Source organism: Saccharibacillus sp. WB 17 (assembly GCF_008634075.2).
In the GTDB taxonomy this organism is placed as follows: domain Bacteria; phylum Bacillota; class Bacilli; order Paenibacillales; family Paenibacillaceae; genus Saccharibacillus; species Saccharibacillus brassicae.
On sequence record NZ_VPFK02000015.1, the window covers coordinates 115,344 to 173,014 of the forward strand.

A 57,671-nucleotide genomic window follows, 5' to 3' on the forward strand; every position below is an offset into this window, starting at 1 on the left:
CGCCGACTCGATCCGGTAGATGCCCCGGGCCTCGCAGACGATCCGGTGCGTACGCGTAATCTTCGTGCGCGGCGGCAGCGTGAACAGGCTCGTATGGTTTTGGTAAATATGTCCTTCGCTGACGTTCGTGTCATCGCTGCGGGCAAACTGCAGCGCCGACGGCAGCATCGCTTCGAGTCTCAGCCACGGCACCGGCAGCGGCTTGCGGTTGGAGAGCGTCTCGACCATCTCGATTTTCTCCCCCGCCCGGCACGTGTATTTGCTGAAATCGCGCTTGTAATCGAGACGGGCCAGCGCAGGTCTGCCGAGCAGCCATCCCTGAACGATCACGATCAGTCCGACCAGGAGCAAAAGCCCAAACAGCGCCATTTATCTCACTTCGCTTTCCAGTCCCTTTTCGCTCGGAACAGGGATGCTTTCCGTCAATTCGGCCAAAATGCGCTCGGCGGGATTGTCCTGCACGTCGTAGCGGTTGTTCAGCACCAGCCGGTGCGCGCAGACAGGCACAAGCAGCGTTTTGATATCGTCGGGCAGCACGTAATCGCGCCCTTTGAGCGCCGCGTACGCCTGGCAGGCGCGCAGCAGCGACTGGGTGCCCCGCGGGCTGATGCCGAGCGCAAGCTCGGGATGGCTTCTTGACGCATCCGCCAGCGCGACGATGTAGTCGAGCAGGTCGTCGGCGATCGTCACGCTGCGGCACGACCGCTGCGCTTCCAGCACTTCTTCCGCCGTGGCGGTCGTTATCGCCGATTCCGCGTTCAGTCCTCCCGCCTGCACGGTGCGGCGCAAAATTTCGCGGCCTTCCGACGCCGACGGATAGCCGAGCTTCATGCGGATCATGAACCGGTCCATCTGCGCTTCCGGCAGCGGGAACGTGCCCTGGTTATCGACCGGATTCTGCGTAGCCAGCACCATGAACGGCTGCTCCAGCTTCATCGTCTGCCCGTCCACGCTGATCTGCCGCTCTTCCATGCACTCCAGCAGACTCGATTGGGTACGCGGCGTCGCCCGGTTGATCTCGTCCGCCAACACGACGCGCGCGAACAGCGGCCCCGGGCGGAAATGGAACTCGCCGTCTTTTTGATTGTAAAAGTGGATGCCGGTCAAGTCGGAAGGCAGCAGGTCGGGCGTGAATTGGATCCGTTGAAAAGTCAGGCTGAGCGACGACGCGAGACTTTTGGCCAGCATCGTCTTGCCCGTGCCCGGCACGTCTTCCAGCAGCACATGTCCCGAAGCCAGCAGCGCGGTCAGCAGCAGATCGACTTCCGCGTCTTTGCCCACAATGATATTCCCGATATTTTGCTTGAGCCTTGAAGCGAGTTCCTGTACGTTTTGCATGAACATTCCTCCGTCTTTTGGCAGCGGCTTCCGTATAAATCGAAAAATGGCGCATTCCGGCTTATGTCCTCGAAGCGTTAGCGTAATGTTTTCCTGTTTCTTCCTCATTTCCATTTTAGCAAATAAGATAGCGTTTTCCAAATGCGGCCAAACAAAAAACCGGAAGGATCGCAAGGATCTCTTCCGGCAGGCGTATAGGAGGCAGCACTTTTATGTTCTGCCTTTGCTGTTGTGATGCTGAAGCTTCTCCAGCTTCTGGCTCATGACGGCCAGGCGGCGCTTGAGGTCGAGCTGCCAGCGCTTGTCTTCGGTCTGTTTGGCAAAACCGAGCAGATCCAGCGACAAATCGATCTGGTTGCGCACCGTTTCCATCTTGTCTTCGCTCTCGAGACTGACGCAGTTCGCGAAAATCTCCGCATCGTCTTCGAGAATGTAATCCTGGAAATCGATCTCCGATTCGCCGTCGCCGTGCGCGTATTCGGCCAGAATCTCGTATTCGCTTTCGACTTTATAATGAACTTCGATCCGTTGGCATACCGGGCAATGCAGCAGAGGAACGTTGTGAACCTGGGTCCGGTAGTGGGTCAGCGTCCCCTTCGTTCCGATCATACTGGCTCCGCAGCAAAAACTCATGGCCGTTCACTCTCCTTCATTAACTGATCCCTATCTGTATAATCAACCTGCCGACGGAATTTTGAATACTTTTGCAAAAAAACGTGTGCTTTTTCGATGTTTCCTGGCCCCATTTTAGCACGGAATTTCGAGGTGCGCCAGCGATTCGGGGGACAAAAAAGCCCTCTTTCCGGCAGAGGCCGGAAAGAAGGCTTTAACGCTAAACCGTCGACCCGGCCGCTGCCGAATCCGCGAGGAACCCTTACAGGGTTTGGTCGCCCGGTTTCCAGTTCATTGGGCACAGTCCGCCCGATTGCAGAGCCTGAAGCACGCGCAGAGTCTCTTCAACGCTGCGGCCCACGTCGTTGTGGTTCACGACCTGGTACTTCAGTTCGCCTTCCGGATCGATAATGAACAGGCCGCGCAGAGCTACGCCTTCTTCTTCGATCAGGACGCCGTAATCGCTTGCCACTTTTTTCGTGATGTCCGAAGCGAGCGGGAAGTTGATTTTGCCGAGACCGCCGATTTCGGTCGGAGCCGCGATCCATGCTTTGTGGCTGTGCACGGAGTCGATGCTGACGCCGAGAACTTCGGTATCAAGCGTCTGGAAATCGCCGTAAGCGTCGCTGATTGCCGTAATTTCGGTCGGGCATACGAAAGTGAAGTCGAGCGGGTAGAAGAAGAACACGAGCCATTTGCCGCGGTAATCTTCAAGCGATACTTTGCCGAAATCCTGTCCGTCTCCGGATACAGTTTCCATTGTAAAGGCCGGAGCCGGTTTGCCTACCAAACGTTCTGCCATTGTGTAAATCCTCCTTCAAAATGACACCCGGTGACGAGTGTTTTCTGCATATTCTGAAACTATAACACCATGTTATCACCGGGATTTTTCGAAGTCAAGATTGGAACGCTTATTTATTTATAATCATTATCATTTGCGAATCGCGTTGAGAATTTGCTCGCCCATTTGCGTCGTGGACAGTGCGTTGCCGCGTCCCGCGGCGATGTCGCTCGTGCGGTGTCCGGCGTCCAGCACTTCCGCCACAGCCCGTTCGATCGCGTCGGCTGCTTCGCTGTAACCGAACGTCAGACGCAGCATCAACGCGGTCGACAAGATCGTCGCGATCGGGTTCGCCAGCCCTTGTCCGGCGATATCCGGCGCGGAACCGTGTACGGGCTCGTACAGCCCGTAGCTGCCTTCGCCGAGCGAAGCGGACGCCAGCATGCCGATCGAACCGGTCAGCATCGCCGCTTCGTCGCTCAGGATATCGCCGAACATGTTCTCCGTCACGATGACGTCGAAACTCGACGGACGGCGCAGCAGCTGCATCGCGCAGTTGTCGACGAGCACGTGCTCCAGTTCCACTTCCGGATATTCCGCGGATACGCGAATAACCGTTTCCCGCCACAGGCGCGACGTTTCGAGCACGTTCGCCTTGTCGACCGAAGCGAGCTTCTTGCGGCGCTTCATCGCGATCTCGAATCCCTGGCGGGCGATGCGCTCGATCTCCGTGACGTTGTACGCGCACGTATCGACCGCTTCTTCGCCGAATTCCGTCTCGCGGCGGAACTTCTCGCCGAAGTAGATGCCGCCGGTCAGCTCGCGCACGACCATCAGGTCGGTGCCTTCAAGCACTTCCGGCTTCAACGTGGACGCGTCCTTGAGACAGTCGAACACGACGGCCGGACGCAGATTCGAGAACAGGCCGAGCTCTTTGCGGATGCCGAGCAGGCCCGTCTCCGGACGCAGCTCTTTGGGGTTGTTGTCCCACTGCGGACCGCCGACCGCGCCCAGCAGCACGGCGTCGGCGCGTTTGCACACGTCGAGCGTTTCCTGGGGCAGCGGCGTACCTTTTTGATCGATGGCGATCCCGCCGAACAGCGCGTGCTCCGTTTCGAACGTATAGCCGAACACTTCGCCGACTTTTTGCAGCACTTTTTCCGCTTCCGCCACCACTTCCGGCCCGATGCCGTCTCCTGCGATTACCGCGATCTTTTTCGTCTCAGCCATGTGTCGCACTTCCTCTTCTCGTCAAATTCCCGCCGGCGAAACGCTCGCGCCTTCCGTCGCCGCTTCCGGGTGCAAACCTTTATTCAAAAACAGTAACATACTCCGTCAGGGATTGACCAAGATATAGAAACTATGAACTTCATAGGTTTTACCTATTAAGTAACGACTTAAGCAACGACGGAACGAGCCGAGCGGCCCCGAAAAAAAAAGCGTTTACCGAAAACGTTTTGGACTATTTGCGCTTACGTTAAGAAATTTGATTCGGATTCGTGGGATTGTTACAATAAATAGGGTAATGGTAGTAGAATCTGTTTCGTCAAACGATCTAATCGAGGAGATGAACGAAGAACATGGAATATACGTATTTGGGAAAATCGGGTCTTAAAGTCAGCCGCATCTGTCTGGGCACGATGAATTTCGGAGGCCAGACCGACGAAAAAGAATCGTTCCGCATCATGGACGCGGCGCTCGACGCCGGAGTCAACTTCTTCGATACTGCAAACGTTTACGGAGGCAAAGACAACGCCGGCCTGACCGAAGAAATTTTGGGCCGCTGGTTCAAGCAGGGCGGAGGCCGCCGGGAAAAAGTCGTGCTTGCGACCAAAGTTTACGGCGGCATGGGTGACGAAACGGACGGTCCGAACGGAGACCGCGGCTTGTCCGCCTACAAAATCCGCCGTCACCTGGAAGGTTCGCTGAAGCGCCTGCAGACCGACCACGTCGAACTGTACCAAATGCACCACGTCGATCGCAACGCAAGCTGGGACGAACTGTGGGGCGCGTTCGAAGTGGCCGTTAACCAGGGCAAAATCGGCTACGTCGGCTCCAGCAACTTTGCGGGCTGGGATATCGCCGTGGCGCAGAAAGAAGCGGAAAAGCGCGGCTTCCTCGGCTTGATCTCCGAGCAGCACAAATACAGCCTGCTGACCCGCGAACCGGAACTCGAAGTGCTTCCGGCTTCGGAAGCGCTCGGCCTCGGCGTCATTCCGTGGAGCCCGCTTGCCGGCGGACTGCTCGGCCGCAACGCGCTCAAGAAGATCGAAGGTTCGCGCAGCGGCGGCAACGCCGAACTGGTGGACAAGCACAAAGAGCAGCTTGAGCAGTTCAAAACGCTCAGCGAAGAACTGGGCGAAGCGCAGGATACGGTTGCGCTTGCGTGGGTACTGGTGAATCCGGCCGTTACGGCTCCAATCATCGGTCCCCGCACGTTCGAGCAGTTCGAAGACGCGCTGCGCATCGTGGACGTGAAGCTGGGCGAAGCCGAGCTGAAGCGCCTGGACGAAATCTTCCCGGGACCGGGCGGATCCGCCCCGAACGCGTACGCCTGGTAAGCAGCGCAGGCAGATGCTAGATCCCGGATCCTGAATTCCGGATTTCGCATCAAAAAAGCGGTACCGCTATCCGATTGCCGGATCAGCGGTACCGCTTTTTGTCTTGCCCCGATTCGGGGCGCCTTGCTGTCTACCAGACTTTCTCGGCGCCTTTGCGGCCGCCCGGCACTCGGCGGTTCTCTGCCAGGCGGTTCAGCGCGTCGACATAAGCGCGGGCGCTCGCTTCGAGCACGTCGGTGCTGACGCCGCGGCCGCGGACTTCGTTCTCGCCCTGGCGCATCGTGACGTGCACTTCGCCGAGCGCGTCCTTGCCGAGCGTCACGGCCTGGATCGAATAGTCGACCAGCGTCACTTCTTCGCCGACAGCCTGATCGATCGCGTTATAGATCGAATCGACGGTACCGTTGCCGCCCGATTTGGCCGTGCGGCTGCCTTCGCCTTCGACCGACACCGTAACGGTAGCTGTCGGGGCCGCTTCCGTCGCGAACGAGAAGCTCAGCGACTCCAGCGCGTATTTCTCCGGGGCGTCCGCCAGGCGCTCTTCGAGCAGCGCCAGCAGGTCGTCGTCGGTAATTTCCTTTTTCTTGTCCGCCAGGTCTTTGAAGCGGGCGAACGCCGCGTTCAGCTGCTCGTCTTCCAGCGTATAGCCCATTTCCAGCAGCTGTTCGCGGAATGCATGGCGGCCGGAGTGCTTGCCGAGCACCAGCTTGCTCTCCTTGAAGCCGACCGTCTGCGGCGACATGATCTCGTACGTCGTTTTCTCTTTGAGCATGCCGTCCTGATGGATGCCCGATTCGTGCGCAAAAGCGTTCGCGCCGACGATCGCTTTGTTGCCCGGCACGTTCATGCCGGTCAGCTTGCTGACGAGGCGGCTCGTGCGGGCGATCTCGCCCAATACCAGGCCGGTCTTTGCGCCGAAGTAGTCGGCCCGGGTCTCAAGCGCCATGGCGATTTCTTCGATCGCCGTATTGCCCGCGCGTTCTCCGATCCCGTTGATCGTGCCTTCGATCTGGTCCGCTCCGTTCAGGATGGCAGCCAGCGTGTTCGCCGTCGCCATACCGAGGTCGTCGTGGCAGTGCGCGCTGAGCTGCACTTTCTCGATGCCCGGCACCGTTTCCTTGAGATGGCGGAAAATCGCGCCGTACTCGGCCGGGTTCAAATAACCGACCGTATCCGGAATATTGACGACATAAGCGCCTTCGCGGATCGCCATGGCGACCATTTCGGCGCGGAAGTCCGGTTCGGTACGACCGGCGTCTTCCAGCGAAAACTCGATTTTCGAGAAATATTTTTTGGCGTAACGGAGCGCGGACTGCGCCGCTTCCAGTACCTGATGCTTTTCCATCTTCAGCTTGTACTGCCGGTGAATCGGCGAAGTGGCCAGGAAGATGTGCAGGCACGGATCGGCCGCTCCCTGCAGCGCTTCCCGAACCGCATCGATATCGCCTTCGCGCGAACGCGCCAAGCCGACGACGCTCACGTTTTTGACGGCGCGGGCCACCGCGTTGACCGCGGCCAGATCGCCCGGCGACGCGGCCGGGAATCCGGCTTCCATCCGATCCACGCCCAATTTTTCCAATTGATGCGCGATTTCGACTTTCTCACGGGTATTCAGGTTCACGCCGGGCGATTGTTCCCCGTCACGCAGCGTCGTATCGAAGATATGAATTTTCCGCACGGATTACGCCTCCTTTTTCGGTTGAAGTGTCGAGATGGAAAAGGGCTGCCCCGGTCGCGCTTGCACGCGGCCCGGGATAGCCCCGTTTCATGCTTCGAAATCTTACTTCTTGATCCAGTGCATCATGTCGCGCAGCTGTGCGCCCACGACTTCCAGCTGATGCTCCGATTCGTTGCGGCGGGTAGCCGTCAGGAAAGCGCGGCCAGATTGGTTCTCCAGCATGAAGTCACGCGCGAATTTGCCCTGTTGGATATCCGTCAGCACTTCTTTCATCGCTTTCTTCGTGTCTTCCGTTACGATGCGGGGTCCGGTCACGTAGTCGCCGTATTCCGCCGTGTTGCTGATGGAATCGCGCATCGTGGAGAGGCCGCCTTCGTACATCAGGTCGACGATCAGCTTCAGCTCGTGCAGGCATTCGAAGTAAGCCATTTCCGGCGCGTAGCCGGCTTCCGTCAGCGTTTCGAAGCCCGCTTTGACCAGCGCGCTCACGCCGCCGCACAGTACGGCTTGTTCGCCGAACAGGTCGGTCTCGGTCTCTTCGCGGAACGAAGTCTCGATAACGCCGGCACGGGTACAGCCGATGCCTTTGGCATACGCGAGGCCGATGTCTTTCGCTTTGCCCGTAGCGTTCTGGTGGATCGCGATCAGGCCCGGTACGCCGAAGCCTTCTTCATACGTTCTGCGAACCATATGGCCCGGCGATTTCGGAGCGACGAGCAGGACGTCGTTGCCTTCTTTGGCGACGATCTGACCGAAGTGAACGTTGAAGCCGTGCGCGAACAGCAGGGTCGCATCGGATTTGAGGTTCGGTTCGATTTCGCTTTTATACACGGAGGCTTGCGTTTCGTCCGGCATGAGGATCTGAACGATGTCGGCGCGTTTGGTCGCTTCGGCAACCGACAGCACTTCGAACCCGTCTTCTTTGGCCTTGTTGGCCGATTTGCCTTCACGAAGGCCGACGACAACCTGCAGGCCGCTGTCGCGCAGGTTTTGCGCGTGCGCGTGTCCCTGGCTTCCGTAGCCGATAATCGCGATCGTCTTTCCTTGAAGCACGCTCAGGTCCGCATCATTTTCGTAATAAGTCGTAATTGCCATTCTTATTTCCTCCTTTGTGTATAAAGCCTCAACCCTGCCCAAACAAGCGGGTAGCTCAGCGGAACCGGAAGTCCCGACGCGGCTTCGGGGGGCGGTTCCGTTCAGCTCCCCGCCCGTCCGGGCGGATGAAGCCGTCGTTCTTATGTGGTGTTCGATTGGGGCGTGTTCGGTTAGACCGTGTTCGATCAGTCGATGTTCAATTGTGCAGTGTTCAAAATAATCCGGCCGACCGCTGCCGCTCCGGCGGCGTGCGGGACCCCGTTAGGCGTTGCCGCGAATCATGGCCGTGACGCCGGTGCGGGACAGTTCGCGAATGCCGTACGGCGACAGCAGTTCGATCATCGCGTCGATCTTCTCCGTGTCTCCGACGACCTGGACCATCAGGCTGTTCGTGCCGATGTCCACGACCGCCGCGCGGAACGTCTCGACGAGGCCCATGATCTCCGGCCGCGTCCCCGGATCGGATTTCACTTTGATAAGAGCGAGTTCCCGTCCGACCATCGGATTGGCGCTGAGATCAACGACTTTGATGACGTCGATGATTTTGTACAGCTGCTTCTCGATCTGCTCGATCGTCTTGTCGTCGCCGGTGCTTACGATGACCATCCGGGAAATGCCTTTTTCTTCCGATTGGCCGACCGTGATGCTCTCGATATTGAAGCCGCGTCGGCCGAACAGTCCCGATACCCGCTGCAGGACGCCCGGTTGGTCATTGACCAGGATGGCGATGGTATGTTTGGTATGCGTCGTATTCGTCATCTTTACTCGTCCCCCATCAGCATTTGATCCAGCGTCTTGCCCTGCTGTACCATCGGATACACGTTCTCGCCTTTCTCGACCACGAAGTCGATTACGACCGGTCCCGGCGTATCCAGCGCTTCCTGCCACACTCTGCGTGCTTCTTCCTTGGTCGACGCCCGCAATCCCTTGACGCCGTACGCTTCCGCCAGCTTGACGAAGTCGGGGCTGCCGGACAGGTCGATATGGCTGTACCGGTTGTCGTAGATCAGTTCCTGCCACTGGCGAACCATGCCGAGCACCTGATTGTTCAAGATGACGACTTTGACCGGAATGTTGTTGATCGCGCAGATCGCGAGTTCCTGCGAACACATCTGCACGCCGCCGTCGCCGTTGACCGAGATGACCAGCCGATCGGGCTGCGCCATCTGCGCGCCGATCGCCGACGGAAGGCCGAAGCCCATCGTGCCCAGGCCGCCGGAAGTGATCCAGGAACGTGGTTGGTTGAACTTGTAGTACTGCGCGGCCCACATCTGGTGCTGGCCGACGTCCGTCGTCACGATCGCTTCGCCGTTCGTCGTCTCGTTCAGCAGTTCCACGACCCACTGCGGTTTCAATCCGATCTCGTCTTCTTTGTAATCGTCTTTGTAACTGAATGGCTTCTCCGCTTTCCATTGTTGAAGCTGCGAGCGCCATTCGTCCGCGCTTTCGGCCCGTTTGACCGTTTTGTTGAGCAATTCCAGCACCGTTTTGACGTCGCCGACGATCGGAATGTCCGTTTTGACGTTTTTGCCGATTTCAGCCGGGTCGATATCGATATGCGCGATTTTGGCTTTCGGCGCGAACCCGTTCAGCTTGCCGGTTACCCGGTCGTCGAACCGCGCTCCGATACTGATCAGCAGATCCGCTTCCTGAATCGACATGTTCGAAGCGAACGTGCCGTGCATGCCCGGCATGCCGAGCCACAGTTCATGCCCGCTCGGGAAACCGCCCAGGCCGAGCAGCGTGGTCGTGATCGGGATCCCCGTTTTCTCGACCAGTTCCAGCAGCGCTTCGTGGCCGCCGGAGTAGACGACGCCTCCGCCTGCCAGGATCAGCGGGCGTTCCGCGTTGGAGATCGCTTCGGCCAGTCGTTCGACCTGCAGCTTGTTCGGTGCCATCCGCGGATTGTAGCCCCGCAGCGCAACCGGCTCCGTATGCGGCTGGAACAACGTCATCGCGGCCGACACGTCTTTTGGAATGTCGATCAGGACCGGACCTTTGCGGCCCGTGTTCGCGATATGGAAAGCTTCGTGAATGATGCGCGGAAGCTCGTCGACGCTGCGTACCAGGTAGCTGTGCTTCGTGATCGGCATCGTGATGCCCGTGATATCGGCTTCCTGGAAAGCGTCGGTTCCGATCAGCGTCGAAGCGACGTTGCCGGTAATGATGACGAGCGGCGTGGAGTCCATGTAGGCCGTCGCGATGCCTGTTACCAGGTTGGTCGCTCCCGGTCCGGAAGTGGCGATGCAGACCCCGACTTCGCCGGCTGCGCGGGCATAACCGTCGGCCGCGTGGATCGCGCCCTGTTCGTGCCGGGTCAGTACGTGATGGAAGTCTTTGAATCCGTACATGGCGTCGTAAATGTACAGCACCGCTCCACCCGGATAACCGAACACGCATTTTACGCCTTCGAGAACGAGGCTGCGGAGAAGAATGTCCGAACCTGTGAGGACTTCTTGTTTATCCACCCATTTTTCTTTCAACTCTTCCGTCGATTGTGCATCTGGCATATGTGCGCTCATCGTTCTTCCTCCTCCCAAATATCACATCAATCTCACATCATCGATTTGCAAAGGGCCGCCGTAACGGAGTTTTTCCGTTATTCGTTGTACGGATGCGCGTCGGGCAGTCGTTATAAAAACCAAAAAACCTTCCGCCCCACAAAGCAGATATCTGCTTCGAGGGACGAAAGGTTATTATCCTCACGTGGTACCACCCAAATTTGCCGACACCTCTCGGTGCACAGCCTCAAGCGGGTCCGAAATCGAAACCTCCGATTCCAAACTCGCGGTTCATAACGCGAACCTCACGATTCTCCCTAGTAACCGGACGTTATCTTCCGCGAAGATCATGGAAGAACGTTCGTCGTTCAGGAAAATGGCTCCGAGGTGAGCTCGTATATAAGGGATTAAGGCGGTGGATTACAGCGTGTTGCTTCCCCGCTCTCTGGCAAAAGAGCCCTTAAAACTTCGTCCTCTTCATAGCCGATCAGTTATTCAATACTGTTTGTTGCTGAATGTTAGGGTTATTATATGACTTTAGTTTTAACGAAGTCAACACCTATTTTAAACAAAAAACAAAAACCGGAACGGCGGCATACATTCGGGGCAGTCGATATGTCCGCCAGAGAAAGACAAAAACCGCTTTTCCCCCGTCAAAAAACGGAAGAAAAGCGGTTGTATGCCTAGCGATAACCAGATATCGGGAATTCGAGTCGGTATCCCCCAAGAAGACATTCGGAACGCGCCGAAACCGCGAACCGAATGCCGGCTCAGCGCTTGCCGGGGTCGTACGCTTCCCCGAGCGCGCCGGGAGCTCTCGACTTGCCGATCGCCACGACGAGCACGATGACGGTCAGCACGTACGGCAGCATCAGGATGAAATCCTGCGGAATGCTGGCCGACCATTCGAACAGCTGCACGTAGTTGCGAATCGCCTGCGAGAAGCCGAAGAACATGGCCGCGCCCAAAATGCCGAGCGGGTTCCACTTGCCGAAGATCAGCGCGGCGATGGCGATAAAGCCCTGACCGGAGATCGTCGTGTGCGAGAACAGTCCGGTCGTCGTCAGCGTGATCGTCGCACCGCCGAGACCGGCCAGCGCGCCGCTCAGCATAACGCCGATATAGCGCATGCGATTGACGTTGATGCCCATCGTGTCCGCCGCGCTCGGATGTTCGCCGACCGCGCGCAGGCGCAGGCCGAACTTCGTCTTGTACAGGACGTAATACGTCACGAAGACGAGAATGATCGCGATAAACGTCGTCGGATACGAGTTGAGTACGCCTACGCCGAGAATCGGACCGAGGACCGGAATCGAAGCCAGATCCGGGAAGCTCAACTTCGCCAGACGGTGCAGCAGGAGCGGAGTCTCGCCCGCGCCGTCGAACAGCAGCTTCACGAGGTACAGCGTAATGCCGGTCGCCAGGAAGTTGATGACCACGCCGCTGATGGTCTGGTCCGCTTTGAACGTAATGGTCGCCACAGCGTGAATCAGCGAGCCGAGCACGCCGACTACGATCGCGGTCAGCAGGCCGACCCAGGGAGCCCCGCTCCCCATGCCGGCTTCTTCCGCGTAATGCGTGCCGACTGCCGCCGCAAAAGCGCCGAAGACCATCAAACCTTCAATGCCGATGTTCACGATGCCCGAACGCTCCGAGAACAATCCGCCGAGCGCGGCGAAGATCAGGGCGGTCGAGAAGACGAGCGTCGTATTGAGCAGGTTGCCGAATATCAGAAGATCCATTACAACACCTTCTCTTTCTTGCGCTTATAAACGGGCTTGAGGATAAAGCGAACGATCCCTTGCGCCGCGATAAAGAATATGATCGATCCGATGACGATCTGGATAATTTCCGGCGGAACGCCGGCATCGAAGCTCATGCCCGCGGAGCCGTACGTCAGCGTACCGAACAGACCCGCGCCGGCAAGCACGCCGAACGGATGGGTCATCCCGAGCAGCGCCACGGCGATCCCGTTAAAGCCGTAGCCCGGCAGGGACGAGTAGACGCTCTGGTAATGGAAGACGCCAAGCGTCTCGAACGCGCCCGCAAGACCCGCGAACACGCCGCTGATAAACATCGCCTTGACGATGTTCTTGTTGACGTTGATCCCGGCATAACGCGCCGCTTCCGGGTTGCTGCCGACCGCGCGCAGCTCGAAGCCCTGCTTCGTTTTCCACAGGAAGTAATAGAAGAACGTCGAAGCGAGCATGGCCAGCAGAATGCCCCAGTGCACGCGTGCATTGCCCATCATCTCCGACAGCCAGCCGATCGAGATCGAAGCGCTCGGTTGAATATCGACCGAACGCTGATTGCCCGGCATGAGCAGGAATGTGCGCACGAGGTAGTTGCACAGGAACAGCGCCGTCCAGTTCAGCATAATCGTCGTGATGACTTCGTTGACGCCGCGCTTGGCTTTGATGTAGCCGGCAAGCGCCGCCCACAGTCCGCCGAACAGGGCGCCCACAATGATGGCAAGCGGCGCGTGGATCAGCGCCGGCAGGCCGGTCAGCTTGATGCCGATCAGCGAGGCGCCGGTCATGCCCATAAGCACCTGGCCTTCCGCGCCGATATTGAACATGCCCGCGCGGAACGCGAACGCGACCGCAAGGCCGGTCAGGACGAGCGGCGTCATCTCCCGCAGCGCTTCGCCGAAGCCGTACGGATCGCCGAAGACCCGGCTGATCAGCGCGCCGTAAGCCGTGATCGGGTTGTAGCCGCCGATCATCATGACGACGGCGCCCAGCAGCAGGCCCATGACGATGGCCGCAAGCGAGACGATGACCGAATCGCTCGCGAACCATTTCAGAAATTTATTCATTTTCGCGTTCCTCCCTGCCGGCTGCCGGCCATCATCAGGCCAAGCTCCTGGTCGTTCGTCTCTTCCGGACGCACTTCGCCGATGACCTTGCCTTCATAGACGACGATAATGCGGTCCGACACGTTCAAAATTTCGTCCAGTTCGAACGACACGAGCAGGACCGCTTTGCCCTGATCGCGCTGCTGGATCAGCTGCGACTGCACGAATTCGATCGCCCCGACGTCGAGTCCGCGCGTCGGCTGGGCCGCGATCAGGAAGTCCGGATTTTTGTTGATCTCGCGCGCGATGATCGCTTTTTGCTGGTTGCCGCCGGACAGCGAACGCGCTTTGGTCTGAATGCTCGGCGTGCGCACGTCGAAGTTCTCGACGAGACGCTTGGCCAGATCGTTGATCGCGCGGAAATTCAGGAAGCCGCGCTTCGTGTAAGGCTCTTTGTAGTAGCTCTCAAGCACCATGTTCTCGCTGACGGTAAAGTCCAGCACGAGACCGTGCTTGTGCCGGTCTTCCGGGATATGGCCGACGCCCGCTTCGGAAATCTGTCTCGGCGTATGGCTGCCGATTTCTTTGCCGTTGAGGCGGATCGAACCGCTGTCGATCTTGCGCAGGCCGGACAGCGCTTCGATGATTTCGGTCTGCCCGTTGCCGTCGACGCCGGCGACGCCGACGATTTCGCCGCGGCGCACGTTAAACGTCATGCCGTCGAGCAGCGCGATGCCGTCTTTGTTTTTGATCGATACGTTCTCGACTTCGACAGCCATTTCGCCCGGTTCGGCCGGCTTTTTGTCCACTTTGAACGAAACGTTCCGTCCGACCATTTTCTCTGCCAATTCGAACGGGCTGGTCTCGCTCGTCTTGACGGAGTCGACGACTTTGCCGCGGCGAATGATCGTCACCGTATCGGAAACGGACATGATTTCTTTCAGTTTATGGGTAATCAGGATGATCGACTTGCCTTCGGCCACGAGCCGGCGCATGATCTCGATCAATTCCGATATTTCCTGCGGAGTGAGCACGGCAGTCGGTTCGTCGAAGATCAGGATGTTCGCGCCGCGATAAAGCGTTTTGAGAATTTCGACACGCTGCTGCATGCCGACGGAAATATCTTCGATTTTGGCATTCGGATCGATATGGAATCCGTACTGGTCGGACAACTTTTTCACTTTTTCCGAAGCGGTCTTGTAATCGATCTGGATGCCCGCTTTGGCAGGTTCCATGCCGAGAATGATATTTTCGGTTACGGTAAACGGTTGAACCAGCTTGAAATGCTGGTGGACCATGCCGATTCCGAGATCGATCGCTTTGTTCGGACTGTCGATTGCGACTTTGTTCCCATTAATCTCGATGTGACCTTCGTCCGGCTGATACAGCCCGAACAGGATATTCATCAGTGTCGATTTACCTGCACCGTTCTCGCCGAGCAGGGCATGAATTTCGCCCTTTTGCAGCTGGATGCTGATCGAATCGTTGGCGACGATTCCGGGAAAACGCTTCGTTATTTGCTTTAACTCGACAACGGGAGCTGCAGCAGCCATGGAATCACCCTTCATTCTTCATAGTAGTGCGCCGACCCTACCCCTTTTCAGCAGAAAATACGGGATCGGGCCGACGCAAAGTGTTCGATTTAGTGGTAAACGTAACGACAAGGCCGGTTCAAGGAACCGGCCTTGTCGAAAGTATTATATCATGTAAATCTTAATGGATAACGATTATTCGGCAGGAACCTTAATTTCGCCGTTCACGATTTTTTCTTTGTACGATTGCACTTCGTCCAGCACTTCTTGCGGTACGTTGACGCTCGAAGTGTCGGCAATGCCTACGCCGTCGTCCTTAAGACCCAGAGTCGTGATCGTGCCGCCTTTGAACGTTCCGTCGATGACCTGCTGCGAAACGGTCTTCATCGCTACGTCTACGCGCTTGATCATGGAAGTCAGCGTGACTTCGGTACCGAATTCGATCGATTGGTCTTTGTCTACGCCGATAACCCATACTTCCTGGCCTTGGTTCTTGCGGTCCAGTGCTTCGTTGAATACGCCTGTTCCTGTGCCGCCGGCCGCTTGGAACACGATGTCCGCGCCGTCGTTGTACAGAGTTGCCGCAGCCGATTTGCCTTCGTCCGGCTTGTCGAATCCGCTTGCGTATACGGAAGTGAATTGCGCTTCAGGATTCGAAGCTTCGATTCCGGCTTTGAAGCCGACTTCGAACTTTTTGATCGTCGGGGAATCCATACCGCCGACGAAGCCGATTTTGTTCGTTTTCGTCATTTTGCCTGCAACTACGCCGACGAGGAACGCGCCTTCGTTTTCGGAGAACAGAACGGATTCGACGTTCGGCGCGTCAACAGCCGCGTCGATGATCGCGAAATTGGAATCCGGGTTTTGGCCGGCGATATCTTTCAGTGCGCTTTCAAGGGCGAAACCGATGCCCCAAGTGAGGTTATATCCGTCTTTGACGAATTGGTTGAGGTTAGGCTGATAGTCCGCTTCGCTTTTACTTTGCAGGTACTTGACCGTAATGCCTTGTTCTTTCTCAAGCGCTTGCAGAGCTTCCCACGAAGTTTGGTTGAACGACTTGTCGTTTACGCCGCCGGTGTCGGTAACCATCGCGATTTTGATATCGCTTTTGGCTGCCGTGCCCGCTTCGCCTTCGCTGCCTGTCGCAGCCGTTCCGCCGCCGCTGTTATTGTTGCCGCATGCGGCCAAGACGAGCGAGAAGGCCAACAGCATGAAGATCGAGAATTTTACAGCTTTTTTCATTTTGGATAGTTCCCCCTTAGGATCTTTGCCTGCGTAAGGCGAGCGCTTGTCGTATGTTCCGGAGTTCCCGGACCGCAACCGTCTCTCTCATCAGGTATGCTTTCGCTTTACAGATTATACATTCAGGACCGGACAAAATCTACTGTTAAAAAGGCGTTTCAAAAATAAAATTCGTATTTCCAGATATGATACCGCTTACCTTTGTCAAACTTTACATGCGTTGTGACTTAATAACGAACAATCCCTTTCTTCATTTAAGGAACCATCGTCTAAACGCGTTAAAGGACTAAATAAAGCGGCCTAAATCCATCTTTTTTTACGCATAGAAAAAGGCCCCTGCCGCGAAATATGAATTTCGGGAAAGGAGCCTTGTCGACGCTCGTGTTACGCGTTGATTTTTTCTTTTGCTGCGGATGCCAGGGTGTTGAACGCCGTAAGGTCGTTTACAGCCAGGTCAGCCAGCATTTTGCGGTTCACGTCGATGCCTGCCAGTTTGAGGCCGTGCATCATTTTGCTGTACGAAAGTCCGCTTTGGCGTGCTGCCGCGTTGATACGAACGATCCACAGTTTGCGGAAGTTGCGTTTCGTCTGACGACGGTCGCGGTAAGCGTACACCAACGATTTGTTGACTTGCTCTTTCGCGGTTTTGAAAATGCGGTGTTTCGAACCGAAATAACCCTTTGCCAGCTTCAATACTTTTTTATGACGACGACGTGTTACAAATCCGCCCTTCACTCTTGCCATATCTAAAGACCTCCCAGTCGGTTATGTGTGAGACTATTTCAGTTGCTTGAGTCCTTGTGCCAGACGCTTAACGTCACCTGGAGCCATCAAATGATCGGCTTTGAGGTTACGCTTTGCGCGCTTGGATTTGTGCGAAAGCAGGTGGTTTTTGTGCGAGCTGTAACGAGTGACTTTGCCGGTACCCGTAATTTTGAACCGGCCTTTCAGACTGCTGTGTGTTTTCATTTTAGGCATTGTACTTTCCCCCTATTGGTTTTTCGGACCCAAAATCATAATCATGCTGCGGCCTTCGAGCTTAGGCTGACGGTCGACGACGGACAGTTCCGCCACTTCGTTCCGAACGCGTTCGAGCACTCTTTGGCCGAGCGAAGCGTGCGTGATCTCGCGGCCGCGGAAACGCACGGAGCATTTCACTTTGTCGCCGGCTTCGAGGAATTTCACCACGTTGCGAAGTTTCGTCTGATAATCGTGCTCTTCGATATTCGCGCTGAAGCGAACTTCTTTGAGCTCGACGATCTTCTGATTCTTGCGGGCTTCCTTGTCTTTCTTCTGCTGCTCATAACGGAACTTGCCGTAATCCATGATCCGGCAAACCGGCGGTTTCGCTTGTGGCGCCATGTTCACCAAATCCAAATTCAGGTCTGCTGCCATCTGAAGCGCTTCACGAATCGGCTTGATTCCGATTTGTTCGCCTTCTGCGCCTACCAGGCGTACTTCGCGCGCCCGGATTTCCTCATTGATCATATGGTCCTTACTAATAACCGTCCACCTCCGAATCGAGTTTGTTGCAAGGGCTTATTTGCCCATAATAAAAGGGATACGGACAAACTGTCCGCATCCCGGTGATCTTCAATCTTCATGAGAGTAATCTTCATAAACGATCGGATCGGGAACCAGCCGACGGTGCCGGGCAGGTGAGAAGCGGAGCTTCTGCTTTTGAATCCTTATTGAAAAGTAATGGTTAAACAACACTTTGACTACTATACCGGATATTCGGCAGAATGTAAAGTCTTTTTCAAAACTTTTATCTGCCGAATTATTCGGAAGCGTGCCGGGCTGCTTAGCTCTGTTCGCTCTGCATCTCGTCGATGCGCACGACCCGGGTATGCTTGGTGTGGCTCCACTGCTTGTTGTTCTGCGTGAAGAACGCGTAGAACGTAATCGGGAACCACGACAGCAGGTAGATCGGGAAGAGCAGCATGTAGGCGTACACTTTCCACGATTTGACCTTTTCCAGGATCATGGCGACGAAGAACACGGCAACCTGTGCGACAATGGCGCCTGCGGCTACCCACAGCGGCAAATAGTCGTACATGGTCAGCAGGTGCGGACCGCCGAACAGCGCGATGTCGCCGTACAGCACGACCGTCAGCATCAGCGTCAGCAGCACGATGTACACGTTAACCGCGTACAGCGCCATGTCGAACTTGACGATGCTGAAATCGCGGATGCTCTTCCACAGCAGCGGGAAAAAGTATTTCCGCGCCACGGTGAAGTGTCCCTGCATCCAGCGCAGGCGTTGAACGGAAGACGCTTTGAACGTCAAAGGCTTCTCGTCGTAAATCTTCGCGTAGTAGTTGAACTTCGGATACACGCCGCGTTCGACGCAGCGCATCGTGAACTCCAGATCTTCCACGAGGCTCGTTGCGCCCCAGCCCATTTCCTTGAGCAGCTTGTTGTCGAAGCACATGCCCGTGCCGCCGAGGAAGTTGGCCATGTTCAGATTGTGACGCGACAGCTGCCACAACCGGTTGATGTACCAGTACGAGATGCCGTAAGCGGCCGTGATCCACGAGTCGTTCGGGTTCTTCGTGTCGATATAACCCTGAATGACTTTGGCGCCCTTGCACAGATCGTCGTTCATGCCGATCAGGAAATCGCGGTGCGCCAGGTTGTCGGCGTCCAGCATGACGATGCCGTCATACTCGCGGTCAAGCTTCCAGAGCTCTTCCAGCATCCACTCGATCGCGTAGCCTTTGCCGCGCAGATTCGGGTTGACGCGAACGCAGGCGTTCCAACCGTGCTCGCGCACGATATCGGCCGTCTTGTCCGTGCAGTTGTCGCAGATTACGAATACGTCGTACAGCTCACGCGGGTATTTCAGGTGCTTCAGGTTTTCCATCAGCGCCCCGATGACCTCTTCTTCGTTGTGCGCCGCAACCAAAATGGCGAACGACTTTTGCGGATCGAACGACTTCTCCCGTTTCTTTTTGTACAGTCCGAACAGTGCGAAGCCGAATTGGTAGACCCCGATTACGGCCAGCAGCACCTGGAGCGTCATGAATAATGCTTGCAGCATGGTTGGTTGAACCCCCTTTTTGTTACCCCTATGTACACAGAAAGATTTTGTGTGTGTGTATTCTCTGTGCCTTGCGTTCCATAGCGACTTTGAATGACCCATTTTTGTTTTTAAACTTTTAGGAAATCGTTCTTTTCGATTCTGGCGATTTTGCGACCATTTGTCAAAACCGTGAATTCGCGCTGCGGGGCAAAAAAGCGAGCATTTGCGCCCGAATTCGCCGCGGCGGGTGGTCGGTTCGCTTCCGCATCGCCGTTTAGGTGCGGATATCGCCGACTTTCGAGCTTTTGGTCCCGTGGCGTACCGCCTTTTCGGAACCGGCCCACCTCCCGTTCTCCCTGCCTTCGAATAATAAACGCGAGTTGCCTGATAAAAGTTGGGCAAATTCGGTTAATTTTTTTTAACCCTATTATAATTGCCTTGAATCATTGTATAATTCGGGGTTGATAGAGTCAAAATTGTTGCCGCACGTACGAACTGCCGTTTTGCTCGCATTCGGCTTCGGCGCCGTCACGGAACGAAACGCGCCCAAGCCGGCGAGCCCCGGCAGCAAAAAAAGATAGTCCCGTCGCCTTCTGTAATCGCCGGGCTCTTTCTCCGGAGGTATGTCATGCGTAGCCTGCTGATCAAGCTGAGCCAATTGGACCAGCGCATTTTCAAATGGGTAAACGGACGTCTGCACCATCGCGTTCTCAGTATCGTGCTTTATTACCTGACGCATCTGGGCGGCGCCACTTTCACCATTTCGGCGACCGTCCTCGCCTCCTGGCTGGCTCCGGCTCCGTGGAATTCCGCGGCTCTGCATTCGCTCGTCGCGCTTGCCGTGAGCCATATCCCGGTCGCGATCGCCAAAAAGCTGTATCCGCGCGTGCGTCCGCATCTGGCGCTGCCGGAGACGAACACGTTTCGCAATCCGCTCGTGGACCATTCTTTTCCGTCCGGACACACGACCGCCGTCTTTTCCGTAACGGTTCCGCTCATGATCCTGATCCCGTGGACCACGGTCATCCTGCTTCCCGTCGCCTTAATTGTAGGAACGTCCCGCATGTACCTCGGCCTGCACTACCCGTCGGACGTGCTCGCGGGAGGCGTAATCGGCTCCCTGACCGCTTGGCTTACGGTTGCATTATGGCCTTAAAGCGGCTATCGTAGAAGGAGAAGAAGCCTGTCTGCACAGGCGAATCGAAAAATCGGCCCGTCTTCCCGCGTCCTTCGGCGCAGGCGGCGGGCTTTTCCGAAAAAGGTGACGAAAAACGTGTCCAAATACAGAGTGCTGATCCTGTCGGAAGGTTTCGGCACCGGACATACGCGGGCCGCCTACGCCCTGTCCGGCAGCCTCCGCAAGCTTTCTCCCGACGTTCAGACCCGGGTGCTGGAACTCGGAAGCTTTCTGAACCCGAAAGTCGCGCCGCTGTTCATCAACGCCTACAAGAAAACGGTCGTGACGCAGCCCCGTTTCGTAAGCATGATGTATAAACAGCAGTACAAGAAGTCGCTCAACCGCCTGACGACGCTCGCGCTGCACCGGCTGTTCTACGCGCACGCGCGCGAAGTCATCGAGCAGCTCAAGCCGGATCTCGTCGTCTGCACGCATCCGATTCCGAGCGCGGTCATTTCCCGGCTCAAGCGTCTCGGGCTTCGCGTGCCGCTGTGCACCGTCATTACCGATTACGACGCGCACGGCACGTGGATCAGCTCGGGCGTCGACCACTATCTCGTCTCTACGCAGGAAGTCAAGAACAAGGTGCTGCACCGCGGCGTATCGCCGTTTCGTATCGACGTGACCGGCATACCCGTCCATCCTAGCTTCTGGGAACATCCGGTCAAAGCCGGCATTTTGCAGGACATGGGCCTCAAGGACATGCCGACCGTGCTCGTCATGAGCGGAGGTTGGGGCTTGATGAACGGAGACGTGCTCAATCCTTATCTCACGCGCTGGCGCCAGGACATCCAGCTCGTCTTCTGCGTCGGCAGCAACGAAAAAGGAATGCGCAAACTCAAAAAAGATCCGCGCTTCCAGCACGAGAACGTACACGTGATCGGATATACCAAAGAAATCGACAAGCTGATGGAAGCGTCCGACCTGCTCATTACGAAGCCGGGCGGCATGACGTGCACCGAAGGGCTTGCCAAAGCGATCCCGATGCTGTTCCACAATCCGCTGCCCGGCCAGGAAGAAGAAAACTGCGAGTACTTCACCAGCAAAGGCTGGGGAGAACGGCTGTCTTCGCTTGAGGTCGTCGGCAAATGGATGTCCAGGCTGATCGACGAGGACGAATATGCGGAACTGGCGAGACGCCGCGCGGAAAGCCGGCTGAACATCGAGAAGCTGCGCCCGATGCAGAGCGCCAAGCGAATCATCGAGATTTTGGAAACGACAAATAAGGTGTCTCTCTGAGCGATTCGGGCTCAGGGAAGACGCCTTTTTTTGCGGCAAGAAGAACGGTCCTATGCGTTTTGAAAAAGCCGGAGCGGCGCCGGGGAAGATCCGTTTCGGTCGCTGTTTCAATCGGGAAGCCGGATCAGACTCAGGCGGAGACTTCCCGATTGCAAAGGCGAACACTATCGTTCCTTCACTGAAACTTCCCCTATGCCTGTGGGCCGTCCAACAACGGATCGAGATGCCTAGGCTGCGCGAATGCCGAAAATGCCGGCTGCTTCGGCCGTTTTTATGGGTGTAAGGGAAAAGGCAGCAGGAAAAAGGGCAGGCCGTTCGGGAATCATTCTTCCCGTGAACGGTCTGCCCTTGATTGTACGGCGCAGAGCAAAGATCAGTCTTCGCTCTCGGACTTCTCGCTTGCGGAAGCTTGTAACCGCTCCTCGGCTTCTTCGGCGGCGAGGGCGGCTCGCTCGTCGGGCGAGATGCGGTAAGGCTCCATGCGGATCTCGTCGTAGCGCTCCAGCGCACGCTCGCCGATCACGACTTCGCAGCGATGGATGTTCATGCCTTTGCCCATAAATTTATGCTCGTATTCCGTCATGACGTGTTCTTCGTTGATGCCGTCGCGGTGCAGGTTCAAGCTGATGTTGGTCATCTGCAGGCCGGAGTCCGCAAAAGAGTTCAGCGAGAATTCGAACAGCGTCTCCGAATCGGTCTTGAAATGGATCTGTCCGTCGGTGTTGAGCACGCGCTTGTACATCTCCAGAAAACGGGGATGCGTCAGGCGGCGGCGGGCATGTTTCTTTTTCGGCCACGGATCGCTAAAGTTCAAATAAATGCGTTCCAGTTCGCCCGGCGCAAAAATATCTTCGAGCTTCTCGACGTTGGCGCGCGCGAGCATCAGGCTCGGCGGCGTCTCGTGACCGAGCTCCGACCAGGCGGCTCTCGCTTTTTCGCTGGCCCGGCGAACGAGTTCGTCGTACATGTCGATGCCGATAAAGTTCGCTTCGGGATTGCGCACGCTCGTGCCGCTGATGAAACGTCCCTTGCCCATTCCGAGTTCCACGTAGATCGGACGGTCGTTGCCGAACAACTCGGCCCAACGTCCCTTATACTGTTCCGGTTCGAGGACAACCAATTCCGGCTGTGCCTCCAGGTTTTCCCGGATTCCTTTTCTTCCGCGTAAACGCATGTCATTCCTCCGCTATAAAAATCTCGGCTCGGCGGTCGCCAAATCGCTGCGCTTCCCGGCCAGCCTCCGCCTTATTGTGCCGAAGTTCCCGCGAAAAGTAAAGATCAAAAGCACGATCAAGCAGGCCGGGCGCCGCTCCTTCCCGTTTCGGAAACGAAAAAAAGCCCTTCCGCGAGGAAGGGCTTCTTGCGCGTCTTGCGGCCAAACTCTCGTCTGCCGCCGCGCATCTATGCCGGGATGGGTAATCCGGTTAACCGAAAAGACGCAGGTTCGCGCCTCGTGCTCGTTTATTCCGCAGGATCCGCGGCAATATCGAATGCCTTTTCAAAAGCGCTGCGAATTTTCTTACGGGCATCCACTTCAATCTTGTGTCCGTTGTTGAAACGTACGCCGGTCAGTGCCAGCGCTTCTTCACGGGTCAGCTCGACTGCGATCTTCTCGTCCGAATGATTCGCTGCAAATTGAGTCGTCATCGTCAATCACCTCTTCATTTCTCTAAAATAATCGGCGTGCGCCGGAATAAAAGATAGCGTTACCATCGTTGATACGACGCTGTTTTTCCGGTAATCCGATCTTGAGATAAATATAACACATCCATGTAATATATATCAAGCGCAAAATTAAATATTTTTACTTTTTATTTTGGCCCTTTTTTCCGTGTTCACCGATCTTTTTCTTTTTTCTTCGGCCGGGTTTTGCTAGAATTAAGGATTGACTGACAACCCGTTCATTTTCCGTGAATGTGGTCCATCCCGAAAGGAGTTCGACCCATGTTTTCCTCTACTTCGATCATCGAACCGGAAACGCCGCTGCTGTGGAGCGACAAACGGTTTCATACGTGGAACACCGAAATGCACGACCAATTCGGCGACAAAGTGTTCAAGGTCATGCTTGACGCCGGCTTCTCCTGCCCCAACCGCGACGGCTCCATTGCCACGGGCGGCTGCACGTTCTGCAGCGCGCGCGGATCGGGCGACTTCGCCGGCAGCCGACGCGACGATCTGGTCACGCAGTTCAACAATATTCGCGACCGCCAGCACCTGAAATGGCCGAGCGCCAAATATATCGGGTATTTCCAGGCTTATACGAATACGTACGCGCCGCTTGAGACGCTGCGCGAATATTATGAAGAAATCCTCAAGCAGCCGGGCGTGGTCGGCCTTGCGATCGCCACGCGGCCGGACTGCCTGCCGGACGACGTGATCGATTATTTGGCGGAACTGAACGAACGGACGTATCTGTGGGTCGAAATGGGCCTGCAGACGATCCACGAATCGACGTCCACGCTGATCAACCGGGCGCACGATACGGCCTGCTACGAAGAAGCGGTGTCGAAACTGCGGGCGCGGGGCATCCGGGTATGCGCGCATATTATCTACGGCCTGCCGCAGGAAACGCACGAAATGATGCTGGACACCGGGCGCGCCGTGGCGAACATGGACGTGCAGGGCATCAAGATCCATCTGCTGCACCTGATGCGCAAAACGCCGATGGTCAAGCAGTACGAAGCCGGTCTGCTCCGGTTCCTGGAGCGGGACGAATATATCGGTCTGATCGCCGACACGCTGGAGATTCTGCCGCCGGACATGATCGTGCATCGCCTGACGGGCGACGCGCCGCGCGATCTGCTCGTCGGTCCGATGTGGAGCCTCAAAAAGTGGGAAGTGCTCAACGGCATCGACGCCGAGCTGGAGCACCGAGGCACTTGGCAGGGCAAATACTGGAGAGGGTAATCCGATGGGATTCGTATCGGTGCTCAACTTCACCCAACAGCTGATCCAAAAAAGGCTCCAGCCCGGCGAGATCGCGATCGACGCCACGGTCGGCACGGGCGCGGACCTGGTCTTTCTCGCCCGGCTGGCCAAAACGCGCGGCCGCGTGTACGGCTTCGACGTCCAGCAGGCCGCGCTGGACCGGGCGCGGGAGCGGCTCGACCGCGAGCGCGAAGCGGACGAAGGCCCGGACCGGCGCTCCCGCAAAGCGGGCGCGAAGCTCGCTTCCGTGGAGCTGCTGCTGCGCAGCCACGCGGAGATGGCGGAGGCGCTGCCGCCGGACTGCCGCGGCCGGGTCGGAGCCGTCATGTTCAATCTCGGCTACCTGCCGGGTGCCGAAGATTCCCGCGTCATGACGACGCCGGCGTCGACGCTGCCCGCGCTTGAAGCGGCGCTGTCGCTGCTGCGGCCCAAAGGCATCCTGACCGCGGTGCTGTACCCGGCCCATGACGGGGGCAGCGTCGAAGCGGCGGCCGTCGAGCGCTGGGCAGGCGAACTGCCGGGCGCGCAGGCGCGGGTCATCTCGTACCGCCAGCCGCAGCGGCCGGCCGCGCCTTATCTGATCGCGGTCGAAAAAGTCTGACGCCGGCGGCGCGGCACTGGAACGTTAAACCGCGGGAAGGTGCAGGTGCAGGCGTCGAGGCGCAGACATGCGGCGCGGCGTGCGGGCCCGATCTTGCGCAGCCGAAAAACCGGGAGAGAATCTCTTCCGGTTTTTTTGGTTTGTGTTTTTTTCGCGTTTTTCCGTGCGCCTATTCGGGCGGTTCGCAATCGAATACCTATAAAAATGGGTATACCTCAACAGAAGGCTATTTTGAACAGAAGGCTATTTTGGCTCATGTTGAAAATAGCGGGCGGATGGCAGACAGATGACGGCAGCTAACAGCAGATAACGGACAGATGACAGACAGATAAAGGACGAAAAATCATCACTTGAACACGGTATCCGGCGAACAAGCGAAGAATAGAATTATTCAATCATCAACTCATGAAAGGAGTGACCTTCTTATGCTCAATCGACCGCATAAGGCCGAGGCGCGCCCGGCCGCGCCATCCAGGCCGTCGAAAGCGCGAACGGCCCGTACGCCGGGGCGAACCTGGTTCTCCGCCGCGCTTGCGCGCGAGCGGCGCAGCGGCAGCGAAGCGCCAAAAGAACGCGAGCAGCGGCTCGACGGCGCAGCCCGCCCTGTGCGCGAACCGTCGCGTGAACGACGCGAGCAGGCGGCTCCGTCCGCGCCTTCGTTCATGCTCGAAGGCGCGGACGGAGTATCGGTGTGCGTCAGCGCCTGGCCGCTGGAACGCCCCCGGGCCGTCGTGCAGATTTCGCACGGCATGGGCGAGAACGGCGGCCGCTACGCCGGGCTCGCCGCGGCGCTGAACGCGGCGGGCTATGCCGTGTACGCCGGCGATCATCGCGGCCACGGCCGTACGGTCGGCGATACGCCGGCCGGACCGCTGCGCCAGGGCTACGCCGGGCCCGATGCGCTGAACGGCATGTGCCGCGACCTGCTGAAGGTGACGGCGGAGATTCGCCGGCGCCATCCGGGCGCGCCGGTCGTGCTGCTTGGCCACAGCATGGGCTCGTTTCTCGCCCGCAAGCTGATGGCCGACCGTCCGGCGGAATATGCCGGCTTCATGCTGACGGGCAGCGGCGGGGAGCGCGCCGAACTGCCGCTCAAGCTCGGAGCGGCGCTGGCCGCCGCGGAGGCGCGGCTGCTGTCGCCGGCTTTCTCGTCGCCGGCGCTGAACGCGCTCGTGTTCGGCCCGTTCGGCAGAGGCTTCAAGCCGCGCCGTACCCGCTTCGACTGGCTGTCGCGGGACGAAGACGCGGTCGACGAATTCGCGCGGCTGTACGGGCGCACCTTGTTCAGCTGCGGATTTTACCGCGACTTTTTCCAGCTGCTGCTGGAACTCCAGCAGCCCGGCCTGGCGCGGCGGCTGGACCGGTCCAAGCCGGTCCTGCTCTGCTGCGGCGAGTTCGATCCGGTCGGCGGAGCCAGCGGCCTGGATCATCTCAGAAGCGTCTACGAACAAGCCGGCCTGGAAGATCTGGAATGCCGGCTGTATCCCGAAGCGCGGCATGAACTTGTCTTCGAGACCAATCGGGACGAAGTGATCGCCGACTGGATTGTCTGGCTCGACGGGCATTTTCCGTCGGCCGGACGCCAAAAATAAAACGTTCGAAATCAACGCGCTCAACATAGACCGCACAAAAAGAAGCTTCCCTCCCTTTGGCTCAGGGCGGAAAGCTTCTTTTCCATATCAATCTCTATTCGAACGAGGCCAATCCTTCTTGTCCCCGGCGCCCCGTTCACAGGTCACCGCGCGGATCGCTCCGCAACCCGTCTTACGAAGGGTTCGACGGATCGTGATCTTCGTAGTAGGCGAACAGGTTGGAATCGTCTTCCGGCGGAGCTTCCATGTCGTAATAGCCGACGTCGTCCGCTTCGGAACTGCCGCCTCCGGCGTCGCCTTCCCGGTTCTGGAAAAATTCCAGGAACGGACGGCCGTATTTGCGGTATTTGACTTCGCCGACGCCTTTGATCCGCAGCATCTCGAACTCGGTTCTCGGCTTGTGGATACTCATCTCGCTCAGCGTCGCATCGTTGAAGATGATATAGGACGGCACATGTTCTTTCTCCGCCAGCTCGCGCCGGATCAGGCGCAGCTGCTCGAAGATCGTGATCTCGACCGCCGACAACTTCTCGTCCGCGCGCGGACGGCTGCTGCGCGAACCGGAAGACGCTGCGAACGACGCTTTGCGCGCTTCGCGCTGGAACACCTGGCGGCCGCCCTTGAGCACTTCGGTGGCGAGCTGCCGCAGCTTGACGACGGGATACTGCCCTTCGGTCAGCTCCAGATAACCTTCGGAAGCGAGTACGTTGATCATGTCGACGATTTCTTTTTCCGTCTTGCCGTTCATCATGCCGTACGTGGACAGCTGGTCGAACTTGTACTGAAGCACTTTTTTGTTGCGCGAGCCTTTGAGCACGCCGGCTACCATCGAAGCGCCGAACCGCTCTCTCATCCGGTAGATGCAGGAGAAGATTTTTTGCGCGTCCACCGTAATGTCGATCACTTCGCGATCGTCGCGGCACGAGCTGCACGTTCCGCACGGCTCGTCCGCGTGTTCTTCGCCAAAATAGTCCAGCTGGGCGCTGCGCAGGCATCGGGTCGTATAGCAGTAATCGACCATCTGCTGAAGCTTGCGGTATTCGTTGCGGCGGCGTTCTTCTTCCTGCCCGTTCTGCTCGATCAGGAATTTCTGGACTACGATATCCTGGGCGCTGAACAGCAGGATACATTCGCTCGGCTCGCCGTCCCGGCCCGCCCGGCCCGCTTCCTGCACGTACGCTTCCATATTTTTAGGCATATTGTAGTGGATAACGTAGCGGACGTTCGATTTGTCGATCCCCATGCCGAACGCATTGGTGGCGACCATGACGCGCACGTCGTCGTACAGAAAAGCTTCCTGCGCGCTTTCGCGCTCCACGTCGCTCATACCCGCATGGTAGCGGCCCGCGGACAAACCCTGCATCGACAGCTTGGAATACAGCTCGTCCACTTCTTTGCGCGTTGCGGCGTATACGATTCCCGCTTCGCTCGCATGCGTTTTGGCAAAATCGAAAATGTAGTCCTTCTTGCTCTCGCCCCGCAGCACGGAGAACGCCAGGTTGTCGCGTCCGAGTCCGGTGACGAACGTATTGGCTCCCTGAAGCTCCAGCAGCCGCACGATATCGTCCATGACCTGCGGCGTCGCCGTCGCGGTAAAAGCGGCCACGGTCGGACGGTGCGGCAGCGAATCGACGAACGGCGCGACCGCGAGGTAACTTGTCCGGAAATCGTGTCCCCACTGCGAGACGCAGTGCGCTTCGTCGACCGCGACGCAGTCGATACGCAGATTGGACATTTCTTCGCGGAACCAGTCCAGTTCAAGACGCTCCGGCGCCACGTACAGCAGCTTCAGCTCGCCGCGCTGCGCCGCGCGAATCCGGTCGTTCACTTCGCGGCCGCTGAGCGTGCTGTTGATGTAGGCCGCGGCGATGCCGTTGGTCACGAGCGCGTCCACCTGGTCTTTCATGAGCGAGATCAGCGGCGAGACGACCAGCGTCAAGCCTTCCATCATCAGCGCGGGAATCTGGTAGCAGATCGATTTACCTCCGCCGGTCGGCATGATGCCCAGCGTATCGCTGCGCGTCAGCAGGCTCTCGACGATCTTCTTCTGACCTTCGCGAAAATCGGGGTAGCCGTAATATTTCTGCAGCAGTTCCCCGGCCTGCTCCATCATCTTCGTTTCTTCAATCGCCATTATGCAAAACTCCTTAAAGGGAATGCCTCGGTCGGCATTCCCGTATAATTACCGCTCTTCAGGCACCTGTCGGGGGCGCACGTTGTAAGGGTCTTCGGCCAAGCGTCGTGGATGCGTTCTTCCTATATTTTACCGGGCCGGCACGCTTCGGGCAACCGCACGGGGCGAACAAATATTCTTTTTTTGAAAAAACGCCGGATTCGCCATCCGCTCCCTTCTCCTCCGTGAAGCAGAAGGCCTGCCGGCCATTTCCGGAAGCCGCTCCGGCATCGCCCTTGTCCCTAGCCTTTTGGCGGCGGCTCTGGTATAGTGAATGCGGCGAATCCCGGCCCGGACAGCGCATTTCCAACTGTCCGCACGAGCCGAATACGCTACGATCCTCTTACCAGAATGGAGCTTATCCGATCATGGCTTATACGAATAAACGGCCGGGCGGCAAAAAACGTCCTCCCGGTATCAAAAAAGATAATTCCTACGCGGCCCGCGAAGACGCCCGCCGCGAGAAAAACGAAGCGCAGTCGCGCAGCTTGGCGGTCAAAGAACCGGCCGAACTGCTCGCGTTCCTGCTGGAGCATCTGAACGGCATGGGACGCAACTCGATCAAATCGGTGCTCGCGCACGGACAGGTCCGCGTCGACGGCACCGTCGTCACGCTGTACAACCATCCGCTGCAGCCGGGCCAGACGGTCGTCATCGGCAAAGAACGCGCCAAGCCCAAAACGAAATTGACCGGCCTGCGCATTCTGCACGAAGACGCCGACGTTATCGTGATCCGCAAGGAAGCGGGCCTGCTGTCCATGTCCGCTTCGCGCGAAGAGAGCAATACCGTCTATCGCCAGCTGATGGGCCATATCCGCCAGACCGATCAGCAGGGACGGCTGTATGCACTCCAGCTGCTCGAAAAAGACGCTTCCGGCGTCATGCTGCTCGCCCGCAGCGAAGCGGCCAAGGAAGCGCTGATCGAGCAGTGGAACACCGGCACGGCCAAGCAGGCCTACACCGTGCTCGTCGAAGGCAAAGTCCGGGCCGAATCGGACACGATCACGTCCTGGCTGCGCGAGACGAAGACGCTCAAGATGTATGCCAGCCAAAAAGAAGGCGACGGACTGCGCGCGGTGCTGCACTACAAGCGCCTTCAGGCCAACGGCCAGGCGTCGCTGCTCGAAGTCACGACCGAGACCAACCGCAAGAACCAGATCCGCGCCCAGTTCGAAGACATCGGACACCCGATCGTCGGCGACAAAAAATACGGCTCCGCGCTGCGCATTCTCGGCCGCCTCGGCCTGCACGTGCACGAGCTGAGCTTCGTCCATCCGACGACCGGCAAAACGGAGACGTTCGGAGCGGACACGCCCAAAGCTTTCCTGGCGCCGTTCAACGAAGAACCGCAAGCCTGACGGACGGCAAGGCGGCGGCTGCGCAGGATTCCTTCCGCGCCGCTCCGCTTGCGTCTGCCGAGGTACAAGCATCCGGCTGCGTTCGGCGCATTCTGCCGCGGCGGCCGCGATAACCGTCGCAATCAAAAAGTCACGCCCCGATTCCGGGGCGTGACTTTTTTCGCGTTCGGCGTTTGGATTGCTGTTCGACCTTCGGATTGGGCACCCGGGTTCCGCCCCCGGTCTGCACGGGTCCGCCGATTTCGCGCCTTACTTCGCGTAATCGCCGAACGACGCCGCCGTGCCGTCGATCTTCGCCTGCGGCGCCCCGTCCGCGCCGAGCGCAAGTTCCAGGCGCCGGCTGTGCAGGCTGCGGTAGGCGACGCTGCGGCCGTCCGCGCCGAAATCAGGCGCGCGGCCGCGCATCAGGTCGGCGAAGCCTTCCAGGTCTTCGGCGTCCAGGCTCTCCGCTTCCTCGATGCCCGACGCTTCGATCACGACGGCTCCGCCCGGTCCCGCGCTGCGCACCGTGAAGCGGTCGTCGCTTTCTTCGGCCTCGTAGCCGTGCCGCAGGTAGACGGCCAGATAAGCGCCTCCGGCCTGGCCGAACAGCGCCCGCTCTTCGCGAATCCATTCTCCTTTCGGCAGCACGCCAACGATCGACGGGTCTTGGCCTTCCGGCACGGGATACAGCGCCAATACGGCGCCCCGGTCCGGCAGGATCGCTTCGAACGGACTCGAATGACGCAGGTCGCCTTCGGCCTGGCCGGGCGCCGGATGGATGAAGTACGCCTGGTTCGCGGCGCTGCCCAGCTCGTAAGACAGCGGCAGCGTTACGTCCCAGCGGTGCTGCTCGTTGTCGAACTCTTCCGAGCGTTCCCACATGCCGCCGACCGCATAGCTGTCGGTGAGATACGTATAACTGTGCAGCTCGCGGTCCGGGCCGTCCGGCTGCGGCTTCAGAATCTTCTTCTTCACTTCGACCGGCACGAGGCGGTCCATCGCCGCGATTCTCGAAGCTTCCGGCGCTTCGTAGAACAGGAAGCCCGCATACTCGGCGCGCTTGAGCTGCGGCGGCAGGCGGAAATCACCGTACTGCAAATAATCGAACGCCACGCCGGCGTCTTTGGGCGTGTCTTCGCTTCGCTGGCGGGCATGCGGCCCGGCCCAGGCCCCGCCGATGTAATGCAGCGAACGCTCGCTCCACAACAGGTCGAGCATCCGGTTCAGGTCGTCGGTAATGTCTGCGTCGCTCAGCAGCAGCCGAACGCAGGTGAACGCCTGCACCCAATGCCAGAACCACGGCTGTGAACCGTACTCGTGCAGGCCGCGCGCTTCGACATGCGCAAGCAGCGCCTTGAGCGACCGGCGTCCGTCTTCAAGCAGCTCCGCGTCGCCGTAATACGCGCCGAACAGCAGCTTGGCCGCGGTATGCTTCGCTTCTTGATGGTCGTATTTGTGCAGCGGCCGGTCGTAGAACCGGCTGTCGCAGACGGCTTGCAGCGCCGCCTCGAACGACGTCTGCAGCTCCTGCGGCAGCGAATCGCCGCAGCGTTCGACGAAATACAGCATCAGGCTGCCCATCAGTTCGATCGGCAGCGGATCGGGCTCCGCCGACTGCGGATCGTCGCCCAGTTCAAGCGGCCAATGGCCGTAAGTGCCGCTGCCGGCCCGGCGGTCCTGAAGCTCGAGCACGCGGCCGAAGACGCCGATCGCCGTCGCGCGGGCTTCGTCGCGGTCAAAACGAACCCGGATCTCCGGATCTTCCGCCGCGGCGTACAAATACGAAGCGTAATAGAAATTGTCGCGAATATCGTCATGAGACCACAATCCGCTCGGCAGAAGTTCGCGGGCGGCCGCCTGCGCGGCCACTTTGCCTACGACCTGCCGGCTTCTTTTTTCCAGACTCAACATGTGGATCTACTCCTCTCGTTGTCGGTGCGCGCTTCGCGCAAACTCCCGGGCGCACGCTTCCAGCAGCAGGCAGAACGAACGATTCTGTCCCAGCATGAACGAAGACAGGTCGTAGCGGCGGCGCTCCGGCTCGTACGATACGAGCAGGCGCCGCCGCATCCGCGCGGACGCGTATTCGACGAACGAACGCGCCGCTTCGCTGTCGACGAGCGTCACGTACGCATACAGCGAATGATCTTCCGGTTCGTCCAGCGGACTGACGCCGGCGCACGAAAATTCCGTGCCCACGCCGGCTTCGTTCAGCAGACGCAGCGCTTCCAGCAGCTCGGCATCCACTTCGACGCCTTGCAGCAGCGCGACGCGTTTGGCGCCCCTGCTTATTTTGTCCCGATCCGCCCAGCGTTCCAGCTCGGCCCGGCGCCGTCTCCAATGTGCGGGAGTCTGGCTCTCGCTTATGATTTCATCCGGCTGTCCGCCTTCCATCCTGTCATCTCCCCCGCGCATTGTCCGTATTACGGGCGGCCGCCGTGAAAGCGCCCGCCCGCATACCAAAGACCGGACGCCGCGCAGCCGCGATCGTTCCGGTCCCGTGTCTTCATTATGCCATTCCTGCGCCATGCGCGCCATCCGCCATCGTCCGCTGCCGTTCGCTGCCTTGCGCTCCGCAGGAGCTTATCGCCCGTCCGGCCCGCCCGGCTCCGCGCCGCTCGCGCCGCTTTCGATCGCGCGTGTCACTTCGTTCAGCGCCAGCTCCTTGAGCCGCTGCGCTTCGAGCAGCAGCACGTCGGCTTCGTCGCCGTACGCTTCGCGCTTGATAGCGTCGCGGCACGCCGGCAGATTGATCCGCACGGTCAGATGGGCGGAACGCGCGGCCGCTTCGAACATAACGATCCCGATCCCAAGATCCGACAGCACATGCGACCTCGTCGCTTCGGCGATGCCACGCGCGCCGCGCAGACCGCGGATACAGACTTTCATCAGGTCCAGCGGCACTTCGATCGTGCGCAGCGTCGCGGCGACCACCGCTTCGTCGTCTTCGCTCTCGGCCGCTTCGCTCGCTTCCAGATACGCGGCGAAGCCGCGTATGTCTTCGCTCATCAGACGCTCGCAGGCCGAAGCGACTTCCTGCATCTCCCGTTCCGCTTCGTCGATACGGGCCCGCTGCTCCGGCGTGCGTTCCCGATGCGACAGATGGGCCGCCATCGACGTCATGGCCGAGCCGAGCGCCGCGGCCAGCGCCGACGTGCTGCCTCCGCCCGGCGTCGCTTTGGCACTGCCGGCGCGCTCCACGAATTCGCGAATCGTATAATCCCAGGGCGTATTCTCGTTCATACATCGTCACACCTTCCGTTTTCTTTTTCCTGTACAGGGGTCCTGCCTGATGCCTGTTTTCTATTACCCCAATCGGAGAGAGTGGCCTGCCCAGCGTCAAAAACATCGAATGCTAACTTGACGATTCATGTTATGATGAACGAGAATGTTATCGGTATCTTCAATACGTGGACTGGGAGTGGATTTATTCATGATTCGATTCGGGATGATCGGCACGAATTTTATTACGGAACGTTTTATCGACGCGGCGCGGCAGGCCGAAGGGCTGGAACTCGCCGCGGTCTACTCGCGCACGGAAGGACGCGCGCGCGAATTCGCGGACCGTTACGGGATCGAACTTACGTTTACGGACCTGGATGAGATGGCCGCTTCCGACCGGATCGACGCCGTGTATATCGCAAGTCCCAACTCCCTGCATGCGGAGCAATCGATCCTGCTGCTCAAGAGCGGCAAGCACGTGCTCTGCGAAAAGCCCATGGCTTCCAACGCCCGCGAGGTGCGCGACATGTTCGCGGCCGCGGAAGAAGGCGGCGCCGTGCTTATGGAAGCGGTGAAGACGACGCTGCTTCCCTCGTTCGCGCTGCTGCGGCAAAATCTGCACAAAATCGGGCCGATCCGCCGTTACTTCGCAAATTACGGCCAGTATTCTTCACGCTACGATGCGTATAAGGAAGGCATGGTGCTCAACGCGTTCCGGCCGGAGTTCTCAAACGGGGCGCTGATGGACCTCGGGCTGTACTGCATCTATCCGATGGTGCTGCTGTTCGGCAGGCCGGAAGAAGTCAAAGCGACGGCGTACATGCTGGAGTCGGGCGTCGACGGCGAAGGCAGCCTGCTCGCCCGCTACGCGGACATGGACGCGGTCGTGATGTTTTCCAAAATTACCGATTCGCTCGTGCCTTCGGAAATCCAGGGCGAACTCGGCAGCATCCTGATCGACAAGATCAGCGAACCGGGCAGCGTACAGATCCGCTACCGCGACGGCAGCATCGAGGATATCAGCGAGCCGGCCGGCAAGCCGGTCATGAGCTACGAAATCCAGGAATTCGTCGACGTCGTCCGCTCCGGCGACTCCGAGTCTTCCGTCAATTCCCGGGACTGTTCGCTGGCCGCCGCTGAAGTGATGGAAGAAGCGCGCAAGCAGTTCGGACTACTCTACCCCGCCGATCTCTGATCGGCTTTTTTTTCGTTTGGTCCCTTACTGGGTAATTCATGTTCAGTGAGGCCGTTCGGCCGATGCTCAACAATGAATATGTATACTTGGGAAGGGGTTAAATTTATGGTTTTCGCCGTCGCTCTGGCGATCATACTCGCTTTTGTTTTATGGGGGGCTCTGTTTCCCGACCAACTGGGCACTTCCGCGCAGGCGGCTTTGGACTTTTCCACAGAAAAGTTCGGCTGGTTCTACCTGATCGCCGCGTTCGGGTTTCTCATCTTCGCCGTCTATCTCGCGTTCAGCCGCTTCGGCAAGATCAAGCTGGGACAGGACGACGACGAACCCGAATACTCCACGCCGACCTGGTTCGCGATGCTGTTCAGCGCCGGCATGGGCATCGGGCTCGTTTTCTGGGGCGTAGCGGAACCGGTCTCGCATTATATCGATCCGCCGGAAGGCACGGAACCCGGCACGGCGCAGGCGGCCCAGGTCGCGATGCGTTATTCTTTTTTCCACTGGGGACTGCATCCTTGGGCGATCTACTCGGTCATCTCGCTGGCTCTCGCCTACTTCCAGTTCCGCAAAGGGTATAAAGGGCTGATCAGCTCGACGTTCGTGCCGCTGCTCGGCGACCGGGTCAACGGCCCGATCGGCAAAGCGATCGACATTCTGGCCGTCATCGCTACCGCGTTCGGCGTCGCCACCTCGCTCGGACTCGGCACGCTGCAAATCGCGGGCGGCATCCAGCAGATCTTTGGCTATTCCAGTACCATTCTGGTGCAGGTGCTGATCATCGCGGTCGTGACCGTCATCTACCTGATCTCGTCCACGACCGGACTCGACAAAGGTATCCGCATCCTGAGCAACGTGAACATGGTCGCGGCCGCCGCGCTGCTGCTGTTCGTTCTGTTCGTCGGCCCTACGGCGTTCATCTTCGATACGTTCACCGTGACGCTCGGCGGCTACGTGCAGAACATCGTCCAGATGAGCCTGCGCATGACCCCGTTCTCCGACAGCACATGGGTATCGGCCTGGACGCTCTTCTACTGGGCGTGGTGGATCTCCTGGGCGCCGTTCGTCGGCACCTTTATCGCCCGGGTATCGCGCGGACGCACCATTCGCGAATTTATACTCGGCGTCATGCTCGTGCCCAGCCTGTTCGGCTGCTTCTGGTTCGCCGTGTTCGGCGGTTCGGGCATCTACTCCGCGCGCTTTGAAGGCAGCGGCCTTGCGGCAGCCGTCGAAGAAGACGTGACTTCTGCGCTGTTCCTCATGCTGCAAAACCTGCCGCTCGGCATGATCGTCTCCTTCGTCGCGCTGCTGCTGATCGCGATGTTCTTCATCACGTCCGCCGACTCCGCCACGTTCGTGCTCGGCATGCTGTCGTCGAACGGCACGCTGGACCCTTCCGCCAAAATCAAGATTACGTGGGGATTGGTACAGTCGTCGATCGCGGTCGTACTGCTGATCAGCGGCGGGCTGACCGCGCTGCAGACCGCTTCGATCGTCGTCGCGCTGCCTTTTGCGGTTATCATCATCGGCATGTGCTTCTCGCTGTACAAAGCGCTGTCGGAAGAAGACCGGGAGAACCGCAAGCGCGAGAAACGCGTCTTGGCGGAATACAAAGCGATGCTGGACGCCGCCGCGCTGAGAGACAAAGAACTGTCGGCCAAAAAATAATCAAAAATTGGACTAATTTTCGCTGCCGCATCTGTCCTTGCCTGGAGTATGATGAATGTGAGGTCTTTCACAAAGTTCGACTGCTTCGGCAGTCCGGGGAAGACCGATTCTGACAGGACGGTGACTTCAACGATGTGGAAGCATGCGGGAAAAACGATAAGAATGACAGGGGCTCTGCTGGTCCTTGCGTCGATGCTCGGCGGCTGCGGTTCGGAAGCGGACGAACGTACCGGTACGGCGCAGGCAGCAGCGGTCGAGCCGGTGTCGGCCACGTTCTACGTGTATGACACGGTGGCCACGATCAAAATTTACGATCCGAAAGCGACCGAACGCCATCTGGACGATATTCGCGACCTGCTCGGCAAAATCGATCTGGAACTGAGCCGCACCAACGAAGACAGCGACCTGTACCAAGTCAATGCCGAGGCCGGCCGGGCGGCGGTCCCCGTGTCGCAGGGAACGTTCGACGTCGTCAAAATGGCGGTTCGCTACGCGAAAGAGACCGGCGGCCTGCTCGATCCGTCGATCGGTCCGCTGATCAATCTGTGGAATATCGGACACGAGAACGCCAAAGTGCCGGATAAGGCGCAGCTTGAAGCGGCGCGCCGGCTGACCGATTACCGCCGGATCACGTTCGATGAAGCCAAACGGACGATCAAGCTGGAGCGGCCCGGCATGGTGCTCGACCTCGGTTCGATCGGCAAAGGCTATGCGGCGGACCAGGTGTCGCTCTATCTGCGCGAGCACGGATTGGACAGCGCGCTGATCAACCTCGGCGGAAGCAGCATCGTGGCCGTCGGCGCCAAGCCGGGCGGAGCGAATTGGAACGTCGGTCTGCAGGACCCCGATCAGAGCCGCGGCAGCCAGCTGGGCACGATCCGGATCAACGACGAGACGATCGACTCTTCCGGCGTGTACGAACGCTTCTTTATCCAGGGCGGCGTCCGCTACCACCATATCCTCGATCCGCGGACCGGTTACCCGACGCAGAACGGCTTGAAAAGCATCACGATCGTCAGCGAAAACGCGACGGACGCCGATGCCCTCTCCACCGCCGCTTTCGTTATGGGACTTGAAGACGGCATGGCGTATATCGAGCGGCAGCCCGGCGTCGAAGCGTTTTTCGTCACGGACGACAATGCCATCCATGCGACGCAGGGGCTCCGAGACCGGATCATGCTCAGTTCGGCGCTCTACCGGATGGCGGGCGATTAACCGCTTTGCTGATTGTCCAACGTTTTCTTCTCTTTTAAAAAAACCAAAAAACCTCGAACTTTTCGCCGCGGAGCGAAAGGTTCGAGGTTTTTTGCATGATCGACGGGCAGCGTTCGGATCTTTGGGCCAAAAGGCGATTACCCTTTGGCCGGCTCCTGGATCACGAGCCGGTTCAGGCTGACGATCAGCGCTTCAAGTTCGCCGAAGCTGTCGGTCATCCGCCCGGTCATACTGCGCTGCTCTTCCATGCTGGCCAGAATCTGCTCGGAAGCGGCGCTGGACTGTTCGGTAATGCCGGCCACTTCCGACATCTCCCCGACCATCCGGCCGGAGAAATCGCGCAGGCCGGACGACGTCTGCTGCACGCGCTGCGCCTGTTCCAGCACGCTGTGCGCGCTGCGGCGTACGGCCGCGAACACTTCGCCCGTTTTTCGCGTGGACGATTTGCTCTGCTCAAGCGTCTGCAATCCTTCTTCGAGCCGGCGGTCCAGCGCTTCGATCTGCTGTTGGAGTCCGTTCAGGATCTCGCCGATCTGTCCGGCCGATTCGCTGGAGTGGCCGGCAAGCGCGCCCACTTCGCCCGCCACGACCGCGAAGCCCTTGCCGTGATCGCCCGCACGCGCCGCTTCGATCGAAGCGTTCAGCGACAGCAGATGCGTCTGACGGGAAATCTGGTCGATCTGCGTCAAAATATCGGACATGGAACGGCTCGCCTGCGTAAAGTCCTGCATCTGCCGCGACGTCCGGAGCATCGTCTCGTCCAGCTCGTCGATCCGTCCGACCAACGTTTCCATCTGCGAATCGCCTTCGTCGCCCGCCGCGGCGGTCTCTTCAGACAAGCGCTGCATCTCGCCGGCGTATTTCGTCACGTCCTCGATATGGCTGTCGGACACCGAGAGCGCATCGTTGATTCGCGTCACGCTTCCGGCCTGTTCTTCCATGCCCCGGGCTACTTCGCGGAAAGCCAGAATCACTTCGTTCGTGATGCTGCCGACCTCGTTCACTTCAAGCTTCGTCTGTTCCGAGAAACGCTTCAGCCCTTCGGCGGACTGCTGCACGCGTTCCAGCAGGAACTCCACCTGCCGCCCGGCCGTTTCGCTGGCTTCCCGCTGCCGCTCGCTGCTGCGATACATGTGCAGGTTGAGGAACGCGACGCTTACGAGCGCGGCTCCCGTCAGCAGAAACATCGCGAACACGTCCGCGTACAGATCGGTCTTGGACGTCTCGGCCGCGACCTGCGCGCCGTTCATGATCTGGATCGGCATATTGATCAGGACAAGCCCGAAAGCGACCGCAAAATATTTGTAGTGCGGATAGATCAACAGCACGATGCAGAAGATAAGCGCCGTCGACGTTTCGATTTTGCCAAAATTGAAATAAATGCTGAATGCCGCCAAAATGGCGGTGATCACCCACGGAATGACGCGGATGCCGATTTGTCTTCGATTCATCAAGTCGATCGCTGCGCAGAGCACCACCCCGGCGATATTCGTTACCCACAGCGAAGCGTCAAAAAAAGCCTGTACAATGGCAATCGCCAGTACCGACCACAAAATCCACACGATCACTTTGTTGCGTTTCCAGATCATTTCCGTCGTCTTGTCCATTCTTCCTTCATTCCTCCGTCGGGTCCAAGTCCCAGATGTCGATGCGCCGTTGGCGGGCGCCGTGATTCGCCGGCAAAAAGCGGGGAAGCGCCGCTGCGCCTCCCCGCTTGTCTGCCTGCTCTCAATTTACCACAAGCTTGCTAACCTTTTCGTCTGTTACTTTTGGTTTCCGCCCAGGGCGGACAGTTCCACTTCGAACCGGGCAAATCCGCCTTCGCCCATGCCGGCGAACGAGATACCGTCCGGCAGCCCGCCTTCGCGCGCGTCCGGCGACGAGAGCAGTTCGACCTTGAGTCCGGCCGGCACGCCCGTCAGACTCCAATTATTGTCCGCCTGCGGCGACATGCGGCCGCAGCTGCGGATATAATCGGTCAGAATCTGCCGGTTCTCGTCCGCCGAAGATAGAATGATCCGCTGCCCGTCGGGATTGGCGACCGGCGTGGAGAAAGCGCGGTAATTGTTCGTCGCGACGACGAAGCGTTCGTCCGCCGACACCGGACGGCCTTCGAAGCGAAGATCGCCGATTCGCGCCGATTCCGGATGCAGCGATTCGCACGAAGCCGAATATTTGGCCGGCTGCGTCACGTCGATCGTGTATGTGACGCCGTCGATAATATCGAAATTGAACGAAGGGAAATCCCGGTCGATCAGACTCTGGCCGTCTCCGCCGCGCGGATCGATCGTCAGGAACAGGCCCGCGGCCCATTCCAGCCATTCCCGCAGTTCGGCGCCCGTCAGCAGCAGCGCGCACAGCGTATTCGGATAATTGTACAGATCCGCGATATGCTTGACCGCAAGCGGGCCGGCCGGGATATGCGTGTAATAGGCGGGACCGTAGCGGCCGCCCGTCTTGAACGGCGCGCCGGCCGCCAGTATCGGCAGATTCTCGTACGGCGTCCCCTGCATCTGCTTGCGCAAATACCAACGCTGCGCGTCGTTGACGATCTGCACCGAGACGCTATCGCGCACGAGCGCGAAGAAGCTGTCGATCGGCTCCGTCGTCTCTCCGACCGCCGCGCGGATATACGACAGCGTGCCTTCATGCGCTTCGCGGATCGACTCTGCCACGTCTTCGTCCGTGCGCACAAGCGCCGCGGCCTGCGACAGATTGTACACCGGACGCGCTTCGGCGCGGCTGCCGGTCACGGTCCAGCCTTTGCCGGTCAGCTCGAGTTCGAGATCGACGACGCCGAGATGATCGCCCGCGTAGCCCGCTTCAACCGCCGGAATGCCGTTGATCGTTCCGCGCGTGAGATCGACGCCGGTCTTGCCTTCGAACGCCGCGCCCGGAAACACTTTGTGCGCATGGCCGAACAAGATGACGTCCACGCCGGGCACACGGCTGAGGTGCAGCACCGCGTTTTCCGTCATCGGCGCTTCCGGAACGTCTTCGTAGCCGCAGTGCGCCAGCAGCACGATCAGGTCGGCGCCTTCCTCCTTGAGCTTGGGCACATACGTTTTGGCCGCTTCGACCATGTCTTCCGCTTGGAGACGTCCTTCGAGATTCGCTTTGTCCCAGTTCATAATCTGCGGGGTGACGAGGCCGATTACGCCGACTTTGAGCGGGTGGACAGCTCCGTCCTCGTCTTCGATCGTGCGCTCAAGCAGCAGATACGGCGGCAAATAATGCGACCCCGGCGGCACGTTCTCCCCGTCGAGGTACAGGTTCGCGTTCGTGTACGGAAAAGCGGCGCCCTGCAGCGCGCGGTCCAGATACGCCAGCCCGTAATTGAATTCGTGATTGCCGAGCGTCGCCGCGTCGTAACCGAGAGCGTTCATCGCTTCATAGACCGGATGAATCCGGCCCGGTTCGTCCAGAATGCCGCCCGACGCCACGTAATCGCCCATCGGATTGCCCTGCAGCAGATCGCCGTTGTCGAACAGCAGCACGTTGCCGCGTTCCGCTCTCGCCTGGCGAATCAGGGCCGCCGTCTGCGCGAAACCGTATTCCAAAACCGGGCGATCCCCGTAATAATCGTAGTTCATCATATGCACATGCAGATCCGTCGTTTCCAGTACTCTAAGGCTCGCTTTAATACTCAGTTTACTCTCCTCCATTATGTAAGATTTCATTCCACGCTTTTTTGAATGGATATTTTTGCAAAAATTTTCCGTGACTTTTTCAGATAAAACTCGTGCAATTTTCGTTATTTGTGGTACTATCTTGTATGAAGCTTAATTTACCAGTGGTAGTTAGTGAAAAAACAAAACATTAACTGACACAAAGGGTTCGAATGTTCGCTTCTTGGAGCGATAAAACGTGGAGTTCCCATTTTTCCCGGCTTGATTAGGATGCCACTTAACGGTGTTTTCCGCAAGAGACGGTCCGAGATTTTTACATGCGTTTAACAAAAATCGCGTTCCAACTTTACTCATGCCCAGGAAATTGCTGGTACACTTCTGTTTGTCGGCTTCGGGCCGCGAGAGTGCAACGCACATAACCAACCAAACCTGAGGGGGAAAAGATTTTGTTCAAGAAAGTACTTACGATCTGCATGTCGGTAGCCGTTACGGCAAGTTTGGCAGCATGTGGAAGCAGCAATAACGCATCGGGCGGAACGTCGGCTGAAGGCGGCGACGCGGCAGCAGCCGGTTACACGCCGAAAGAACTCACCGTGCAGTTCGTTCCTTCGCAAAATGCGGAGACACTCGAAGCCAAAGCGAAACCGCTTGAGAAGCTGCTTGGCGACGAACTGGGCATTCCTGTAAAAGTCAGCGTTTCTCCTAACTATAACACCATCATCGAAGCCATGACCGCCAAGCAAGTCGACGTAGGCTTCCTGCCTCCGAACGCTTACGTACTGGCTCACGACGTAAGAAAATCGGCCGACCTGCTGCTGCAAGCGCAGCGTTACGGCGTTGAAGAAGCAACAGGCGCACCGACCGAAGAGAAAGTCGACTTCTACAAGTCCCTGATCCTCGTGAAAAAAGATTCGGGCATCAAAAGCCTGGAAGATCTGAAAGGCAAAAAAGTAGGCTGGCAGGACGTTACGTCTTCCGCCGGTTACGTCTTCCCTGCGGCAGCGATGATCAAAGCCGGCATCGACCCGGGCAAAGACGTTCAAGGCGTTACGCTCAAAGGCCACGACCAAGCGGTACTGGCTCTGCTGAACGGACAAGTTGACGCGGTTGCCGTCTTCCAGGACGCTCGCAACACCGTCAAAGGCGACGTGCCGGACGTGTTCGATCAAACGGAAATCCTGTTCTCGACCGACCCGATCCCGAACGATACGGTCAGCGTGCGCAGCGATATGACAGACGAGTGGAAAACGAAAATTTCCGACGCGTTCATCGCGCTGGGCAACGATCCGGAAGGCCAAAAAATTATCAACGACGTGTACACGCATGTCGGTTACGTAAAAGGCGACGACGCCAACTTCGCAATCGTTCGCGAATCCGCCGAAGCGGTTGGCCAAAAGATCGAATAGGTTTGAATCTTCACCGTTCACTCGGCATTATGGTATAATTTTGGTAAAATCGATCTGAACGCGTTCATCCGGGTTCTCCATGCAGCGCCGCTTGCGGTTTTCACAGCCGCAAGCGGCGCTGTGCGGCGTTTGGAGCACGCGCAAATCTAACCGGTTCTTCCCGCATCGCGGAAGGTCACAACCGGAGAAAGCGGGCAATGATGATTGAATTCAAAAATGTAGTCAAGCAGTATCCCAACGGCACGATCGGCCTCAACAATATCAACCTGAAGATCCACGAAGGCGAATTTGTCGTGATCGTCGGTCTGTCGGGCGCCGGCAAATCGACGCTGCTGCGTTCCGTCAACCGCCTGCACGATATCAGTTCCGGCGAGATTACCGTCGACGGCAAGTCCGTCACCAAAGCGAGCGGCAAGCAGCTGCGCCGGATCCGCCGCGATATCGGCATGATCTTCCAGAGCTTCAATCTGGTCAAGCGCGCCACCGTGCTGCGCAACGTCCTGTCCGGACGCGTCGGTTACCATTCGACGTTCAGCACGATGTTCGGTTACTTCCCGAAAGAAGATACCGAGATCGCGCTCGACGCGCTCAGCCGCGTCAATATTCGCGAGAAAGCGTATATCCGCGCCGATCAGCTGTCCGGCGGACAGCAGCAGCGCGTCTCGATCGCCCGCGCCCTGGCCCAGAAGCCAAAAGTCATCCTGGCCGACGAACCGGTCGCTTCGCTCGATCCGCTGACGACCCGTCAGGTCATGGACGACTTGCAACGCATCAACCGCGAGCTGAAGATCACGACGATCGTCAACTTGCACTTTATCGACCTGGCGCGCGAATACGCGACCCGCATCATCGGCCTGCGCGCCGGCGAAGTCGTATTCGACGGTCCGGTCGCCGAGGCGACCGATGCCAAATTTGCCGAAATCTACGGCCGTCCGATCAATGAAGACGAGCTGCTGGCGGCCGAGGCTGCAAAAGGAGGCGTAACCGTATGACGCCTGCTCCTACGCCGGAATCGGCGGAAGTGGGCGCACCGCCTCCTCCGCCTTCCAAAAAGCCGGCGCCGACCCTGGACTCCAAAGGGCCGCAGCGCTACAAGATGCTGGCAACCTGGCTGCTCTTCATCATCGTGCTCGTAGCCTGCTTCTATCAGGTCGACGCGAACTTCCTGAGCCTGTTCAGCGACGGCGCCCGTTCCAACATGGGCCGGATTCTCGGCGAAATGATGCGACCGGATTGGAGTTACGCCGAAGACATCTGGGAACCGATGGTCGAAACGGTGCAAATCGCGATCGCGGCGACCGTCATCGGCTCGATCCTGGCCGTCCCTGTCGCGCTGCTGGCCGCCACCAACGTCATTCCGAAGAAAATCGTCAGCATTCCGGTCCGCATGGTGCTGAACCTGGTTCGGACCATTCCCGACCTGCTGTTCGCCGCCATCTTCGTTGCCGTGTTCGGTATCGGCGCTTTCGCGGGCATGCTCGCTCTCGTCTTCTTCTCGTTCGGCCTCGTGGCCAAACTGACGTACGAAGCGATCGAAGCGATCGATCCGGGCCCGCTCGAAGCGATGACTTCCGTAGGCGCCAACAAAATTCAATTGATCGTATTCGGCGTCATCCCGCAGGCGCTGCCGTACTTCTTCTCGTACGTGCTGTACGCGTTCGAAGTGAACGTGCGGGCGGCTGCCGTGCTCGGCTTCGTGGGCGCCGGCGGTATCGGCCTGCATCTGGACCAGCAGCTGAACTCGCTGCGTTATGATCGCGCTTCGATCATTATTTTGCTTACGCTTGTAATCGTCCTGTTGATCGATTACGCCAGTACCTATCTACGGAGGAAATTGCTATGAATCAAACCGTTCCTTCCAAAACGCGCAGTCCGATTATCCGCAACTGGCTGATCGGCGTCGTATTGATCCTCCTGTTCATCTGGTCGCTGTCGGGCCTCAAGTTCGAAGGCTTCCAGGAATACGGAAGCACCGTCATGAAATCGATCTGGGACGGCTTCACCCATCCGGACTGGGGCTATGTCTACATGCCGGAAGGCGAAGATTTGCTGCGCGGCCTGCTGGAGACGCTGACCATCTCCATTCTCGGCACGTTCATCTCGGCCTTCCTCTGTATCCCGTTCGCGTTCTGGGCTTCGGCCAACATGAGCCGCCTGCAGATCATCTCCGGCAGCGGCAAGTTCGTCCTGACGGTTATCCGGGTCTTCCCGGAGATCATCATGGCGATCCTGTTCATCGTCGCGGTCGGTCCCGGCGCATTCGCCGGCGTCCTGGCGCTCGGCGTCCACTCGATCGGCATGCTCGCGAAGCTGTACTCCGAGACGATCGAAGCGGTTGACGACGGCCCGCGCGAAGCGCTGCAAGCGTGCGGCGCAAGCAAGCTGCAGGTGCTGCGCTTCGCCGTCCTGCCGCAGGTCATTCCGCAGTTCATCTCGTACGCGCTGTACCGGTTCGAGATCAATATCCGTTCCGCGACCGTGCTCGGCCTCGTCGGCGCGGGCGGCATCGGCACTCCGCTGATCTTCGCGCTCCAGACCCGGAACTGGAGCCGCGTCGGCGTGATCCTGCTCGGCATCGTCGTGCTGGTCATTATCATCGACCTGATCTCCGGCTGGCTCCGCCGCCGTATCATCTAATCGATGTTCGGCACTTCCGCGCCGCATCCCGGAACCGCACCTCCAAAAGAGGCGAATCTGCCCAAGATTCGCTTCTTTTTTTTGCCCTAAAAAAAAGCGCCCCGGATCATCCGGGGCGCTTTCTGCATGTCTTTACAACTGGAACCCGATACCGCCGTGATGGCCGTCCAGCCAATTTCCGCGCTTCTCTTTGCTCAGCTCGCCGTTCATCGAACGAACGACCGCGGCGATATCCGCCTCGCCCCGTTCGTTCCAATCGAGCGCGGCCGAGACGTACAGTTCGCCGAGCTGCGCCATGCTGAAGCCTTTGGTCAGCGATACGGCGCGTTCCATGTCGTCCGGCGACACGAACTCCAGCAGGCCGCGGCGCTGCAGGAACGTCCGGCGCAGGTCCGCGTCCGGCAGCATGATCTCGTACGAACGGTCGAACCGGCCGGCGCGGTTCATGAGACCCGGATCGATCTTGTCCGGATAGTTGGTCGTACCGATCAGGAAAATGCCTTCTTTGGACGTCGCGCCGTCCAGCGTGTTCAGGAAGAACGAACGCACGCCCTGCGGCATGGAGTCGATGTCTTCGATGACGAGCACCATCGGCGCGAGCCGGGCCGCCGTCTCGAACACTTCGTGCACCGATACGCTGGACGTGTATTCGGTGATCTGCCAATAAGCGGCCGGTCCCTGCACGCTGCCGGCGATCGATTTGACGAGCGTCGTCTTGCCGTTGCCGGGACGGCCGTACAGCAGGATGCCCCGTTTGAACGGCAGGTTATGCTTGCGGTAGAAACTCCGGTCCGACGCGAAAAACTGGTCAAGCGACCGATAAATTTCTTTTTTGAGCGGTTCGGGCAAAATAACGTCGTCGCGCGAGACGGCCCGCGTGATCGGCTCGCTTTCGCGCTGCATGCCGTTGTTCGTATCCGTGAACACGGTAATCCGGCCTTGATCGCGATTGCGCTGACGGGTACGAACGCCGCTCAGAAAAGCGCTGATCGCGGCGTCGCCTGTCGCAAACACGAAATCTTCGCTGTAAATGCCGTGCTGGCGGAACATCGGAATACGCGCAAGCGCGACGCCCTGCTCCGCGTACACGAACACGTTGTTGCGAATAGCCGGGTGAATCGTATACTCCGGCGTGCTGCTGTCTTCGTCGTACGCGAACGTACGCCCTTCGATCCCTTCGTAGATCCGGCCGGCGCATTCCACTTCCGGCGCGCCGTTTTTGACGTCTTCTTCAAGCAGCTCCCAATAATCGTGGTTGCCGTCGTCGCTTGCGTACAGCGAGTAGGTCATGCCGTATTTTTCTTTCAGCATCGCTTCGATGCCTCTCGTCACGCGGGCATACGATTCGTATTCCGCCATATTGGGATTGCCCGGTTCGTAAGCGACGATCGTGCGTTCTTCGCCGGCGGAAATCGGGGTTCCTCCGCCGCTTTGCTTGTGATCCTGACGTTCATGATTCTGATGTTCGTGATCTTGATGTTCGTTATCTTGGCGTACTTTTTGTTCCATCTCAGGTTTTTGCTCCCTTCACTGCCGCAAGCGGCTTGCATTTGGCGACGACGGAAGCGAGTCCCGCTCCGGCGACGCTGTGGATGATCCGATCGACGTCCTTGTACGCCTGCGGCGATTCGTCCAGAATCACGCCCAGCGCATTGTGGTTGACGATCACTTCTTCTTCGGTGCCGACTTTGAGCGCGGCGGCGAATTCGTCCACCGTCACGAGCTTTTTCGTCGCGGTGCGCGAACGGATCCGGCCGGCGCCGTGGCAGATCGAATGGTAATTGCCCGCCCCGCTCGGCAGTCCCGCCATGATGTACGAAGAGGTGCCCATCGAGCCCGGAATAAGCGCCGGATGGCCGGTCTGCGCGTAGGCATCGGGATTGTCGGGGTGGCCGGCCGGCAGGGCGCGGGTGGCGCCTTTGCGGTGCACGAACCAGTCTTCCCCGCCGTGGCTTTCTTCCCAGGCGTAGTTGTGCATCAGGTCGTATAAAATATCCATTTGGAACTTGGAGCCGAAGATGTCGAGGAACGCTTCGCGGATCGCGTAGGCGATCAGATGGCGGTTGACGACCGCGACGTTGAGCGCCGAAGCCATCATGTCCGTATAGCGGCGTCCTTCCGGCGAATCCAGCGGCGCGAAGATCAGCCTCGGATCGTCGGTACGCAGATCGAGCCGTTTCATCGCCCGCGCCGCCATCGACGTATAATGCTGGCTGACCATCGCTCCCCAGGCCCGCGAGCCGGAATGGATCATGACGACCACCTGCCCGTCGCGCATGCCCCATCGCTCGGCCAGCTGCCGGTTTTCTTCCGCGATTTCGATATATTGAATTTCCGCAAAATGATTGCCGCCGCCGAGCGTGCCGAGCTGGCGCAGTCCTTTGACCCAGTACGTATCGGCCACCGCGTTCAATTCTTCCGGATCGAACGCGAACCGTGCATGCTCCACATGGGTCAGCGAAGGCGAACGTTTGGCGGAGACGCTCTCCGGCAAATATTTATTCGGCAGTCCTTTGAGTCCTTTTTGTACGATATGGTCCATCCGCAGATCGGAGAACGCGCCCCGCTGATGCGCCTCCATCGGCAGATATTTTTCGATCCGGTTCACGAGCTTGCGGCGCAGGCGCAGGTCCTGGACGTCGCTGCGATGCAGATTGGTCAGATGCACCCGCATGCCGCAGCCGATATCGCTGCCGACGATCGACGGGGAGACCATGCCGCCCTCCCGGTTCCAGACCGCCGTCGTGCCGATGCACGTGCCGACGCCTACATGCACGTCGGGCGTGTAGCCCATATAGCGGATGCCGGGAATTTGCAAATTGTGCCCGGCCATATCGAAGATGCGGGGATCGAGTCCGGCATACATCTCCTCGTCCGCGTAGACGTGGACGCTGCCGGCGGGAAGCTCCACTTCGCGGTAAAACGATTCGTTCGGTTGAAGTCCGGTTGGATAAAGATTCGATTCGGAGTAACTTGGCATAAAAGTAAAATTCATTCCTCTCTATTTGGACAAAGCGTTGGGAGTCGGGGTAAAAAAGCATAACAAAAAGCCGCGGACGTCTCGTCCGCGGCTATGCCGGCGTCGCCTGAATGATCGGGACCGTCCCTCCGCTTCTATACGTCCTCGCCGCATGAAAGCGGGAAAACGAAGAAGGGCCGCGTCGCAGGGTCCGATGTTCGCGCGAAAACGAAAGATTCGCGGGAAAAGGACCGTGCTTCGGGATCATTCAAGCCAGGCCGTACCCGTCGAGGACAGGCAGAACGAAAGGCTGTTGTTCGGTTGTCAAATAGGTTCTCAAACGGTTAACGACGATCATTGCTGCCATCCTCCTTTGTCAAATAGTAAATTCATCATAGCCTGTTCCGGCGATTACTGTCAACCCTAATACTGGAAGCCGCGCTTCTTTTTTGGCTCCTGCCCGCTTCTTGGTTTATAATGGACAGCGGAAGCGCCGCGCGAACGCATGCGGCGGCCTAACCGAAATTTACGGGAGGTGGGCCGGGAATCCGGCGATATTCATGAAAATCACGGCAGGAATAACGGACTTGGCCTTGACGCCCGACGGCGGCGGAGCGGCGCATGCGTTCCATGCGGCTCTGCTTGAAGACGAAGACGGATTGACGCTGGTCGACACGGGGCTGCCCGGCATGTACGAACAGCTCGAAGACCGCATTGTGCAGGCCGGCCTGCAGCCGGAATCGATCAGACGCATCCTGTTCACGCATCAGGACGCCGATCATATCGGCACGCTGCCCGATCTGCTGCAGCGGCTGCCGCACGTCGAAATTTGGGCGCATGCGGACGAACGCCCTTACCTCGAAGGCGAGAAACCGCTGATCAAGCTGCCGCCGCAGACGCTGATCGACATGCCGCCGCAGCGGCGCGAACCGCTGCAGCGTATGCTGGACACGCTCGTTCCCGGCCGCGTGACGAGAGTGCTCGCGCACGGGGAACTTCTGCCGCTGCAGGGCGGCATCCGCGTGCTGCATACGCCCGGCCATACGCCGGGCCATATCAGCCTCTACGTGCCGGGCGAGAAGCTGCTGCTCGCGGGCGACGCGATGCGCGTGTCGAACGGCGAACTGGAACTGGCCGAGCCGCGTTATACGCAGGATATGGATCAGGCTGTCGCTTCGCTGAAGCAGCTGCTCGACCTTGAGATCGACCGGGTACTGTGCTACCACGGCGGACTGTTCGAAGGCGACGTACGCGGCGAACTGCGGCGCCTGACTACAAGATAATTTACGGGAGTGAACGATTGATGAACGATCAACGCTGGAAGCAGCTCAGAACCCATATGGACGAACAGGCACTCGAAGGCCTGCTTATTACCGATCCGAAGCATGTCGGCTATCTGACCGGCTTCTTCTCCGATCCGCATGAACGCTTTCTCGGCCTGGCGATTCCGAAGCATGACGAACCGTTTCTGGTCGTCCCCGCACTCGACCTTGAAGACGCCAAAGCGCATTCTTCCGTTCCGCTGATCCGTACCCACGGCGATACCGACGATGCGTACGCTCTGCTGCAAGGTTGGATCGGCAGCGTGCCGGGCGCGTTCGGCATCGAAAAAGACCATCTGTCGGTCTCGCGCTTCGAACGGCTCAGCGCCGCGCTCGGCGCTGACCGCTATGCGGACGTGGGCGGCGTGCTCAGCGCGCTGCGCGCGGCCAAAACGCCGGAAGAAATCGAGAAGCTGCGCCGGGCGGTCCATCTGATCGAAGCCGTACTGACCGAAGGACTCAAGCATGTCCGCGTCGGCGTCACCGAGATCGAGATCGTGGCCGAACTGGAATATCAAATGAAGAAACTCGGCGCGCAGGGCCCTTCGTTCGACACGATGGTGCTGACCGGCGACAAAACGGCGCTGCCGCACGGCACTCCGGGCTCACGCCGAATCGCGGCCGGCGATATGCTCATGTTCGATATGGGCGTGTACCTCGACGGCTATGCATCGGACATTACGCGCACCTTCGCCGTGGCCGAGCGTCCGAGCGACGAAGCAACCAAGATCTACGAGACGGTGCTGGCCGCCAATCTGGCCGCGATCGCGCATGCCCGGCCGGGCGTCACCCTCGCTTCGGTCGACGCCGCCGCGCGCGAAGTGATCACGGAAGCCGGTTACGGCCCGTACTTTATGCACCGGCTCGGACACGGACTCGGCATGGACGTGCATGAATATCCGTCCGTGCACGGAGCGAACGAACAACTCGTGACCGAAGGCCTCTGCTTCACCGTCGAGCCGGGCATCTACGTCGCCGGCGAATGCGGCGTGCGGATCGAAGACGACGTGATCGTGACGCCAAGCGGCGTGGACGTGCTCACGACGTTCCCCAAACAGCTGACGGTCATCGGCTGATCGGGCACGGCGGAGTCCGGAAATGCCAAATCCGATCAAAAAGCTCGCAAAAAAGCGGCTCCCGAATCTATCGGGAGCCGCTTTTTCATAATTAGGGATCGATGATCCGCGCGCGAGTCGGCCGGACCGTCGAAGTCTTCGCTGATCGAACGGGCGATACGCCCGGTTCCTATTTGACTGCCGCGTGCTCGGCCGGAACGGTCGGCAGGCCGGAATCGGCTTCTTCGGCGGGCACTTTCATGCCGCGCGCCCAATACAGTACCGGAGTGCCGGCCGCGGTCAGAATGAACTTGAACACGTAGGTCGAGACGAACAGCTGAATCCAGACGGAGAATCCGCCGTATTCGGGACCGGTGAATGCGATCGCGCAGAAGATCAGCGTATCGACGAAGGAACTGACGAAGCCGCTGCCGTTGTTGCGAATCCACAGTTGATTGGCGGAAGCGAACTTGCGGCGGATCGCGGCGTACAAGTAGACGTCCAGCAGTTGGCTGACCAGGTAAGCCGCCAGGCTGCCGAGCGCGAGTCTCGGCAGCAGGCCGAACAGCGCCTCCATCGGTCCCTGCGCAAAATCGACTTCCGAAGGTACGAAACGCAGTACCATCTGCATGATGACCGTCGTCATGATCAGCATGAAAAAGCCGAACCAGACCGCGCGGCGCGCGGCNTTGCTACCCCGACCCAGGCATACAGCCCTTTTTTGCCGAAAAATTTGAAGCAGAGCAGGAAGAACGCAAAGTTGACCAGGACGAAAAAGACGCCCCAAGTAAAGTTGAACACCGGATAAGCCCCCTAGTTTTGGTATCGCGGGATGGTTACGAACCGCGTGATATGATTTTCGCGCCCGCTGCGAAAGCACGCCAAAAAGCGACGCGCACCGCTGCGGGGCCCGAAGTCCTGTATCACTTTAACATGGCGGCCGTTTTTATACCACTGTTTTTTGAACGTTGTGAATACGGCTCGACAAATGCGGGCAAACAAAAAAACGGCCCGAAGGCCGTTTCCGGTGCGGCAGCTGCCGCGGATCGAAGATCCCTGCTTACGCGCTCGCCGTTTCGAGTTCCGGCGTCTCGGCGGAATCGAACGTTTTCTTGTCGATCTCGCCGGTCACTTTGCCTGTGACGACGCCGGCCACCATCGAATCGTTGACGTTCAGGGCGGTACGGCCCATATCGATCAGCGGCTCGACGGCGATCAGCAGTCCGGCCAGCGCGACCGGCAGGTTCATCGTCGAGAGCACGATCAGCGCCGCGAACGTCGCGCCGCCGCCTACGCCCGCTACACCGAACGAGCTGATGGCTACAACGGCGATCAGGGTGAGAATGAACGAGAGATTGACTTCCACGCCTGCCGCCGGAGCGATCATGACGGCCAGCATGGCCGGATAGATGCCCGCGCAGCCGTTCTGGCCGATCGTCGCGCCGAAGCTTGCGGACAGATTCGCTACGCCTTCGGACACGCCGAGCTTTTTGGTCTGCGTCTCGATATTAAGCGGAATCGTCGCCGCGCTCGAACGCGAAGTGAACGCGAAGATAAGCGTCGAGACGACCTTTTTCGCATACGTGACCGGGTTCATGCCGAACAGCAGCAGGATCACCAGGTGAATAACGAACATGACGATCAGCGCCACGTACGAAGCGACAACGAATTCGGCCAGCCTGGCGATGCCGGCCGGGTCGGTTGTGGCCATCATCTTGGCGATCAGCGCCAGGATGCCGTACGGCGTCAGGCGCAGAATCATCGTCACGATGCGCATGACGACGCCGTGTACCGCATTGATCATGCCGCGGAACGTCTCCGCCTGCTGCGCGTTTTTGCGGTCCAGGCCCAATACGGCCAGACCGATAAAGGCCGAGAAGATGACGACGGCAAGCGTCGAGGAAGGACGGGCTCCCGTCATGTCCGCGAACGGATTGGTCGGGATGAAGGACAGGATCTGTTCCGGCAGCGAGACGCCTTCTACGTCACCCAGCCGCGATTCCAGCGATTCGCCGCGCGCGATCTCGGCTTCGCCCTGTCCGGCCAGCAGATCTTCCGCGTTCAGGCCGAAAGCCATCGCGGAGGCGATGCCGACCGCTGCGGCGATCGCTGTCGTCAGCACGAGCGTAATCAGGACGGAAGCGCTGATCTTGCCGAGCTTCTTGCCGCCTTTGATGTTCATGATCGCCGTGATAATCGACACCATGATCAGCGGAATGACGATCATCTGCAGCAGTCCGACGTAGCCGCTGCCGAGCAGGCTGTACCAATCCATCGAACGCGAGACGACTTCCGATTCGGAAGTGTAGATCCATTGCAGGGCGCCGCCAAGCAGGATGCCCAGGCCAAGCGCGGTAAAGACCCGTTTGCTAAAAGAGACGTGGCGCTTCTGCATGATGTAGAGCAGCACCGCAAGCCCCGCCAGCACGGCGATGTTCAAAATTACGAAAAAGGTTTCCATTCGTTCAATCCCTCTCTTTGTCTGTATTCGAACAGCGGTCAACTGTCCGTGTATGTAAGTCCTTTTATAATCTGTGATTTATAATACCACTATTCCGATGCTTTTGATATACTTTTTTGGAGTTTGCAAAATTTTCATAAAGAGCTTACATAAATATGGTCAAATTTCACTCTTCTCATGTATGATGTGGAAGAATAATTTGTTGGAGTTTCCGGCTTTTTGCTTGCTAACTTCGTTCTTTGTTCCTGATTTAATTCTCGGTTACCCGACTTTTGTCCCGGTTTTACACTTCATGAATCTGCACACCAAGTCTCGACTTTTTGAAAAGGACCTGTCGTGCATGCTGAATTGCAGTCGTTTTACAATGAAGGGAGAGCACATCATGTTAAACCGTTCTATCAGCCGTAAAATCATTACCCTGTCGGGAGCGATCATACTCGCGGTAAGCCTGCTTCTTTGCGGGAGTTTTTTCTTTATATTCAATAATACGCTCCATACCCGGATCATTCCCGAATTCAGCAAAACGCTGGATCTGAGCATCTCCGAAATTGCGGGCGGCATCGATTCGACGCAGGCCGGCATGGCCGCCAAAGCGAACGCCGCCGCTTCGATGAAGCTTCAGACGTACCTCAACGATTCCAAGTCCGAATTCCGGCTCGAAAACGTGTATATCCTGAACGTGCAGGGCGAAGAAGCGACGGTCGTGATGGCCAGCACGGATTCCGAAATCGAAGTCGGACAGAAAATGTCCGTCTCGCCTTACATGCAGCAGGCGCTCAAAAGCGGCAAAGACGCGGTGATTACGCCGCTCAACCAAAACGACGATGACGCCGACCTGCAGGGCTATCTGTCCGTTCCGGGCGGCACGCTGCTCGTAGGCGCCACGCTTGACGCCAACTTCGTAACGCAGGTGACGCAGGCCATCCTGCTGACGAGCCTCGGTATCACGGTCGTCGTGATCGTGCTCGGCGCGCTTGTCGCGGCGGCGGTCAGCCGCCAAATGACGAAGCCGCTCGGCCGCCTGGTCAAACACGCGCAGCTCGTCGCCGAAGGCGACCTGCAGGCGAATATCGAAGTGAAAGGCCGCGACGAGATCGCGCAGCTCGCTTCGGCGTTCCAGCAGATGACGACCAATCTTCGCGGCATGATCGGCCAGGTGCTCGAAGCGACGGACCGGGTCAAAAACGACTCGCTCGAATTGTCCCGCGGTATCGTCGTACTGTACGAAATCGGCGAACAATCTTCGTCGTCGGCCAGCGAAATCGCCAAGAGCAGCGAGACAGTCGCAAGCGGTACGGCCGAGAACGCCAAAGCGATGGAAGAGATCAGCGGCGGCATCCAGCATATCGCCGAATCCGCCGCCGAAGTCAACCATCAGATCTCCCGCGCTTCGGAAGAAGCCGTCTCCGGCAACGCCCTTGCGCAGCAGGCCGTCGAACAGATGAACCGTGTGCAGGCGACAACCGTGCAGGCCCGGGCCTACATCGAAACGATGGGTTCGAGTTCCGACGAGATCACGGAAGTGCTCGAAGCGATCACGAGCATCTCCAAACAGATCCAGATGCTGTCGCTCAATGCTTCGATCGAAGCGGCGCGCGCCGGCGAACACGGCCGGGGCTTCGCTGTCGTCGCGGAAGAAGTGCGCAAGCTGTCCGACCAGTCCCGCGAAGCGACCGGCCAGATCGAACATTCCCTCAGCGCGCNAGCCAGTCTGTGCAGGACGTATCGTCGTCGACGCAGCAGGTATCGGCCGGCAGCCAGCAGGTCAGCGCTTCGGTCGAGGAAACGGCCCGCATTACGGAACGCGTTCAGGCGCGGGTCGCGGACGTATCGAGCGGCAGCGCCCGGCAGCTGGAAGAAATGGAACTGTATGCACGTACCGTCGGCGAATTGACCCGGCAGGCGGAAGAACTCGAAGACACCGTGCGGCGCTTCAAGATCTGACCGGGCTGACCGGGCTGACGGGGCTGAACGATTTGAGCGACCTGACCGATCTGAGCGATCTGAGCAAAAAAAGCGGCATGCAGCTGTCCGCCCAGCCGTGCAGCGGATATCATCCGGCGGAAACGGTATACATCTTCATCCCATCCAATAATCAAATCATCGAACGCAAAAAGGCCGGAGAGTCATTCTCCGGCCTTTTTGTCGAGCTTTGAATGCTGTTCGGGACCCATCGAACCGGGAATCGAAGCGGCGGAACGTTACTTCGCGCTCCGCGGCGGACCGTCCGCCCGGAACAGCAGCTGCGGCGCGCCGATCTCTTCGCGCCGCACGACGAGCGGCGGGGCGACGCCGAATACGCCGCCGACGATGTCCGGCGCCAGCACTTCTTCCGGCGTGCCTTCGGCCGCCCGGCTGCCTTCGCGCAGCAGCAGCAGCCGCCCGGCATACTGGGCGGCCAGGTTCAGGTCGTGCAGCACGGCCACGACCGTCAGCCCTTCTTCCTCGCGCCACTCCCGCACCAGCTCCATGACGTCGAGCTGATAATAAATGTCCAGGTACGCGGTCGGCTCGTCCAGCAGCAGAATCTCGGGCTGCTGCGCCATGACCTGTCCGAGCGCGGCGCGCTGCCGCTGCCCGCCGCTCAGTTCGTCGAGGCGGCGCGGCAGCAGCGCCGTCAGTTCCAGCCGCCGCGCAATGCGGGCGAGCCGCTCCGGCGCATAGGGGTCGGGATCGCGGCCGAAGCGGTCGCGGTACGGGAAGCGCCCCATCTCCAGCGCGTCCCGTACCGTCAGGCCGAGCGGCGGCAGGCCTTCCTGCGGCAGCACGGCCAGGCGGCGAGCCTGTTCGCGGCGGCTGTATGCCGCAAGCGGCCGGCCGTCCAGGCGGACTTCGCCGGCCGACGGGCGCTCCGCGCCGGAGACCAGCCCGAGCAGGCTGGTCTTGCCGCTGCCGTTGGGCCCGAGCACGGCCCACCATTCGCCGCGCCGTACCGTCCAGTCCAGCGGACGGACGGCTTCGCACTCGCCGTAAGCGCACGCCGCGCCGCGCAGCTCGATCGCCGGCGGGACGCTTTCGTCCGCGCGGGCGCGCGGCGATCCGGCGTCCGCCGCCGATGCGGCGCCGTTCTCGGCTCCGGCGGCCGACCCGGTCGAATGCCGATCCGGACCGGCCACCCGCCGGTACGCCCATGCCGCGAATACGTTTCTCCGCTTCATCCGATCCCTCCTTTGCCGCGCTTGCCCCGCTGCAGCAGAAGCGCGAAGAACGGCGCGCCGGCGAACGCCGTCACGACGCCGAGCGGAATCTCCGATCCGCCGAGCAGCGAGCGGGCCAGCGTGTCGGCCCACATCAGGAACAGCGCTCCGCCGAGCGCGGACAGCGGCACGAGCAGCCGGTAATCCGGTCCGGCGATCAGCCGGATCATATGCGGCACGACGAGGCCGACGAAGCCGATCACGCCGGACACCGATACGGCGGCGGCCGCGACCAGCGTAGCTGCCAGCAGCACGGACGTTTTGGTGCGCTCGGTGTTCAAGCCGAGCTGCGCCGCCCTGCGCTCGCCGAGCGCGAACAGATTCATCGCGCCCGCGTTCGCCCACAGAAACAGCCCGCCGATCAGCACGTACGGCAGCAGCAGCGCCGAATAGCTCCAGCCCCGCAGGTTCAGGCTGCCCATCGTCCAGAACAGAATCTCGTTCACCGGACGGTCGGACAGCGCCGACAGAAACGTCACCGCCGCGCCGAGAAACGACTGCATGACGACCCCGGCCAGCAGCAGCCCGTGCACGGGAAGCCTGCCCCGGTCCCGGGCCAGCGCCAGCACGGCAAACAGCGTCGCCGCGCCCGTCACGAACGCGGTCAGCGGAAGCGTCCACTGCCCGATCCAGGCCGTGCGCAGCCCGAAGAAGATCAGGAGCGCCGCACCGATCGAAGAACCGGACGAGACGCCAAGCGTGAACGGATCGGCGAGCGGATTGCGCAGCACGCCCTGAAAAGCGGCGCCGGCAAGCGCCAACGCCGCGCCGACGAGCATCGACAGCACGATGCGCGGCAGCCGTACCCGCAGCACGATCTGCGCCGAAGCCTCGTCCCACGTCTGCGCAACGGCGCTGCCGATACCCGGCAGTTCGTGCAGCAGAATGCCCGCGATCTGGCCGGCGGGCAGGTTGACCGAACCGATCCGCAGCGTCAGCACGAGGCTTGTCAGCAGCAGGGCGACGGCAAGCAGTCCGTATCCGCCCAGCCGGCGGATCATTGCCGCTTATCCGGATAGATCGCGTCGAACACCGCAATCAGCCCTTCGGACAAGCGGGGTCCGGGACGGCTGACCAGATTGTCGTCGATCGCGACCAGTCGGTTTTCCCGGATCGCCGTCAACTGCTGCCAGCCGCTCCGCTCTTTGATCGTCTTGGGGTCGACCGACAGCTTGCTGTAGAGCACGACGTCGGGATTCGCCGCGATGATCGCTTCGGCATCCACTTCGCTCCAGCCCTGCGTATCCGCGGCGGCGTTGACCGCACCGGACGTCTCGATCAGCTCGTGCATGAATTCGCCGGTGCCGACCGTCCAGCCCGGCGAAAATTCCAGATACACCGTTTTGCGCTCGTCTTCCGCAATGGAAGCGGCCGCCGTGCGCACCTGTTCGATCCCGGCGCGCATCTTGTCGGTTACCGCTTTGGCTGCGCTTTGGCGATCGACGATCTCGCCGTACGTCGCGATATCGGTCATGACGTCTTCCAGCGTATCCGGATTG

At 59.1% G+C, this 57,671-nt stretch carries 49 protein-coding genes and 1 pseudogene (2 of these 50 cut by a window edge); 18 read left to right on the top strand and 32 right to left on the bottom strand.

Annotated features, from left to right (window positions below; all coding sequences use genetic code 11):
- The 5 genes from FTE24_RS07785 to leuB form a co-directional block, all read right to left on the bottom strand.
- Positions 1–369, bottom strand: the start of a protein-coding gene (locus tag FTE24_RS07785) for a DUF58 domain-containing protein (protein WP_150231464.1). 786 nt of this gene lie to the left of the window's left edge; only the first 369 of its 1,155 coding nucleotides appear in the window; the start codon lies at positions 367–369; its stop codon lies off the left edge, out of view.
- On the bottom strand, positions 370–1,344 hold the full coding sequence (locus FTE24_RS07790; protein ID WP_202111793.1) for an AAA family ATPase: 975 nt from the start codon (positions 1,342–1,344) through the stop codon (positions 370–372). It abuts the gene before it with no gap.
- Positions 1,345–1,548: 204 nt separating this feature from the next.
- The gene (locus tag FTE24_RS07795; RefSeq protein ID WP_141449018.1) at positions 1,549–1,971 is read right to left on the bottom strand and encodes a hypothetical protein; all 423 of its coding nucleotides are present in this window, start codon (positions 1,969–1,971) and stop codon (positions 1,549–1,551) included.
- Between the two features lie 241 nt (positions 1,972–2,212).
- Entirely contained in the window at positions 2,213–2,752 is a 540-nt protein-coding gene (locus FTE24_RS07800) for a peroxiredoxin (protein ID WP_141449017.1), read from the bottom strand.
- Positions 2,753–2,881: 129 nt separating this feature from the next.
- The gene (gene leuB, locus FTE24_RS07805) at positions 2,882–3,961 is read right to left on the bottom strand and encodes a 3-isopropylmalate dehydrogenase (protein ID WP_141449016.1); all 1,080 of its coding nucleotides are present in this window, start codon (positions 3,959–3,961) and stop codon (positions 2,882–2,884) included.
- Between the two features lie 350 nt (positions 3,962–4,311).
- On the opposite strand from leuB, the gene FTE24_RS07810 reads away from it, so the two are divergent.
- The gene (locus FTE24_RS07810; RefSeq protein WP_150231468.1) at positions 4,312–5,292 is read left to right on the top strand and encodes an aldo/keto reductase; all 981 of its coding nucleotides are present in this window, start codon (positions 4,312–4,314) and stop codon (positions 5,290–5,292) included.
- A 130-nt stretch (positions 5,293–5,422) separates the two neighbouring features.
- Here the strand turns inward: FTE24_RS07810 and FTE24_RS07815 are convergent, their stop codons facing one another.
- The 12 genes from FTE24_RS07815 to FTE24_RS07870 all read right to left on the bottom strand — a co-directional run bounded on the left by FTE24_RS07815 (position 5,423) and on the right by FTE24_RS07870 (position 19,180).
- Entirely contained in the window at positions 5,423–6,970 is a 1,548-nt protein-coding gene (locus FTE24_RS07815; RefSeq protein ID WP_150231470.1) for a 2-isopropylmalate synthase, read from the bottom strand.
- A gap of 102 nt (positions 6,971–7,072) precedes the next feature.
- Positions 7,073–8,065: a ketol-acid reductoisomerase gene (gene ilvC / locus FTE24_RS07820; protein ID WP_141449013.1), complete on the bottom strand. Its 993-nt coding sequence runs from the start codon at positions 8,063–8,065 to the stop codon at positions 7,073–7,075.
- A 261-nt stretch (positions 8,066–8,326) separates the two neighbouring features.
- On the bottom strand, positions 8,327–8,824 hold the full coding sequence (ilvN, locus tag FTE24_RS07825) for an acetolactate synthase small subunit (RefSeq protein WP_141449012.1): 498 nt from the start codon (positions 8,822–8,824) through the stop codon (positions 8,327–8,329).
- Between the two features lie 2 nt (positions 8,825–8,826).
- A complete protein-coding gene (ilvB, locus tag FTE24_RS07830) occupies positions 8,827–10,587 on the bottom strand; it encodes a biosynthetic-type acetolactate synthase large subunit (RefSeq protein ID WP_150231473.1) in 1,761 nt (586 codons plus the stop codon).
- Positions 10,588–11,336: 749 nt separating this feature from the next.
- Complete coding sequence (locus FTE24_RS07835; RefSeq protein ID WP_150231475.1) at positions 11,337–12,308, bottom strand: ABC transporter permease; 972 nt, start codon at positions 12,306–12,308, stop codon at positions 11,337–11,339.
- Complete coding sequence (locus FTE24_RS07840; RefSeq protein WP_141449009.1) at positions 12,308–13,384, bottom strand: ABC transporter permease; 1,077 nt, start codon at positions 13,382–13,384, stop codon at positions 12,308–12,310. The genes FTE24_RS07835 and FTE24_RS07840 overlap by 1 nt, the downstream gene beginning before the upstream one ends.
- Positions 13,381–14,916, bottom strand: a complete 1,536-nt coding sequence (locus FTE24_RS07845) for an ABC transporter ATP-binding protein (protein ID WP_141449008.1) — start codon at positions 14,914–14,916, stop codon at positions 13,381–13,383. The genes FTE24_RS07840 and FTE24_RS07845 overlap by 4 nt, the downstream gene beginning before the upstream one ends.
- Positions 14,917–15,090: 174 nt before the next feature.
- Positions 15,091–16,137, bottom strand: a complete 1,047-nt coding sequence (locus FTE24_RS07850) for a BMP family lipoprotein (protein WP_141449007.1) — start codon at positions 16,135–16,137, stop codon at positions 15,091–15,093.
- Between the two features lie 384 nt (positions 16,138–16,521).
- Complete coding sequence (rplT, locus tag FTE24_RS07855) at positions 16,522–16,881, bottom strand: 50S ribosomal protein L20 (RefSeq protein WP_141449006.1); 360 nt, start codon at positions 16,879–16,881, stop codon at positions 16,522–16,524.
- 33 nt (positions 16,882–16,914) lie between these two features.
- Positions 16,915–17,115 carry a 50S ribosomal protein L35 gene (gene rpmI / locus FTE24_RS07860; protein ID WP_141449005.1) on the bottom strand — a complete coding sequence of 67 codons (201 nt, stop codon included), beginning with the start codon at positions 17,113–17,115 and terminating at the stop codon, positions 16,915–16,917.
- A gap of 12 nt (positions 17,116–17,127) precedes the next feature.
- Positions 17,128–17,625, bottom strand: a complete 498-nt coding sequence (gene infC, locus FTE24_RS07865) for a translation initiation factor IF-3 (RefSeq protein WP_141449004.1) — start codon at positions 17,623–17,625, stop codon at positions 17,128–17,130.
- 316 nt (positions 17,626–17,941) lie between these two features.
- The gene (locus FTE24_RS07870; RefSeq protein WP_141449003.1) at positions 17,942–19,180 is read right to left on the bottom strand and encodes a glycosyltransferase family 2 protein; all 1,239 of its coding nucleotides are present in this window, start codon (positions 19,178–19,180) and stop codon (positions 17,942–17,944) included.
- 610 nt (positions 19,181–19,790) lie between these two features.
- Here FTE24_RS07870 and FTE24_RS07875 point away from each other — a divergent pair.
- Together FTE24_RS07875 and FTE24_RS07880 are read left to right on the top strand one after the other, a co-directional pair.
- Positions 19,791–20,318, top strand: a complete 528-nt coding sequence (locus tag FTE24_RS07875) for a phosphatase PAP2 family protein (protein WP_141449002.1) — start codon at positions 19,791–19,793, stop codon at positions 20,316–20,318.
- 117 nt (positions 20,319–20,435) lie between these two features.
- Complete coding sequence (locus FTE24_RS07880; protein ID WP_141449001.1) at positions 20,436–21,578, top strand: MGDG synthase family glycosyltransferase; 1,143 nt, start codon at positions 20,436–20,438, stop codon at positions 21,576–21,578.
- A gap of 373 nt (positions 21,579–21,951) precedes the next feature.
- Here the strand turns inward: FTE24_RS07880 and trmB are convergent, their stop codons facing one another.
- Both trmB and FTE24_RS07890 read right to left on the bottom strand, forming a co-directional pair.
- Positions 21,952–22,752 carry a tRNA (guanosine(46)-N7)-methyltransferase TrmB gene (trmB, locus tag FTE24_RS07885; protein ID WP_150231477.1) on the bottom strand — a complete coding sequence of 267 codons (801 nt, stop codon included), beginning with the start codon at positions 22,750–22,752 and terminating at the stop codon, positions 21,952–21,954.
- 287 nt (positions 22,753–23,039) lie between these two features.
- A complete protein-coding gene (locus FTE24_RS07890; RefSeq protein WP_150231478.1) occupies positions 23,040–23,225 on the bottom strand; it encodes a hypothetical protein in 186 nt (61 codons plus the stop codon).
- Positions 23,226–23,522: 297 nt separating this feature from the next.
- Between FTE24_RS07890 and FTE24_RS07895 the strand changes: the two genes are divergently transcribed.
- The 3 genes from FTE24_RS07895 (at position 23,523) to FTE24_RS07905 (ending at position 26,699) form a co-directional block, all read left to right on the top strand.
- On the top strand, positions 23,523–24,485 hold the full coding sequence (locus FTE24_RS07895; RefSeq protein WP_141448998.1) for a TIGR01212 family radical SAM protein: 963 nt from the start codon (positions 23,523–23,525) through the stop codon (positions 24,483–24,485).
- Between the two features lie 4 nt (positions 24,486–24,489).
- The gene (locus FTE24_RS07900; RefSeq protein WP_150231480.1) at positions 24,490–25,107 is read left to right on the top strand and encodes a class I SAM-dependent methyltransferase; all 618 of its coding nucleotides are present in this window, start codon (positions 24,490–24,492) and stop codon (positions 25,105–25,107) included.
- Positions 25,108–25,532: 425 nt separating this feature from the next.
- Positions 25,533–26,699, top strand: coding sequence for an alpha/beta fold hydrolase (locus tag FTE24_RS07905; RefSeq protein WP_150231482.1), 1,167 nt, complete (start codon positions 25,533–25,535; stop codon positions 26,697–26,699).
- Positions 26,700–26,871: 172 nt separating this feature from the next.
- On the opposite strand, the gene recQ is transcribed toward FTE24_RS07905, so the two are convergent.
- Positions 26,872–28,833, bottom strand: a complete 1,962-nt coding sequence (gene recQ / locus FTE24_RS07910) for a DNA helicase RecQ (RefSeq protein ID WP_150231484.1) — start codon at positions 28,831–28,833, stop codon at positions 26,872–26,874.
- Between the two features lie 407 nt (positions 28,834–29,240).
- On the opposite strand from recQ, the gene FTE24_RS07915 reads away from it, so the two are divergent.
- Entirely contained in the window at positions 29,241–30,230 is a 990-nt protein-coding gene (locus tag FTE24_RS07915) for an RluA family pseudouridine synthase (RefSeq protein WP_150231486.1), read from the top strand.
- 249 nt (positions 30,231–30,479) lie between these two features.
- On the opposite strand, the gene FTE24_RS07920 is transcribed toward FTE24_RS07915, so the two are convergent.
- The 3 genes from FTE24_RS07920 to FTE24_RS07930 form a co-directional block, all read right to left on the bottom strand.
- Complete coding sequence (locus tag FTE24_RS07920; RefSeq protein ID WP_150231489.1) at positions 30,480–32,123, bottom strand: hypothetical protein; 1,644 nt, start codon at positions 32,121–32,123, stop codon at positions 30,480–30,482.
- Between the two features lie 6 nt (positions 32,124–32,129).
- Positions 32,130–32,606 carry a hypothetical protein gene (locus FTE24_RS07925; protein WP_141448992.1) on the bottom strand — a complete coding sequence of 159 codons (477 nt, stop codon included), beginning with the start codon at positions 32,604–32,606 and terminating at the stop codon, positions 32,130–32,132.
- Between the two features lie 189 nt (positions 32,607–32,795).
- Positions 32,796–33,455 (bottom strand): cyclodeaminase/cyclohydrolase family protein, encoded by a 660-nt coding sequence (locus FTE24_RS07930; protein ID WP_150231491.1) that lies wholly within the window; start codon positions 33,453–33,455, stop codon positions 32,796–32,798.
- A 190-nt stretch (positions 33,456–33,645) separates the two neighbouring features.
- On the opposite strand from FTE24_RS07930, the gene FTE24_RS07935 reads away from it, so the two are divergent.
- The 3 genes from FTE24_RS07935 (at position 33,646) to FTE24_RS07945 (ending at position 37,506) form a co-directional block, all read left to right on the top strand.
- Positions 33,646–34,629 (top strand): Gfo/Idh/MocA family protein, encoded by a 984-nt coding sequence (locus tag FTE24_RS07935; RefSeq protein WP_150231493.1) that lies wholly within the window; start codon positions 33,646–33,648, stop codon positions 34,627–34,629.
- A 105-nt stretch (positions 34,630–34,734) separates the two neighbouring features.
- Positions 34,735–36,291: a glycine betaine uptake BCCT transporter gene (locus tag FTE24_RS07940; RefSeq protein ID WP_150231495.1), complete on the top strand. Its 1,557-nt coding sequence runs from the start codon at positions 34,735–34,737 to the stop codon at positions 36,289–36,291.
- Between the two features lie 162 nt (positions 36,292–36,453).
- Positions 36,454–37,506, top strand: coding sequence for an FAD:protein FMN transferase (locus FTE24_RS07945; RefSeq protein ID WP_237401689.1), 1,053 nt, complete (start codon positions 36,454–36,456; stop codon positions 37,504–37,506).
- A 137-nt stretch (positions 37,507–37,643) separates the two neighbouring features.
- On the opposite strand, the gene FTE24_RS07950 is transcribed toward FTE24_RS07945, so the two are convergent.
- Positions 37,644–39,113: a methyl-accepting chemotaxis protein gene (locus FTE24_RS07950; RefSeq protein ID WP_150231498.1), complete on the bottom strand. Its 1,470-nt coding sequence runs from the start codon at positions 39,111–39,113 to the stop codon at positions 37,644–37,646.
- Between the two features lie 156 nt (positions 39,114–39,269).
- Positions 39,270–41,171, bottom strand: a complete 1,902-nt coding sequence (locus FTE24_RS07955) for a bifunctional 2',3'-cyclic-nucleotide 2'-phosphodiesterase/3'-nucleotidase (protein ID WP_150231500.1) — start codon at positions 41,169–41,171, stop codon at positions 39,270–39,272.
- A gap of 410 nt (positions 41,172–41,581) precedes the next feature.
- Here FTE24_RS07955 and FTE24_RS07960 point away from each other — a divergent pair, with 410 nt between their 5' ends.
- The 4 genes from FTE24_RS07960 (at position 41,582) to phnE (FTE24_RS07975) (ending at position 45,178) form a co-directional block, all read left to right on the top strand.
- Complete coding sequence (locus FTE24_RS07960) at positions 41,582–42,541, top strand: phosphate/phosphite/phosphonate ABC transporter substrate-binding protein (RefSeq protein WP_150231503.1); 960 nt, start codon at positions 41,582–41,584, stop codon at positions 42,539–42,541.
- 200 nt (positions 42,542–42,741) lie between these two features.
- A complete protein-coding gene (gene phnC / locus FTE24_RS07965; RefSeq protein WP_141450519.1) occupies positions 42,742–43,533 on the top strand; it encodes a phosphonate ABC transporter ATP-binding protein in 792 nt (263 codons plus the stop codon).
- 104 nt (positions 43,534–43,637) lie between these two features.
- Positions 43,638–44,384, top strand: coding sequence for a phosphonate ABC transporter, permease protein PhnE (gene phnE, locus FTE24_RS07970; protein ID WP_170315161.1), 747 nt, complete (start codon positions 43,638–43,640; stop codon positions 44,382–44,384).
- Positions 44,381–45,178 carry a phosphonate ABC transporter, permease protein PhnE gene (gene phnE, locus FTE24_RS07975; RefSeq protein ID WP_150231506.1) on the top strand — a complete coding sequence of 266 codons (798 nt, stop codon included), beginning with the start codon at positions 44,381–44,383 and terminating at the stop codon, positions 45,176–45,178. Before phnE (FTE24_RS07970) ends, phnE (FTE24_RS07975) begins: the two co-directional genes overlap by 4 nt.
- Positions 45,179–45,310: 132 nt before the next feature.
- Here the strand turns inward: phnE (FTE24_RS07975) and FTE24_RS07980 are convergent, their stop codons facing one another.
- Positions 45,311–46,537, bottom strand: coding sequence for an AAA family ATPase (locus FTE24_RS07980; protein WP_150232576.1), 1,227 nt, complete (start codon positions 46,535–46,537; stop codon positions 45,311–45,313).
- Between the two features lie 151 nt (positions 46,538–46,688).
- Positions 46,689–48,044: an RtcB family protein gene (locus tag FTE24_RS07985; RefSeq protein ID WP_237401694.1), complete on the bottom strand. Its 1,356-nt coding sequence runs from the start codon at positions 48,042–48,044 to the stop codon at positions 46,689–46,691.
- A 680-nt stretch (positions 48,045–48,724) separates the two neighbouring features.
- On the opposite strand from FTE24_RS07985, the gene FTE24_RS07990 reads away from it, so the two are divergent.
- Positions 48,725–49,420 carry an MBL fold metallo-hydrolase gene (locus tag FTE24_RS07990; RefSeq protein WP_160441692.1) on the top strand — a complete coding sequence of 232 codons (696 nt, stop codon included), beginning with the start codon at positions 48,725–48,727 and terminating at the stop codon, positions 49,418–49,420.
- A 20-nt stretch (positions 49,421–49,440) separates the two neighbouring features.
- Positions 49,441–50,535, top strand: a complete 1,095-nt coding sequence (locus FTE24_RS07995) for a M24 family metallopeptidase (RefSeq protein WP_150231511.1) — start codon at positions 49,441–49,443, stop codon at positions 50,533–50,535.
- A 169-nt stretch (positions 50,536–50,704) separates the two neighbouring features.
- On the opposite strand, the pseudogene FTE24_RS08000 reads toward FTE24_RS07995, so the two are convergent.
- Together FTE24_RS08000 and FTE24_RS08005 are read right to left on the bottom strand one after the other, a co-directional pair.
- Positions 50,705–51,315, bottom strand: a pseudogene (locus tag FTE24_RS08000) (queuosine precursor transporter).
- A 259-nt stretch (positions 51,316–51,574) separates the two neighbouring features.
- Complete coding sequence (locus FTE24_RS08005; RefSeq protein ID WP_141448980.1) at positions 51,575–52,975, bottom strand: L-cystine transporter; 1,401 nt, start codon at positions 52,973–52,975, stop codon at positions 51,575–51,577.
- Positions 52,976–53,975: 1,000 nt separating this feature from the next.
- Between FTE24_RS08005 and FTE24_RS23610 the strand changes: the two genes are divergently transcribed.
- Positions 53,976–54,869, top strand: coding sequence for a methyl-accepting chemotaxis protein (locus FTE24_RS23610; RefSeq protein ID WP_442978163.1), 894 nt, complete (start codon positions 53,976–53,978; stop codon positions 54,867–54,869).
- Between the two features lie 82 nt (positions 54,870–54,951).
- On the top strand, positions 54,952–55,131 hold the full coding sequence (locus FTE24_RS08015; RefSeq protein WP_150231516.1) for a hypothetical protein: 180 nt from the start codon (positions 54,952–54,954) through the stop codon (positions 55,129–55,131).
- 45 nt (positions 55,132–55,176) lie between these two features.
- On the opposite strand, the gene FTE24_RS08020 is transcribed toward FTE24_RS08015, so the two are convergent.
- The 3 genes in view from FTE24_RS08020 to FTE24_RS08030 are tightly spaced (each overlapping or abutting the next) and all read right to left on the bottom strand, a layout consistent with a single transcriptional unit that may run on beyond the window.
- Positions 55,177–56,133, bottom strand: coding sequence for an ABC transporter ATP-binding protein (locus FTE24_RS08020; protein ID WP_150231518.1), 957 nt, complete (start codon positions 56,131–56,133; stop codon positions 55,177–55,179).
- A complete protein-coding gene (locus FTE24_RS08025) occupies positions 56,130–57,173 on the bottom strand; it encodes a FecCD family ABC transporter permease (RefSeq protein ID WP_141448977.1) in 1,044 nt (347 codons plus the stop codon). Before FTE24_RS08025 ends, FTE24_RS08020 begins: the two co-directional genes overlap by 4 nt.
- On the bottom strand, positions 57,170–57,671 hold the 3' portion of the coding sequence (locus FTE24_RS08030; RefSeq protein WP_150231520.1) for an ABC transporter substrate-binding protein. It continues 533 nt past the right edge of the window; 502 of the gene's 1,035 nt are visible here — the last part of the coding sequence; its start codon lies off the right edge, out of view; the stop codon is at positions 57,170–57,172. The genes FTE24_RS08025 and FTE24_RS08030 overlap by 4 nt, the downstream gene beginning before the upstream one ends.

Bases quoted from the DNA above. Each gene is read 5' to 3' on its own strand.
- FTE24_RS07790 (WP_202111793.1), bottom strand. From the start codon at position 1,344: ATGTTCATGCAAAACGTACAGGAACTCGCTTCAAGGCTCAAGCAAAAT.
- FTE24_RS07795 (WP_141449018.1), bottom strand. From the start codon at position 1,971: ATGAGTTTTTGCTGCGGAGCCAGTATGATCGGAACGAAGGGGACGCTG.
- FTE24_RS07800 (WP_141449017.1), bottom strand. From the start codon at position 2,752: ATGGCAGAACGTTTGGTAGGCAAACCGGCTCCGGCCTTTACAATGGAA.
- leuB (WP_141449016.1), bottom strand. From the start codon at position 3,961: ATGGCTGAGACGAAAAAGATCGCGGTAATCGCAGGAGACGGCATCGGG.
- FTE24_RS07810 (WP_150231468.1), top strand. From the start codon at position 4,312: ATGGAATATACGTATTTGGGAAAATCGGGTCTTAAAGTCAGCCGCATC.
- ilvC (WP_141449013.1), bottom strand. From the start codon at position 8,065: ATGGCAATTACGACTTATTACGAAAATGATGCGGACCTGAGCGTGCTT.
- ilvN (WP_141449012.1), bottom strand. From the start codon at position 8,824: ATGACGAATACGACGCATACCAAACATACCATCGCCATCCTGGTCAAT.
- ilvB (WP_150231473.1), bottom strand. From the start codon at position 10,587: ATGAGCGCACATATGCCAGATGCACAATCGACGGAAGAGTTGAAAGAA.
- FTE24_RS07835 (WP_150231475.1), bottom strand. From the start codon at position 12,308: ATGGATCTTCTGATATTCGGCAACCTGCTCAATACGACGCTCGTCTTC.
- FTE24_RS07840 (WP_141449009.1), bottom strand. From the start codon at position 13,384: ATGAATAAATTTCTGAAATGGTTCGCGAGCGATTCGGTCATCGTCTCG.
- FTE24_RS07845 (WP_141449008.1), bottom strand. From the start codon at position 14,916: ATGGCTGCTGCAGCTCCCGTTGTCGAGTTAAAGCAAATAACGAAGCGT.
- FTE24_RS07850 (WP_141449007.1), bottom strand. From the start codon at position 16,137: ATGAAAAAAGCTGTAAAATTCTCGATCTTCATGCTGTTGGCCTTCTCG.
- rplT (WP_141449006.1), bottom strand. From the start codon at position 16,881: ATGGCAAGAGTGAAGGGCGGATTTGTAACACGTCGTCGTCATAAAAAA.
- rpmI (WP_141449005.1), bottom strand. From the start codon at position 17,115: ATGCCTAAAATGAAAACACACAGCAGTCTGAAAGGCCGGTTCAAAATT.
- infC (WP_141449004.1), bottom strand. From the start codon at position 17,625: ATGATCAATGAGGAAATCCGGGCGCGCGAAGTACGCCTGGTAGGCGCA.
- FTE24_RS07870 (WP_141449003.1), bottom strand. From the start codon at position 19,180: ATGCTGCAAGCATTATTCATGACGCTCCAGGTGCTGCTGGCCGTAATC.
- FTE24_RS07875 (WP_141449002.1), top strand. From the start codon at position 19,791: ATGCGTAGCCTGCTGATCAAGCTGAGCCAATTGGACCAGCGCATTTTC.
- trmB (WP_150231477.1), bottom strand. From the start codon at position 22,752: ATGCGTTTACGCGGAAGAAAAGGAATCCGGGAAAACCTGGAGGCACAG.
- FTE24_RS07890 (WP_150231478.1), bottom strand. From the start codon at position 23,225: ATGACGACTCAATTTGCAGCGAATCATTCGGACGAGAAGATCGCAGTC.
- FTE24_RS07895 (WP_141448998.1), top strand. From the start codon at position 23,523: ATGTTTTCCTCTACTTCGATCATCGAACCGGAAACGCCGCTGCTGTGG.
- FTE24_RS07900 (WP_150231480.1), top strand. From the start codon at position 24,490: ATGGGATTCGTATCGGTGCTCAACTTCACCCAACAGCTGATCCAAAAA.
- FTE24_RS07905 (WP_150231482.1), top strand. From the start codon at position 25,533: ATGCTCAATCGACCGCATAAGGCCGAGGCGCGCCCGGCCGCGCCATCC.
- recQ (WP_150231484.1), bottom strand. From the start codon at position 28,833: ATGGCGATTGAAGAAACGAAGATGATGGAGCAGGCCGGGGAACTGCTG.
- FTE24_RS07915 (WP_150231486.1), top strand. From the start codon at position 29,241: ATGGCTTATACGAATAAACGGCCGGGCGGCAAAAAACGTCCTCCCGGT.
- FTE24_RS07920 (WP_150231489.1), bottom strand. From the start codon at position 32,123: ATGTTGAGTCTGGAAAAAAGAAGCCGGCAGGTCGTAGGCAAAGTGGCC.
- FTE24_RS07925 (WP_141448992.1), bottom strand. From the start codon at position 32,606: ATGGAAGGCGGACAGCCGGATGAAATCATAAGCGAGAGCCAGACTCCC.
- FTE24_RS07930 (WP_150231491.1), bottom strand. From the start codon at position 33,455: ATGAACGAGAATACGCCCTGGGATTATACGATTCGCGAATTCGTGGAG.
- FTE24_RS07935 (WP_150231493.1), top strand. From the start codon at position 33,646: ATGATTCGATTCGGGATGATCGGCACGAATTTTATTACGGAACGTTTT.
- FTE24_RS07940 (WP_150231495.1), top strand. From the start codon at position 34,735: ATGGTTTTCGCCGTCGCTCTGGCGATCATACTCGCTTTTGTTTTATGG.
- FTE24_RS07945 (WP_237401689.1), top strand. From the start codon at position 36,454: ATGACAGGGGCTCTGCTGGTCCTTGCGTCGATGCTCGGCGGCTGCGGT.
- FTE24_RS07950 (WP_150231498.1), bottom strand. From the start codon at position 39,113: ATGGACAAGACGACGGAAATGATCTGGAAACGCAACAAAGTGATCGTG.
- FTE24_RS07955 (WP_150231500.1), bottom strand. From the start codon at position 41,171: ATGGAGGAGAGTAAACTGAGTATTAAAGCGAGCCTTAGAGTACTGGAA.
- phnC (WP_141450519.1), top strand. From the start codon at position 42,742: ATGATTGAATTCAAAAATGTAGTCAAGCAGTATCCCAACGGCACGATC.
- phnE (WP_170315161.1), top strand. From the start codon at position 43,638: ATGCTGGCAACCTGGCTGCTCTTCATCATCGTGCTCGTAGCCTGCTTC.
- phnE (WP_150231506.1), top strand. From the start codon at position 44,381: ATGAATCAAACCGTTCCTTCCAAAACGCGCAGTCCGATTATCCGCAAC.
- FTE24_RS07980 (WP_150232576.1), bottom strand. From the start codon at position 46,537: ATGGCGGAATACGAATCGTATGCCCGCGTGACGAGAGGCATCGAAGCG.
- FTE24_RS07985 (WP_237401694.1), bottom strand. From the start codon at position 48,044: ATGTATGCCGGACTCGATCCCCGCATCTTCGATATGGCCGGGCACAAT.
- FTE24_RS07995 (WP_150231511.1), top strand. From the start codon at position 49,441: ATGAACGATCAACGCTGGAAGCAGCTCAGAACCCATATGGACGAACAG.
- FTE24_RS08005 (WP_141448980.1), bottom strand. From the start codon at position 52,975: ATGGAAACCTTTTTCGTAATTTTGAACATCGCCGTGCTGGCGGGGCTT.
- FTE24_RS08020 (WP_150231518.1), bottom strand. From the start codon at position 56,133: ATGAAGCGGAGAAACGTATTCGCGGCATGGGCGTACCGGCGGGTGGCC.
- FTE24_RS08025 (WP_141448977.1), bottom strand. From the start codon at position 57,173: ATGATCCGCCGGCTGGGCGGATACGGACTGCTTGCCGTCGCCCTGCTG.